The 52,430-nt window shown below is 58.5% G+C and carries 50 protein-coding genes and 6 pseudogenes; 32 read left to right on the plus strand and 24 right to left on the minus strand.

Features of this window, described 5'->3' with window-relative positions:
- Positions 1-119 precede the first annotated feature (119 nt).
- Positions 120-1,019 (plus strand): multicopper oxidase family protein, encoded by a 900-nt coding sequence (locus ACEWFR_RS20500; protein ID WP_374062795.1) that lies wholly within the window; start codon positions 120-122, stop codon positions 1,017-1,019.
- Between the two features lie 82 nt (positions 1,020-1,101).
- Here the strand turns inward: ACEWFR_RS20500 and ACEWFR_RS20505 are convergent, their stop codons facing one another.
- Positions 1,102-1,827, minus strand: coding sequence for a DsbA family protein (locus tag ACEWFR_RS20505; protein ID WP_374062796.1), 726 nt, complete (start codon positions 1,825-1,827; stop codon positions 1,102-1,104).
- A 200-nt stretch (positions 1,828-2,027) separates the two neighbouring features.
- Positions 2,028-3,908, minus strand: coding sequence for a polysaccharide deacetylase (locus ACEWFR_RS20510; RefSeq protein WP_374062797.1), 1,881 nt, complete (start codon positions 3,906-3,908; stop codon positions 2,028-2,030).
- A 118-nt stretch (positions 3,909-4,026) separates the two neighbouring features.
- Here ACEWFR_RS20510 and ACEWFR_RS20515 point away from each other — a divergent pair, with 118 nt between their 5' ends.
- Positions 4,027-4,575 (plus strand): hypothetical protein, encoded by a 549-nt coding sequence (locus ACEWFR_RS20515; RefSeq protein WP_374062798.1) that lies wholly within the window; start codon positions 4,027-4,029, stop codon positions 4,573-4,575.
- Positions 4,576-4,634: 59 nt separating this feature from the next.
- On the opposite strand, the gene ACEWFR_RS20520 is transcribed toward ACEWFR_RS20515, so the two are convergent.
- Positions 4,635-5,870 (minus strand): RNA-guided endonuclease TnpB family protein, encoded by a 1,236-nt coding sequence (locus ACEWFR_RS20520; protein ID WP_374062799.1) that lies wholly within the window; start codon positions 5,868-5,870, stop codon positions 4,635-4,637.
- A gap of 58 nt (positions 5,871-5,928) precedes the next feature.
- Here ACEWFR_RS20520 and ACEWFR_RS20525 point away from each other — a divergent pair, with 58 nt between their 5' ends.
- The 10 genes and pseudogenes from ACEWFR_RS20525 to ACEWFR_RS20570 all read left to right on the plus strand — a co-directional run bounded on the left by ACEWFR_RS20525 (position 5,929) and on the right by ACEWFR_RS20570 (position 11,509).
- Positions 5,929-6,063, plus strand: a complete 135-nt coding sequence (locus tag ACEWFR_RS20525) for a hypothetical protein (protein ID WP_374062800.1) — start codon at positions 5,929-5,931, stop codon at positions 6,061-6,063.
- 70 nt (positions 6,064-6,133) lie between these two features.
- The gene (locus ACEWFR_RS20530; RefSeq protein WP_374062801.1) at positions 6,134-6,628 is read left to right on the plus strand and encodes a hypothetical protein; all 495 of its coding nucleotides are present in this window, start codon (positions 6,134-6,136) and stop codon (positions 6,626-6,628) included.
- A gap of 192 nt (positions 6,629-6,820) precedes the next feature.
- Positions 6,821-7,180: a helix-turn-helix domain-containing protein gene (locus ACEWFR_RS20535; protein WP_098728274.1), complete on the plus strand. Its 360-nt coding sequence runs from the start codon at positions 6,821-6,823 to the stop codon at positions 7,178-7,180.
- Positions 7,180-7,443 carry a hypothetical protein gene (locus ACEWFR_RS20540; RefSeq protein ID WP_006111121.1) on the plus strand — a complete coding sequence of 88 codons (264 nt, stop codon included), beginning with the start codon at positions 7,180-7,182 and terminating at the stop codon, positions 7,441-7,443. The genes ACEWFR_RS20535 and ACEWFR_RS20540 overlap by 1 nt, the downstream gene beginning before the upstream one ends.
- 114 nt (positions 7,444-7,557) lie before the next feature.
- A complete protein-coding gene (locus ACEWFR_RS20545; protein ID WP_374062802.1) occupies positions 7,558-8,280 on the plus strand; it encodes an SCO family protein in 723 nt (240 codons plus the stop codon).
- A gap of 1 nt (position 8,281) precedes the next feature.
- Positions 8,282-8,869, plus strand: coding sequence for a TlpA family protein disulfide reductase (locus ACEWFR_RS20550; RefSeq protein WP_374062803.1), 588 nt, complete (start codon positions 8,282-8,284; stop codon positions 8,867-8,869).
- A complete protein-coding gene (locus tag ACEWFR_RS20555) occupies positions 8,866-9,531 on the plus strand; it encodes a cytochrome c biogenesis protein CcdA (protein WP_374062804.1) in 666 nt (221 codons plus the stop codon). Before ACEWFR_RS20550 ends, ACEWFR_RS20555 begins: the two co-directional genes overlap by 4 nt.
- 158 nt (positions 9,532-9,689) lie before the next feature.
- Positions 9,690-9,908 (plus strand): HalOD1 output domain-containing protein, encoded by a 219-nt coding sequence (locus ACEWFR_RS20560; RefSeq protein ID WP_374062805.1) that lies wholly within the window; start codon positions 9,690-9,692, stop codon positions 9,906-9,908.
- 205 nt (positions 9,909-10,113) lie between these two features.
- Positions 10,114-10,974, plus strand: a pseudogene (locus tag ACEWFR_RS20565) (IS5 family transposase).
- A 115-nt stretch (positions 10,975-11,089) separates the two neighbouring features.
- The gene (locus ACEWFR_RS20570) at positions 11,090-11,509 is read left to right on the plus strand and encodes a universal stress protein (RefSeq protein WP_374062806.1); all 420 of its coding nucleotides are present in this window, start codon (positions 11,090-11,092) and stop codon (positions 11,507-11,509) included.
- A gap of 40 nt (positions 11,510-11,549) precedes the next feature.
- Here ACEWFR_RS20570 and ACEWFR_RS20575 read toward each other — a convergent pair whose 3' ends face one another.
- From ACEWFR_RS20575 to ACEWFR_RS20595, 5 genes are all read right to left on the minus strand, one after another.
- Complete coding sequence (locus tag ACEWFR_RS20575) at positions 11,550-12,809, minus strand: anion permease (RefSeq protein WP_374062807.1); 1,260 nt, start codon at positions 12,807-12,809, stop codon at positions 11,550-11,552.
- 559 nt (positions 12,810-13,368) lie between these two features.
- The gene (locus tag ACEWFR_RS20580) at positions 13,369-14,022 is read right to left on the minus strand and encodes a TrkA family potassium uptake protein (RefSeq protein WP_374062808.1); all 654 of its coding nucleotides are present in this window, start codon (positions 14,020-14,022) and stop codon (positions 13,369-13,371) included.
- A 4-nt stretch (positions 14,023-14,026) separates the two neighbouring features.
- Positions 14,027-15,475: an APC family permease gene (locus tag ACEWFR_RS20585; RefSeq protein WP_374062809.1), complete on the minus strand. Its 1,449-nt coding sequence runs from the start codon at positions 15,473-15,475 to the stop codon at positions 14,027-14,029.
- A 406-nt stretch (positions 15,476-15,881) separates the two neighbouring features.
- The gene (locus ACEWFR_RS20590; protein WP_374062810.1) at positions 15,882-16,712 is read right to left on the minus strand and encodes an IS5 family transposase; all 831 of its coding nucleotides are present in this window, start codon (positions 16,710-16,712) and stop codon (positions 15,882-15,884) included.
- 216 nt (positions 16,713-16,928) lie between these two features.
- A complete protein-coding gene (locus ACEWFR_RS20595; RefSeq protein ID WP_098728088.1) occupies positions 16,929-17,852 on the minus strand; it encodes a sulfite exporter TauE/SafE family protein in 924 nt (307 codons plus the stop codon).
- A gap of 333 nt (positions 17,853-18,185) precedes the next feature.
- Between ACEWFR_RS20595 and ACEWFR_RS20600 the strand changes: the two genes are divergently transcribed.
- Entirely contained in the window at positions 18,186-18,557 is a 372-nt protein-coding gene (locus ACEWFR_RS20600; RefSeq protein ID WP_374062811.1) for a thioredoxin family protein, read from the plus strand.
- Positions 18,558-18,592: 35 nt separating this feature from the next.
- Here the strand turns inward: ACEWFR_RS20600 and ACEWFR_RS20605 are convergent, their stop codons facing one another.
- The 5 genes from ACEWFR_RS20605 to ACEWFR_RS20625 form a co-directional block, all read right to left on the minus strand.
- Positions 18,593-20,377, minus strand: a complete 1,785-nt coding sequence (locus ACEWFR_RS20605; protein WP_374062812.1) for a carbamoyltransferase — start codon at positions 20,375-20,377, stop codon at positions 18,593-18,595.
- 447 nt (positions 20,378-20,824) lie between these two features.
- Positions 20,825-21,949, minus strand: coding sequence for an MBL fold metallo-hydrolase (locus ACEWFR_RS20610; protein WP_374062813.1), 1,125 nt, complete (start codon positions 21,947-21,949; stop codon positions 20,825-20,827).
- Between the two features lie 114 nt (positions 21,950-22,063).
- Entirely contained in the window at positions 22,064-22,471 is a 408-nt protein-coding gene (locus ACEWFR_RS20615; RefSeq protein WP_374062814.1) for a helix-turn-helix domain-containing protein, read from the minus strand.
- A 102-nt stretch (positions 22,472-22,573) separates the two neighbouring features.
- Entirely contained in the window at positions 22,574-23,614 is a 1,041-nt protein-coding gene (locus ACEWFR_RS20620; protein ID WP_374062815.1) for a sulfite exporter TauE/SafE family protein, read from the minus strand.
- On the minus strand, positions 23,615-23,761 hold the full coding sequence (locus tag ACEWFR_RS20625) for a hypothetical protein (protein WP_374062816.1): 147 nt from the start codon (positions 23,759-23,761) through the stop codon (positions 23,615-23,617). It lies immediately after the preceding gene.
- Positions 23,762-24,124: 363 nt separating this feature from the next.
- On the opposite strand from ACEWFR_RS20625, the gene ACEWFR_RS20630 reads away from it, so the two are divergent.
- Both ACEWFR_RS20630 and ACEWFR_RS20635 read left to right on the plus strand, forming a co-directional pair.
- A complete protein-coding gene (locus tag ACEWFR_RS20630; protein WP_374062817.1) occupies positions 24,125-24,970 on the plus strand; it encodes a universal stress protein in 846 nt (281 codons plus the stop codon).
- 316 nt (positions 24,971-25,286) lie between these two features.
- Entirely contained in the window at positions 25,287-25,931 is a 645-nt protein-coding gene (locus ACEWFR_RS20635) for a heme-binding protein (protein WP_374062818.1), read from the plus strand.
- Between the two features lie 13 nt (positions 25,932-25,944).
- Here the strand turns inward: ACEWFR_RS20635 and ACEWFR_RS20640 are convergent, their stop codons facing one another.
- The gene (locus tag ACEWFR_RS20640; protein WP_374062819.1) at positions 25,945-26,385 is read right to left on the minus strand and encodes a universal stress protein; all 441 of its coding nucleotides are present in this window, start codon (positions 26,383-26,385) and stop codon (positions 25,945-25,947) included.
- Between the two features lie 132 nt (positions 26,386-26,517).
- Here ACEWFR_RS20640 and ACEWFR_RS20645 point away from each other — a divergent pair, with 132 nt between their 5' ends.
- Positions 26,518-26,919 carry a universal stress protein gene (locus ACEWFR_RS20645; protein WP_374062820.1) on the plus strand — a complete coding sequence of 134 codons (402 nt, stop codon included), beginning with the start codon at positions 26,518-26,520 and terminating at the stop codon, positions 26,917-26,919.
- Positions 26,920-26,973: 54 nt separating this feature from the next.
- On the opposite strand, the gene ACEWFR_RS20650 is transcribed toward ACEWFR_RS20645, so the two are convergent.
- The gene (locus tag ACEWFR_RS20650; RefSeq protein ID WP_374062821.1) at positions 26,974-27,348 is read right to left on the minus strand and encodes a hypothetical protein; all 375 of its coding nucleotides are present in this window, start codon (positions 27,346-27,348) and stop codon (positions 26,974-26,976) included.
- Between the two features lie 299 nt (positions 27,349-27,647).
- On the opposite strand from ACEWFR_RS20650, the gene ACEWFR_RS20655 reads away from it, so the two are divergent.
- Positions 27,648-27,998: an ArsR family transcriptional regulator gene (locus ACEWFR_RS20655; RefSeq protein WP_374062822.1), complete on the plus strand. Its 351-nt coding sequence runs from the start codon at positions 27,648-27,650 to the stop codon at positions 27,996-27,998.
- A gap of 217 nt (positions 27,999-28,215) precedes the next feature.
- Here ACEWFR_RS20655 and ACEWFR_RS20660 read toward each other — a convergent pair whose 3' ends face one another.
- Positions 28,216-28,611 carry a hypothetical protein gene (locus ACEWFR_RS20660; protein ID WP_374062823.1) on the minus strand — a complete coding sequence of 132 codons (396 nt, stop codon included), beginning with the start codon at positions 28,609-28,611 and terminating at the stop codon, positions 28,216-28,218.
- 249 nt (positions 28,612-28,860) lie between these two features.
- Positions 28,861-29,475: pseudogene (locus tag ACEWFR_RS20665) on the minus strand (IS6 family transposase).
- A gap of 180 nt (positions 29,476-29,655) precedes the next feature.
- Here ACEWFR_RS20665 and ACEWFR_RS20670 point away from each other — a divergent pair.
- The 6 genes from ACEWFR_RS20670 (at position 29,656) to ACEWFR_RS20695 (ending at position 35,777) form a co-directional block, all read left to right on the plus strand.
- Positions 29,656-29,829, plus strand: a complete 174-nt coding sequence (locus ACEWFR_RS20670) for a hypothetical protein (RefSeq protein WP_374062824.1) — start codon at positions 29,656-29,658, stop codon at positions 29,827-29,829.
- 167 nt (positions 29,830-29,996) lie between these two features.
- Positions 29,997-31,115: a sodium:phosphate symporter gene (locus ACEWFR_RS20675; RefSeq protein ID WP_374062825.1), complete on the plus strand. Its 1,119-nt coding sequence runs from the start codon at positions 29,997-29,999 to the stop codon at positions 31,113-31,115.
- Between the two features lie 83 nt (positions 31,116-31,198).
- Positions 31,199-31,582, plus strand: coding sequence for a universal stress protein (locus tag ACEWFR_RS20680; protein WP_374062826.1), 384 nt, complete (start codon positions 31,199-31,201; stop codon positions 31,580-31,582).
- 1,098 nt (positions 31,583-32,680) lie between these two features.
- Positions 32,681-34,051 (plus strand): nicotinate phosphoribosyltransferase, encoded by a 1,371-nt coding sequence (locus ACEWFR_RS20685; protein WP_374062827.1) that lies wholly within the window; start codon positions 32,681-32,683, stop codon positions 34,049-34,051.
- Positions 34,052-34,271: 220 nt separating this feature from the next.
- Positions 34,272-35,186, plus strand: a complete 915-nt coding sequence (locus tag ACEWFR_RS20690; protein ID WP_374062828.1) for a universal stress protein — start codon at positions 34,272-34,274, stop codon at positions 35,184-35,186.
- Between the two features lie 114 nt (positions 35,187-35,300).
- Entirely contained in the window at positions 35,301-35,777 is a 477-nt protein-coding gene (locus tag ACEWFR_RS20695; protein WP_374062829.1) for a pyridoxamine 5'-phosphate oxidase family protein, read from the plus strand.
- Between the two features lie 135 nt (positions 35,778-35,912).
- Here the strand turns inward: ACEWFR_RS20695 and ACEWFR_RS20700 are convergent, their stop codons facing one another.
- Positions 35,913-36,365: a universal stress protein gene (locus tag ACEWFR_RS20700; protein ID WP_374062830.1), complete on the minus strand. Its 453-nt coding sequence runs from the start codon at positions 36,363-36,365 to the stop codon at positions 35,913-35,915.
- A gap of 102 nt (positions 36,366-36,467) precedes the next feature.
- Between ACEWFR_RS20700 and ACEWFR_RS20705 the strand changes: the two are divergent.
- Positions 36,468-37,103, plus strand: a pseudogene (locus tag ACEWFR_RS20705) (IS6 family transposase).
- A 227-nt stretch (positions 37,104-37,330) separates the two neighbouring features.
- Here the strand turns inward: ACEWFR_RS20705 and ACEWFR_RS20710 are convergent.
- Both ACEWFR_RS20710 and ACEWFR_RS20715 read right to left on the minus strand, forming a co-directional pair.
- Positions 37,331-38,158: an IS5 family transposase gene (locus ACEWFR_RS20710; protein ID WP_374062831.1), complete on the minus strand. Its 828-nt coding sequence runs from the start codon at positions 38,156-38,158 to the stop codon at positions 37,331-37,333.
- 432 nt (positions 38,159-38,590) lie between these two features.
- Positions 38,591-38,920, minus strand: coding sequence for a hypothetical protein (locus ACEWFR_RS20715; RefSeq protein ID WP_374062832.1), 330 nt, complete (start codon positions 38,918-38,920; stop codon positions 38,591-38,593).
- Positions 38,921-39,488: 568 nt separating this feature from the next.
- Here ACEWFR_RS20715 and ACEWFR_RS20720 point away from each other — a divergent pair.
- The 3 genes and pseudogenes from ACEWFR_RS20720 (at position 39,489) to ACEWFR_RS20730 (ending at position 42,445) form a co-directional block, all read left to right on the plus strand.
- Complete coding sequence (locus ACEWFR_RS20720; RefSeq protein WP_374062833.1) at positions 39,489-39,764, plus strand: PadR family transcriptional regulator; 276 nt, start codon at positions 39,489-39,491, stop codon at positions 39,762-39,764.
- 415 nt (positions 39,765-40,179) lie between these two features.
- Positions 40,180-41,802, plus strand: a complete 1,623-nt coding sequence (locus ACEWFR_RS20725; protein ID WP_374062834.1) for an acyl-CoA synthetase — start codon at positions 40,180-40,182, stop codon at positions 41,800-41,802.
- A gap of 59 nt (positions 41,803-41,861) precedes the next feature.
- Positions 41,862-42,445: pseudogene (locus tag ACEWFR_RS20730) on the plus strand (flavin reductase family protein).
- A 21-nt stretch (positions 42,446-42,466) separates the two neighbouring features.
- On the opposite strand, the gene ACEWFR_RS20735 reads toward ACEWFR_RS20730, so the two are convergent.
- The 3 genes from ACEWFR_RS20735 to ACEWFR_RS20745 are packed head-to-tail and all read right to left on the minus strand — an operon-like array spanning position 42,467 to position 44,783.
- Positions 42,467-43,645 carry a thiolase family protein gene (locus tag ACEWFR_RS20735; RefSeq protein ID WP_374062835.1) on the minus strand — a complete coding sequence of 393 codons (1,179 nt, stop codon included), beginning with the start codon at positions 43,643-43,645 and terminating at the stop codon, positions 42,467-42,469.
- Positions 43,642-44,061, minus strand: a complete 420-nt coding sequence (locus tag ACEWFR_RS20740) for a Zn-ribbon domain-containing OB-fold protein (protein WP_374062836.1) — start codon at positions 44,059-44,061, stop codon at positions 43,642-43,644. The genes ACEWFR_RS20735 and ACEWFR_RS20740 overlap by 4 nt, the downstream gene beginning before the upstream one ends.
- Positions 44,062-44,075: 14 nt before the next feature.
- The gene (locus ACEWFR_RS20745) at positions 44,076-44,783 is read right to left on the minus strand and encodes a hypothetical protein (RefSeq protein WP_374062837.1); all 708 of its coding nucleotides are present in this window, start codon (positions 44,781-44,783) and stop codon (positions 44,076-44,078) included.
- Positions 44,784-45,535: 752 nt separating this feature from the next.
- Between ACEWFR_RS20745 and ACEWFR_RS20750 the strand changes: the two are divergent.
- A pseudogene (locus ACEWFR_RS20750) lies at positions 45,536-45,800 on the plus strand (IS6 family transposase); the annotation flags it as partial.
- 399 nt (positions 45,801-46,199) lie between these two features.
- Here the strand turns inward: ACEWFR_RS20750 and ACEWFR_RS20755 are convergent.
- On the minus strand, positions 46,200-47,573 hold the full coding sequence (locus ACEWFR_RS20755; RefSeq protein ID WP_374062838.1) for an ABC transporter substrate-binding protein: 1,374 nt from the start codon (positions 47,571-47,573) through the stop codon (positions 46,200-46,202).
- A gap of 329 nt (positions 47,574-47,902) precedes the next feature.
- On the opposite strand from ACEWFR_RS20755, the pseudogene ACEWFR_RS20760 reads away from it, so the two are divergent.
- From ACEWFR_RS20760 to ACEWFR_RS20775, 4 genes and pseudogenes are all read left to right on the plus strand, one after another.
- Positions 47,903-48,954: pseudogene (locus tag ACEWFR_RS20760) on the plus strand (ISH3 family transposase).
- Positions 48,955-49,251: 297 nt separating this feature from the next.
- On the plus strand, positions 49,252-50,199 hold the full coding sequence (locus tag ACEWFR_RS20765; RefSeq protein ID WP_374062839.1) for a carbohydrate ABC transporter permease: 948 nt from the start codon (positions 49,252-49,254) through the stop codon (positions 50,197-50,199).
- The gene (locus ACEWFR_RS20770) at positions 50,199-51,074 is read left to right on the plus strand and encodes a carbohydrate ABC transporter permease (RefSeq protein WP_374062840.1); all 876 of its coding nucleotides are present in this window, start codon (positions 50,199-50,201) and stop codon (positions 51,072-51,074) included. The genes ACEWFR_RS20765 and ACEWFR_RS20770 overlap by 1 nt, the downstream gene beginning before the upstream one ends.
- A 38-nt stretch (positions 51,075-51,112) precedes the next feature.
- Positions 51,113-52,207 carry an ABC transporter ATP-binding protein gene (locus ACEWFR_RS20775; RefSeq protein WP_374062841.1) on the plus strand — a complete coding sequence of 365 codons (1,095 nt, stop codon included), beginning with the start codon at positions 51,113-51,115 and terminating at the stop codon, positions 52,205-52,207.
- Positions 52,208-52,430: the final 223 nt, after the last annotated feature.

Here is a 52,430-nt window from a genome sequence, read left to right on the forward strand (position 1 = left end):
GGCCAGGCGGAGATGGCGACGGGATGGGGCCCGATGGCGACGGACGCGGTGACGGTCGCGGACCGAACGATGGAATGGGACCGGGTAGAGACGGCAACGGAATGGGGCCGGGTAACGGAATGGGTCCTGACGACGGCATGAGTCCCGGCAGTGATGGCGGACCTGGCGACGGTCCCGGACCTGGCGACGGTCCCGGGCCCGGCGACGGCATGGGACCGGGCAGTCAGATGATGGGTCAGCGACCCCCGTACGAGGGACTGCTTGTCAACGGCCGCCTCCCCTCGGATCCGGCCGTATTCGAAGTCGAAGAGGGCGAGCGCGTTCGGCTGCGGTTCATCAACCCCAGCAGCGCCACGACCTATCGTGTCGGGGTCGGCGGCCACTCGCTGACCGTCACGCACGCCGACGGGCGACCGGTCGAACCCGTCGAGGTGGACTCGTTCGTGATGAGCATGGGCGAGCGCTATGACGCGATCCTCGAGGCCGACGCCCCTGGCGAGTGGGCCATCGTCGCCGAACCCATCGTCGGCGAAGAGGACCCCGCGGAGGCGAGACTGCGGTACGCAGACGCCGCCGCCGACGGCTCTGCCGACCGGCCGCAGTTCGACGGCGACGAACTCGAGTACGCCGATCTCGAGGCGCTCGAGCCGCTGGATATCGACGGGGAGCCGGATCGAACGTTCGACCTCACGCTGTCGGGCGGGATGATGGGCAGCGCCGACGCCGACGCGTGGACCATCGACGGCGAGACGTATCCCGACGCCGACCCGTTCGAGATCAGCGAGGGCGACCACGTCCGCGTGCGGATGGTGAACCGCAGCCCGGCGATCCACCCGATGCACCTCCACGGCCACTTCTTTCAGGTCGGCGACGCGGTCAAGGACACCGTCCTCGTCGCGCCCCGCGGCGATCAGGTGACGTTCGACTTCCTGGCGGACAACCCCGGCGACTGGCTGTTCCACTGTCACAACGTCTATCACCTCGAGCGAGGGATGGCACGCGTGTTCGAATACGAGTGACGGCGGCCGCACGATCGCGCGAGGCGGTCGCCGATCACGTCGACCGATCGGTCGTCGGACGCTCGTCTCGACCGCGACTGATCTACGCTTCCTTGATTCGTTCGATCGCCTCGTCGAAGCGCTCGATGGGCTGTGCACCGACGAGCGTCCCGACAGATTCGGAGTCCGGATCGAAGACGGCGAACGTCGGCGTCCCCCGAACGCCAAACGAGCGTGCTTGCTCGCTATCCGCGTCGATCTCGTCTTCGAGCGCCGACCGTCGATCGTCGAGACACGACTCGAGCGAGTCGGCGTCGACGCCGTCGACCGAGCGCGTGTACTCGAGGAGGTTCTCGGCTGTAGCCCAGCCGGAGTTCTTCTCGCCCTGTTCCTCGAAGATCGCCGCGTGCCAGTCCCAGTACGCCGATGGGTCGGCGTCGCGAACCTGGTCCCACACGCACTTGCCGGCGATCGCGGCCGTCATCGAGTCCGCACCGAAGTACGGCAGCGAGATGAATACGATTCGAAGCTCGCCCGGTTCGACGTACTTTCGAACGAGGTCGGGGAGCGTCTCCCGTTCGAACTGTTCGCAGAACGGACACTGGAAGTCCGTCCAGTAGTAGAGCTCGAGCGATGCATCGGACGCACCCATAATCGGCTTTCCCCGCAATTCGACGCCGAGTTGGGACGTCTCGTCGCTCGAGTGAAACGACGGGGAGAGGTCGTGAGCGGTGTCGTCGGATCGCGTGAGATAGTACGCGCCGCCGACGCCGAGAGTTCCAACGAGACCTGTAACGAGAGCGCGACGAGACGGCTGATCGAGCGACATCGATTGTTCGCGCTCACATTTACGCTACCGGCCCTAAACGGACCCGCCGATTTGCTGGGTCAGCAAAATCGGATCGAGGTCTCGTCCGTTCCGCTCCGATTCGCCCATTCGGTCACTCCCGACGGTCCGACGATGAGCAGTGATCGAACAGCGGAGGCGGTGTCAAGCGCAACGGCTGTTTCGAGCGATCGAATTTGACACTACGAGTCCACGACCTCGAGCGTCCAGTCGCCGTCGGCCTCGACGTTGAGCCAGACGGGGCCGCCCGCCTTGTACGACCGCGAGTTATCGAACTCGCCGGTTCGATGGACGAGTATCTCCCGACTGCCGTCCGCATCGTAGCCGTCGACGATGAACGTGCCGTCACCGTCGTGTGTCGCGACGACCCTGATGCCGCCCTCGGTCCACAGCGGCCCGACGAACGCCGATCCCGTCCCGGTCGCCTCGAACGGGAGGTCCTCGAGTTCATCGCTGTCGACCGTCGGCTGTGAGAGGTCGATTGACCACGCGCCGTCGGCGTCGACCTCGAGTTTGTAGGTGTCGTCGTCCACGGCCATGATCGATTCACCGGTGGCATTCCCGGACGTGGCCAACAGATTCTCGTTGCGTCCGGTACCGTCGGGTTTCGTCACGTCGACGGCGATCTCTCCGCCGTCGTGGGAGACGTTCGCGACGAGGATCCCCTCGTCGAGGTCGAACGTGGGGGAGTTGCCAGATCCGGATCCCTCAAACGTGTGGGACTGGCCGGCCTCGAGAATCGTTCCGCTCGGTCGCTCTCTGTTCTCGGTTTCGTCGGTGCCGTCGGCGCGCTCGAACGTCTCGTCGACGAGATCCGAGGGAGTGATGACGTCGAGGCCGCGGTGCTCGATGTGATCGAGGAGCAGTCCGAAGTCGTCGAGTGACATCCGATTTTCGTTGACACCCACGTCGGCTTCGTCGACGATCCGCGGAACGCGTACCACGGTGAGGTGATTGTACTGATCGGAGAGGTTGGTGTGGCGACGAACACCGGTGTGAAGTGCGGGACCCCAGATGAACGGAATCATGTGCATCTCGGTCGGCGGCACGCTCGTCGTTCCGGCGTTGTACAGGAACGTCGACTCGTGGATCTCTCTCGCGAGGTCGTAGGTCGTTGCATCCATTCGGTCCTCGGGAACGAACAGGTGACGCGATCCGTCCTCGAAGCCCTCGTCTGCGAGCGTGTCTCGAGCAGTTTCGAGGACCTGTCGCTGCTGGTCCTCGGACTGTTCCGGCAGGGGCGTCGACACCTGTGGGAGCGAACAGACGTCCCAGCCGCGGTCTCGGAGGTCGCGTAATTCGGTGCGCCCCATCCGACCGGCAGCTCCGATTTGCTCGGGGCTGACCGGAACCGCCGCGGTCCAGTCGCGCTCCTCGAGCATCTCGGCCGCGATGTCGTAATGCGAACCGTGGCCGCCGTAGAATGCGAGGATTGCGGCACCGTTGGCGGCCGATTTGGTTCGGCGAAGGTCGTCGACCAGCAATTTGGTCGGTCCGCCGTCCGGCCCGTCCGCGATAATATTGAGACCAGTGACGTTCGATAGGTCCGGGTCTTCCCCCGGCTTCTGCTGGTAGCCACAGTCCATTCGGAACCAGCCGTCGTACCCATCGGGGACGATTCGAATACTGGTGAGGCGTTCGCTCCGCGTCGGTGCGAGGAACTCGACGATGATTCGATCGGCGGATTCCGGTTTGACAGCCAGCGAGGTGTCCCAGTCCTCGAAGTCGATTCCGTCGTCGAACCGAATCTCCATGCCGGCCGTCGCCTCGTCGCTTTCGACGACCGCCGCTTGGGATCCGAGTCGCGCCTCGTCGGAAGCGGCCGAGAGTTTGCCAGTTCGGGCGGACCACTCGTCGAAATCCTCGAAGTCAGAGACTACCTGCCCCGTCTCGATAGCGGGCCAGTGCGTGGGGCCGGACGCCATTTCTCCCCTGCCGACTCCGTTGCCATCGTCGTCCGATAGGATGTCCATACAGCCAGCGAGCGTCGTCGATGCGGCACCGAGTGCGGCGAGCATTCGCCGTCGAGACGACCCCTCGTTTGCGTCGCGTTCATGACTCATTGTAGATAGATTACTCGTCGTTACGTTCTCTCTCCGATGGCGTAAACGGAACCGTTGATTTGCTGACCTAGCAAATCGGAGTCGGTAATTTCAGTCATCCCTGCATCGGTGCAGCTAGATGTTCACGCGCGATTCGATGAGCGGGTACCTGACGAACCTCGCTGCAGCGGTCTCGTACCCGTTCGAGACGTGGCGAGGGACGATCGGACTGGTACTCGTGACGGTCGCCACCTACGTTCTTCTGATCCTGAGTACGATGCCGGAGTTCTCGCTCCAGATGCTCGGTGACGGCTTCCACTGGTTCGAGTACGTCCTCGTCTCGCTCACGGAGACGGTCTACCGGACCGACGGCTGGTCGGGGCTCGCGGTCATCCTCCTCTACGCCCTGCTTTCAGGTGTCGCGGTCGTCAACGCCGTTGCGCAACTGCGGATCGTTGGTCTCTCGAGTCTCACCGACCTCTCCGGCGTCGTCCCGGGGCTTCTCGCATCGGGCTGTGCGAGCTGCGGTGCCGGCCTCCTCGGCTTTCTCGGGTTCGCCGGGGGACTGGCAGTACTCCCGTATGACGGCGCGTTGCTTCGCGTCGGCGGGCTCGCCCTCTTGGTGTTCTTCCTCGGACGAGCGGGCCATCCGGAACACTGTGCGATCACGACGGAGGCAACGAAGTGACATCCTCGCCCGCCCTAAAGGGCGGGGCTTCCTACAAGGGAAGCCCTACGTCGGAGGTTTCAGGACTCGAAGGCCGCAAGCGTCGTCTGTCGGGATTGCCGACTCAGCGTGCGGTATCCTGTGGCCGTGTCACAACGGCTCCCATTCCGTGGCGAGTCATCGCGTTCCGGTTTCCAAGGAACGCTCTCTCCCCATGGATCGAAGCGATCGGCGATATTCGCAGCCGCGTTGATATCCGCCTGAAACGTCGAAACGTGACACTCCGCGTTCGTACACTTGAACTCAGCTTGCGATCCCCGGCGGCCGATGTGACCGCACGCGTGGCAGGTCTGGGACGTGTAGCTCGGGTTCACGAACTCGACCGGAATGCCGGCTTCGAGGGCCTTGTCCTCAATCCGGTCTGTGAGTCGGGCAAACGCCCACGAGTGCAAGCGTCGGTTCATGTACTTCCCGTAATCCAGATTCTCGCGGATGTACGTCAGGTCCTCGAGTACGATTACCGGGTCGTCGAAGGAGTCAGCGTACTCGACGGCTTCGTGAGATGCCTTCTCGACGATATCTGTGAGGGCGTTCTGGAAGTAGTCGAAGCGTCCATCCACACGCCACTCGGCGGTGTCACGCTCTTGCAGTCGCTTCAGCGTCGTGTACATCTCCTTACGGAGTGCTCGTGCACGACCGCCATCGTAGATGTACGGTTGGATCGGAGTGTCGTTCTGACAGGCACAGCCCGTCAGCAGTTTGGACTCGCCAATATCGAAGCCAATTCGAGTCGGGTCGTCCGGGGTCTCTGGTTCGGCTACGTCGTACTCGACTGTGACGTGCAGCATCCAACTGGTTCGGTACTGTTGCAGTCGGAACTCGCCAACTGTCGCACTCTCGTCGAGAAGATCGTGCCACAGCGATTCCTGTTCGGGGTTGATCCGAAGCGGAATCCAGAATGCGTTCCCACGTCCTGCCTGCGGAACGCGCCAGCAGAACTCGTACGCACGTTCGTCGGAATGGTCAATTCGAAACCCCCGGTTCGTGAACCGAACCGGATGGTCGTCAGCCAACTCCGACGCGTTGTACGTATCCCGAAGCTTCGGGACGTAGTTCTTGAGCGCGTCCTTAGCGTAGGACGTGAGTGTGTAGGGCGTAACGACGTCGTTGACCGCCGTCTGCGTATCTGCACCACTCTCGAAGGCGTCCGAGAGAGCGCGTCGATAGGTCGCCACGGTACGCTCGAGCCGTTGCTCTTTACCCGTTGTAGGCGGAGCGAGCGTGGCTTCGAGTGTTTTCGTGGCGGTCGCCGTCACGACTACGAGTGCGGGAGCGTAATAGTTAAAATTAACGAAAAACTAACCATGTGTGTAGATGCCCAACCTGAACATCGAAGTAGACCAAGACGAGTACGACCGCCTGAGCGAAATCAAAGACGCGCACGGCCTCACCTGGAAAGGGATGCTTCTCCAAGGTGCGAAATCGTTGGACACCGAGGGGCCGTTGTAGGGCGAGTCGAGACACGAACGAACGCGATTCCTCCCCGTCCCAAGGGACGGGGTTTCCTCGCTACCGCCAGATGACGGCACACGACTTCGCCCGATCGATCCGGTCGGATCGGCGAGCGATGCTGTGGGGAACGGCCGCCGGAATCGGCGTGGTCCTGCTGTTCGGCCTCGTCACCGGTCTCATTCCGAACCCGCTGTACGTTCGGATGGTGCCGCGGACGCCCGTCGACTACCTGTTTCTGCTGTTGACCGCGCTGCTGGCGGGCGTCTACGCGGCACAGCGACTGGCGACCGAAGTGGTCGATCCCGACCTTGAGGGCGACGACGAGAGCGAGGTTGACGGCGCAAGTAGCGAGGATCGCTGGGCGCTCGGCGGTCTCGTCGGCGGATTCCTGGCGGTCGGTTGTCCGATCTGTAACGTCGCCCTGCTCGCCCTGTTCAGTTCGTCCGCGCTCATGACGTACTTCGATCCGTTACGACCGGCCCTCGGTGCGCTCTCCGTGGCGATTCTGGCGGGACTGATCTACGCTCGCCACAGGCGGTCGTGTCCGGCCTGCGAACCGTGATGCGTTCGTCGACGTGGTCCGTGCGCTCGAGGCGTTCTGGTTCGACGCCGTCTGGTTACCGTTGGGAGACGAAACGGACGACGAACGTCCGTCATCACGAGTGCTACCCGAGTGTGGGTACAAGACAGTGACGACGATTTGCTGAGTCGGGGAATCGTGGCCTATTTGGCACTGAACGACGGGGTCTATCGTGTGCAACACGGAGGCTCCTCGGATTCGGCGGAAATCTTCCAGATCCTCGCGGACGAGTACGCACGGAAGATACTCCTCGCCGCGGATCACGGGCCGAAGACCGCGAAAACGCTCAGCGAGGAGTGCAACGCCTCGCTCACGACGATCTATCGGCGAGTGTCGACGCTGCAGGACCACGACCTCATCGAGGAACGGAACACCGTCGATACGGACGGCTCGCATCGAAGCGAGTTCCAAACGTCGCTCGAGGAACTCCACGTCGATATCACCGATGGGCAACTCTCGCTGACGCTGGAAACGCGCGACGAGCTCGCTGACAACTTCACGTCCCTCTGGAGCGATCTCCGGGGTGACGACTGATGGAAGCATCGTTCGTGATCGCCAAACTGTTCACGTTCGTGCTGAGTCTCGGCGTCGCGTATCTGGCGTATCACGGCTATCGTCGCAGCGGTCAGACGCCGATGCTGTACGTCTCCGGTGGATTCGTCTTCATTGGCGCCGGCGCGATCTGCGAGGGGCTCATCTACCACGTGTTCGGGACGACAATCGCGTCCGCCGCCCTCGTGCAGGCGGCCATCGTCTCGAGCGGGATGGTGCTCGTTCTCATTTCGTTGACGAAGTGATCTCGCACCTTCCCGAGCGACATTCGCGCTCTTCGTTCACCCTTGCCGCTGTCCCTTTTTCCGACTCGGGGAATCGTCGTACTGGATTTACGATTCCCACCGAAACGTCGACGTATGAATCGGCGTCTCTGGCTCCGATCGATCGCCGCCTCGAGTGTCGCTACCACAGCGGGCTGTCTGGATTCCCTCTCGAGCAACGAGGGACAGGCAGACGACAGCGACGGTAGTGAACGGGAGCATGCCGACGGAGCGGTTCTCGGCCCACCGGCGCAAGATCTGAGCGAGTCGTCGCATCCGAGCTATGGCGACGACGTTCCGTCGGTCGAACTCCCCAACCCATTGACCGGTGAGACCGTCTCGACGGACCAGTTCGAGAACGACCGGGCCGTTTTGATGACTTTCTTTTATACGTCGTGTCCCGATGGGATGTGTCCCGCGTTGATACTACGGCTCCGCCGTGCACAGGAAGCCGCTGCTGCCAACGGGTACGGTGAGGATGTTCAACTGCTCGCGATGACGTTCGATCCGGAACGTGACACGGAAGACGCGCTTCGAACGTTCGCCGACCAGCAGGGGGTCGATCTCGAGGCCGGGAACTGGGACTTCCTCAGACCGGAGCGGTACGAAACGGCGAAGGAGATCTTGACCGACCGGATCGGGTTGCCGCTCAAGAAGGTGGATGCCGAGAAGTACGATTCGCTCGAGTATCAGTTCCCCCACTATAATTTGGTCTTGCTCGCGAACGAAGACGGGATCGTCGAGCGAGCGTATCCCCGGGGGGCAACGGTCGAGATCTCACGGGTAGTCGCCGATCTCGAAACGGTGGTGAAAGCGTAAGATGCGCAGGCGAGATATCCTCGCCGGAGTCGGCAGTCTGGGTACGATCGGTGGCGCAGGGGCGCTGGCGATACGCGGTCCACCGTCGTTCGGAGATGGAACAGACGAAACCCAAAACGGGAATTCGGATAGGACGGGATCTCCGGACACCGAACCGCTCACGATCGAGACGATCGATGCGCCGGGAAGCGAAGCCGGCGAGGTCCGTGTTCCGGCGTCCGACCGACCGACGTTCATCGATTTCTTCGGTACGTGGTGTCCGCCGTGTATCGAACAGATGCCCGCACTTGCGGTGGCGAACGATCGCATCGGTGACGACGTGCTGTTCATCTCGATTACGAGCGAAGCGATCGGCAGATCAGTGACGAAAGCGGAACTGGTCGACTGGTGGGAGAAACACGACGGGAACTGGTCACTCGGTCTCGATCCGACTGCGGAACTGACTGCACGGTATCTTGCGGGCGGCTATCCCTCCGCCGTCGCGATCGATACGTCCGGACGCGTTCAGTGGTCGGACACCGGCGTCAAAACGGCGGACGAACTCGTGGCGGGGATCGAACAGGCGCTCGAGGCAGGGACGGACGCGTGATCGACGTATCGCACCTGTCGACGGTCGTCTTTGCGCTCACTGCCGGCGTCGCGACCTTCTTTAGCCCCTGTGCGTATCCGTTGTTGCCGGGATACGTCGGGTTCTACGTCAGCCGAACGGACGGCGACGACGCGTCACTCGGTGGGGCAACGATCCGGGGAATCGCTGCAGGCAGTGGCGTTCTTGGAACGCTCGCGGCCCTCATCGGGGTGACGTTCGTGATCGGCCAGCAGACGCTATCGAATCTGACGATCTTCGAGTCGCTCGTCGGCGGACTGCTGGTGGTCTTCGGCGCGCTCGTTCTCGCCGGTCGCGCCCCCTCGCTGTCGATTCCGCTTCCGGAGCGGCGCTCGAGCGTCTTCGGATTCGGGCTCTTCGGCGCGGGCTACGCGCTCGCCGGGGCCGGTTGCGTCGCGCCCGTCTTCCTCGCGGTCGTCGCCCGCTCGCTGTCGCTGCCGACCGAGGCGGCGGCGCTCGTCCTGCTGACCTACGTCGGTAGCATAGTCGCCCTGATGATTGCGGTGACGGTCGCGACCGGAATGGGGCTGGTCGCGAGCGCGGGTCGGTTCGCGGCCTATTCGGAGCACCTGAAGCGACTCGCCGGAGGCCTGATGATCGTGGCAGGGGTTGGACAGCTCTATCTGGCACTCGTTGTCTATTAGCAGTAATAATAGTACGATTTCTTCATTCAGAATAGCTCGTGTAACTCACGGTAAGTACAGGGTGAGCAGTTACCGAGAGCCACCAACCATCATAGATTATAATTGCCTACTTTAATCCACGATTCAATTATAAACGGGGCCGGCAAATTGAGCCCATAATGAGGAATCTAACGACGAGTACACGAGCCAGTCCAGCCACTGAAATTGTAGATAGAGTGGCTGAAATGGAGGAACAGGACCCGCTGGACTTGCCACCTCTATATGATAGTATTGACCCTGATGCATTAGACCGTCTTGCTGAATCAAGTAAAATTCAGTTTGAATATATTGGATATAATATAACTGTAGATAACAGCACTATCACGGTCGATCAGTAAGCAGGCGCGTTCTATCGGCTGATTCGGGATCGAGGAGAAAATAACACGGTCCCCCTATGCTGACTGTAACCTCTGTATTGGTCGAAGCTTCGTGCAAGATACGCGCTGTGGGCCTTGTTTAGACGGTCGAATCGGATCAGTTTGAGGGTTGTGTCACTCGTGTTGCTGTACTCGTATCTCCGCAGGAGTGCTCATTTTCTAGGAACTGAAGCGGGACGGATGTGGTGTGCAAACCAAGACCGCCCGCTTCGCAGAGACGGTTGTATCGCTCTCTCAAAAAGCCGTTGCTGGTGAGCCAGCTCCGGCATACCGGCCCGGGAAAGAGGGGTATGCCGACTGGGTAATTCTCGCCGTTCAGGGGTTCAAAGAGTACCTCGGCCACGATTACAGGAAGTTGACGGATGTGTTACGAGAGATGCCGAGAGTAGCAAAATCGCTCAATTTGACGAGTGAAACGCTACCACACTTTTCGACCGTCTGTGCGCGAAAGCAAGCGATCTCGATGAAGCGATGGCGAGCGATCCTTGACGCGTCGGTCGAACTGTACAAACTGGGAGATGTCCAAGCAATCGACGCAACCGGCGTGGATCGTGTCCAAGCCAGCCAGCACTATGCGAAACGAACAGATTACACGTTTGAGGCGGTGAAGACCACGCTCCTCATCGATTGTGAAACGAGCGCGATCATCGATATACACTGCTCGATGAAACAACCGCACGATACCCAAGTCGGATGGCAGGTGTTGGTGCGGAATCTCGACGATCTGACAGCTGTGGCGGCAGATAAAGGATACGACTGGGAAGTTCTTCGGACGAGGTTGCGTGCTGAAAGTGTCACACCACTGATTCCGCAACGCGGCCCAGGCTTCCGAGGATGGGCGAGAAACTTACTCATCCACGATCGGGAGTATAACCAGCGTTCGAATGCTGAATCCGTGTTTTTCGGATTGTGACAGCGATACGGTGAGACGCTGTGGGCGAGAACATGGTTCGGTCAATTCCGCGAACTTGTCATGAAATCAGCGGTGCGAAACATCGAACGCGCAATCGAGGGGGCAAACCGATAAATTCAGGCGAATAAACAAGGCCCAGAGAGTGCATTCGGCAGCTGGTGGGAATACGTTGCGCATCCTGAGACGAACGAACCATCATTTTATCCACATTCTAACCGTAGTTGGTACTATGATCTCACGAATTCTCGTTCCGATAGACGGCTCGGAAATGGCCCAACATGCGCTTGAGTACGCCCTTGAGAACCATCCCGACGCGGAGATTACCGTCCTACATGTCGTGGGTGAACCGTCACTGTGGGGAGGAGCAGCCACGTCGCTTGCTCTTGAAGAGGATGTTGAAGAGGCCGCAGAGGAGCGCGCAGAGGACATATTCGATGGCGCCAAGAAACTTGCCGCCGAGTACGATGTCGAGATCACCACCGAGGTTCAACTGGGCCATCCGGCTCGGGCGATTGTGAACAGCGCCGACGATTTCGATGCGGTCGTCATCGGGAGCCACGGCGGCTCGTTAGTGGATCGACTGGTCGTCGGGAACGTCGCCCAGAAAGTGTTCCGCAACTCGCCCGTCCCCGTGATCGTCGCTCGGTGAGTCGCTGCGACTGAGACCGATGGACGGACGTGGTGTTCTCTTAGGCGAGGAGTGAAAACAAGCCATAGGATCCCACGACCGCCATCGTCGGCGTGATGACCCAGAGCGCCACGATACGCGCCGTGGCTGCGGGGTCAAACAGACTTTCGGCGGACAGTTCCTCCGGGTCTTTCTCGCCAATGCTAGACACACGATCCCCGGATGCGTGCTGCCTGTCCGGGTGAGGAGACTCGCCTTCAGCGAGTTCGCCCACAGTCGGGCCCGCAGTGACCCCCTTGTCGTCCTCAACTGGCGGGAGTTTGAGTGCACCAGTCGTAAACGTTGGAGCGGATTCATCGGCAGGGGACTGTGTGACTATTTCTGCGAGCGTCCGCGCTCGGCTTGCACGGCCCCACCCGAGCCCAATGATGCAACTGGTCGTACTCACGGCGAGGCTGGCTGGAATTCCGAGCCACGAGAGGACGGTGATAATCGTCGCACCCACGGTCGAAACGATGAGCGCTGCCAGAATCGGCATGTCAGTAACATCGTTGCCAACGGTCGCCAGCGTCCGCCGGGCAATCGTGAAGCCGCCCACACTGATGGCCCCGACCGCGAGGAGAATCGCCGGGCTGGGGTTGAGGGAACCGTTGCCGACGAGCGGGGCGACCGCGTTCGCCGCGTTCGAGGCTCCGGCGCTGAACCCCATGTAGCAGGCAATTGCCACCACAAGCGCTGACCCGATCAGATCCCGAGGTGCCACGTTATCGTTGACCGATAGCTGTGGGAGCCTCCCCTGGGTATCGATTGCGATCAACGGGTTCGTGAGGCGACCAAATTCGAATTTGGCGTCGAGATGCGGGTACAGATATCTGCCAATAAACGCACCTGTGAAGACGGCGATCAGGGGGGCGACAATCCATGCTGACAGGATGGTAAACATCAGGGCAGTGTTGAGCGTCCCCGTTGCCAATCCGAGTCCGACGATTGCTGCGACGGCTGTCATTGAGGTTGACGCCGGGACACCGTAGAGGTTCGAGATCAGGAGCGCGAGCCCGGTGAAAAAGAGGACGCCAACGCTCGCTGCGGGTGTAAAGGCTGCTGCATCGACGATTTCGGTACTCATCGTCGTGATGACCTTCCGCCCGATCGTCCACGCTCCGAGGAACGCGAACACGGTAAACAGTGCTCCGGCGGTAACTTTTCTAACGGCCCGGCTGCCGACCGCCGGACCAAAGGCAACTCCGGTTGATGACCCGCCGATATTGTACCCGACGAACACTGCTACCAGAAACCCCAAGAGAATCAGTAATTCTGCCACGTGTCTGGGTTTGGTTCGCACGCGAAAAAATAGTGACGTTTCACTGCTGAACCGCCGGCTACAACCGAGAGACGAAGTAAAACGACGATTTAGCACTTCACAACTGAAGCCCCACTAGTCTCTACTGATTCGTCTCCACACGGGTTGTCCAAAGATCAGTGACTGATATGCACTGTGTATGTAGCAGTGTCATTTCGATCTACTCAGTGTCTGTCAGTCCCGGTGTGACCGATACAGAGCATGGATGCAGCACGACCAACAAGCGCCAGAGGCAATCTCGTTTGAATACCCTGTCGTGAACCCGGGCAACCCACTCTGTAACATTGTCGAACTCGACGAAGCGACCCAGCAGGCGATCGAGAAACGACGAGAGGAAAACAACTAACTCAAAAATGATCGACGAACAGACCGTACAGCACCGGAGTCAATGAGGACCGCTTGATCCGGATTGTGAGAAGTAACGTGAAACAATATCCCGATATGAGACGATCATCACTTGGCGCAGGCTGTTAGTACTATCCGAGATTGTCCCGCCGCGATTTCGCAGAGGCGGCGACCACTACCCCTGCAACAAGTTCATCACTTCATCAGCGACATCGGGTTCGACGGCAACAACATACCGGAAGCCGGCCTTCAGTGTGGTGTCCGGACGGGCGATCCGGTTGCCGTCCTCGTCGGAGACGATCATCGTTCCAGTGGGGAACTGTACGTCGGTGAGTTGCTTCCCGGCGGCCGGGGCGCCTTCGGCGACCCGGACGAGCATAATATCGAGGGACCCCGTCACGTCCGCCAGCGTCTGGACACTACTGCCGACGATCTCGTTGGCGGCCATCCGGGCGCCAGCCCGTTCGGGGAAGATGACCGCATCGACAAACCGAGTGTAGTCCTCGCTGGCCGCACGGTCGATGCGGGCTACCGTCCGAACCTCCGGCGCCAACTCCGAGGCGGCCAAACAGACCGCGAGGTTCAGTCCGGTCTCTCCCGTGAGTGCCGCGATCACGTCGGCCTGCTCGATACCTGCCTGTTCGATGATTCCGGGATTGGTCGCATCGCCACTGATGACCGTCGCCATCCACTCGTCAGCGATCTCCGAGACGGTCCCCTCGTCGCGTTCGATGATGGTCACGTCGTGACCGCGGTCAACGAGCAACTTGGCTGTCTGGGACCCAACCCGCCCGCACCCCGCGATGATCACGTCAAGGTCACTGGTCATGTGTTCAGTCTTCAGCCTCCGATGTCATTTTGCTGTCGGTACCCGGGTTGCGTTCCGGCTGCGACCTCACTCGGTTGAGCGAGACGTAGGCGACCCCGCCGAGCAGGACCCAGCCCACGCTGAGTCCCAACGCCAGCAGATCCGTTCGGATCAGAAACTCCACGAGCACCCCGGTAAGCAGCAGGTTGAGCGCGATCCCGATCAGCGGCGGGGCGGGATAGAATGGCATCTCAAAGGGCCGGTTCATGTCGGGTCGCTCCCGGCGGAGTCTGATCACGGCGACGTTGACGACGATAAACGACAGCAGGAAAAACAGGCTCGCCATGCTCCCGGCGCTCTTTGTCGGCAGCGCGACCGACCCGAGCATCACCACCGCACTGGCGAGGATGGCGACAAACGGCGTCCCGTAGCGGTGGTGGAGCTGGCCGAACGATGGCAGTAGCTGTCCTTCCCGTCCCATCGAGAAGGCCACCCGTGAGGAGGCGATGACGACTGCGTTGAGTGCGGTCAGCGTCGAGAACACCGCAGCGAAGACGATGAGTGCGCCGCCGTTTTGAATGATCGGGAGCCCGGTCGGCATGAACGATGTTGCCGCCGCAGCGATACCGGCCTCGCCGGCCGCAGCCAGCCCCTGCGCCCCAAGGGTTCCGACTGCGACGCCCACGACCGCGAGGTAGACGATTACCGTTGCGATGAGACTGACGAATATCGCCTTGGGGACGTTCTCGCGGGGGTTCTTGACCTCTTCGGTGACGGTCGTGATGAGGTCGTAGCCCTCGAAGGCGATGAACGTTAGCCCCATCGCTGGCAGGATCGTTGCTGGTCCTCCACCTTGAGGAAACAGGGGTTGGAACTCGGCACTCGAGAACATTGGCGACGCGAGCCCAAAGCCGACGAACACGACCAGGATACTCACCTTGATGATGGTAAACACCGTCTCGACACTCCCGCTGGCGGCCGTGGAGACAGCGTTGAGGGCCACCAGCCCGAGCACCGCAACGAACGCCAGCAGAAACGCCGCCGGCACCGTCGCGTCGATGCCTGGCAGCGCGAGTGCGCCCACTTGGTCGGGTGGGGCCACGACCCCGTACACATGGAGCAACTCCAAGAAGTTCGGCGCAAACCCCAGTGCGTACAGCCCCCCGGCGATCATGTAGGCAAACCAGAGCATCCACCCCATAATGAAGGAGGAGAAGTCGTCGAATATTTCTCGTACGAAGGCGTACCCACCGCCGCTTTTGGGAATCGATGCAGCAAGCTCGGCGTAGGTGAGCGCCGTGAACGCGGTCACGACGCCGTTGAGGGCGAAGACGACGATTGCGGCCGGCCCGGCGATTTCAGCCGCAAGCCCCGTCAGCACGAAGATACCGGCCCCGATCATCGCCCCCATCCCGATCATCGTCGCGGCTAGGAGTCCGAGTTCGGCGTTCGGGGAGCGGTTCTTGCTACTCATAGCGTCCGGTTCAGTGGGTGTCTTAGTGGGTGGGGGACAGTCGGGAACGCCGTTCTTTGATCGGGAAGCCAGTCATATCATTTTACTGCCCGGGGGAAGGCTCTCGCTGCATGGGAGCGTAACTCCATTTAATCCCGTGTTATCATTAGCATGTCTACAAGGCCGAAGGAGGGGCTGTGTCCCTTTTAAACCCGTGTCAATGGATGTCAGGTAGTGCCATATGAACTCACCAGTAAACCCGAGTCCACCGTACCGGTGCTCGCTGTCTACATCTACCGCATACCACGCCCGCCCTCATTTACCATAATTCCAACATAAGTGTCCGCATTATAATGGCGTTCTCAGAGGCCTTCGATTTGATGAATTCACGCTTTCGGGCTTGTTTAGATGCGTGAGATTAGTGGTGTTAGAGCCTCACGGCTTGCTCGATGTTTCTGACGGCGGCCTTTAGCACGAGTTCTCTGAACTGTCCAAACCACGTTCTCGCCCGCAACGTCTCGCCGAACCGATGTTTCAATGCGAAGAAGATCGCTTCGACGATCGAGCGACGGTGATAGACGTTCTCGTCGTGGCGAGCGTTGTGCGCTTTGTCAAGTCCATAGAACTCACGATGTTTGATTACCGGGCGGATGCCAGCATCTCTGAGTTCGTGCCGGAGCGCGTCCCAGTCGTAGCTTTTGTCGGCTGTGATCGTGGTTAACTGTGCCAGATTTCTCGTGAGTACCTGCCGTCCAACGTGGGTGTCATGGGGCTGTTTCATCGAGCAATGAATGACGAGGATTACGCTCGTATCGCAATCGACGAGTGCTGTCGTCTTGATATCGTCAAAATTGTATCCGACACGGAGAACGTAGTGACGGCTTGCTTGGTGGCGTTTGAACCCAGTTGCGTCGATTGCCTGAACGTCGCCGAGTTCGTGGAGTGAGACAGACAACCGAAGCAACACCCGCCAAATCCGCATTTTGAGATCTTGTTTCCGCGTACAGACGGTCGTGAAATCCGGCAGCTGATCCACTGTAAGACCGAGTTTGGCGACGATTCCGGGCATTTCGTACAAAATATCGAGCAACCGGCGGTAGGGTTGGTTCAGATACTCTCTGAGACAGTGAATCGAGACGATCACCCAGTCAGCGTAGCCGCCGTCACCCTTCTCGATCGCCGATGCTGGCTCGCCTATGACAGCGTTCTGGGATAAATCGACGCATCGGTCGGTAAACCGGGCGAGTTGAGACGGCATACTCGTCGCTTCCTCACTCAACTCCACATAATCCCGGTCGAGATACCAATTGACCGGCGTCTAAACACGGCCCGCGCCCTGTATTCAGCACGACGCTACGAACCTTACTCGAACCTGATAGAACGCTCGCTGATCAATAAGCACCTGTACTTACCGGATCAAGTGATCCAGTTTCGGGGACCGTTTTGCATAACAAATCCGTATTACCAACTACTGTTAGAAGAACAGCGCTGGCACGGAGTTGCGGAAGATGTTGAGCGAGATAACGAACAGGAGTCCGACGACGAACCAGTTGAACGCACGCTCGTCGAACTCGAGGCGTCGGAGATACGTCCCCAGTAGCAGGCCGACGATCGTGACGACGGCAATCATCGACCCGAGCCAGAGCCGGTAGGTCGTCAGGAGATCGGTGAACAGCGCCATCTGTACGATACGAACCGTGAATATCGTTCCGAGAACCATCGCCAACCCGCCGATGTATCGCTCGGCGTCCCGCTCGAAGGTGTGAAAGTACGCCGGGAGCAACGGCCCGAGATTCGCGAAAGCGAGCAGAAAGCCCTGGGAAAACCCGGCCGTGCCGAGTGCGATGGGATGGTGTGCTTCCTCGACCGTCACAAAGTTCTGCACGACCTGAAAGACGACGTATCCGAGGAGAACGAGACCGATAGCGAAGGGGACGAGCGGTCCGGCGCTGTACGTCGCCAGCGCTGCGACGCCGATGACGGTCCCGATAACGGCGAGCAACAGGAGCGACCACTCTTCGCGAACGAACGACCGCCCCGTTCCGGTTTCCGCGATCTGGAACATATTGAGCATCCACGGGGGAATCGCCAGGACGACGACGGCGACGGTCGGATCGACTACCGTCGCGAAGATCGGTGTCATGATGAGCGAGTAGCCAAAGCCGGTCATCCCCTTGACAATGCCAGCGACGATCGCGACCAGGCTCAGTACGGCGAGCAATCCAACTGAAAGTTCGGACTGAACACCCTGTCCGACGTTCTCGAAACCCGGGAAGAAGACGATCGAGGCGACGAGGACGGTTAGCGTCGCGCCGACCATCGTCACCTCGCGGTACTGGAACTCGAAGAGATTCGTGACGAACTGTTCGACGTCGACTGTAGATTCGGGAGCACTCATACTAGTTCGAAGGCGCATCTCGACCGCTCGAAATCGCCGTTTCGAGGACATCGGTCGGCCACCCGTATTCCACTGTGCGATTCGGCGAGATTTATCGAAGCCCGAGTTAGCGGTACTCTGGAAAATCGTCGAATTAGACCTTCTCGAGCTTGTTACAGGCATAACTCTAGAAATAGCTCTGTCGTCAATAGAGGCAACATTAGCCATGACTGTTCCGATCGTCGGCACGCAGTCGTCACATAGTCCTCGTCCGCAGAGCGATCGACCGAGAGTGCCATAGTATTGTGCACTTTCTACAAAACACTGAAATGCGTTCGGACCCTAGCAGTGCCGATGACCGAACCCACACCCTCGGAGCCGACCGACGACGGTCGCGCGACCCAGAAACCCGTCCAGCTACACGACATGGCCGACTACGACGACCTGCTCGCGGCACACGACCTCGTCTTGCTCGAGTTCGTTACGTCCGGCTGTGGAATCTGTGCGTCGATGGAGCCGGTGCTCAGCGGGGTCGCGCGCAGCGCACCCGGCGTCGTGGCGACGGTGAACGCCGGTCTCGTCCCGGATCTCGCCGCCGAGTTCGGCGTCCAGAGCGTCCCGACGCTCGTCGTCCTGCGCGACGGCGAGGAAGCCGCCCGTCTCGACGACGGGTTCCAGAGCAGTGAAACGCTCGTGGACGTACTCGAGACGCACGCGGCGAACTGACGTCGCCGACGACTGTACCGAAGATCAGATTGCTGCTACTGCTGTACCGGGTTCGGCGCGCCTCCCGAACGAAGTGGTAGTTCCGAACGCCGATCTGTTTTCGTCACGTCTTTTTCGACTACGAGGTTCTCGAGGACGAGCACGTCGAGTCCCATCCCGTAGAAGTCCTTGATCGCCTGCGTCGGCGTCCGGACGATCGGTTCGGCGTGATCGTTGAACGAGGTGTTGAGGACGATCGGTACGCCCGTGATGTCGGCGAACTCGGAGATGAGCCGGTGATAGCGCGGGTGCTGGTCCGCGCGAACGGTCTGGGGGCGTGTCGAGTCGTCGGCCGGATGCAAGACGGCCTCGAGTTCGTCGGTTTTCTCGGGCCTGATATCGTAGGCATCGATCATGAACGGTGCCGAACCGCCGCCGATGAGGTATTCCTCGGCGGCCGACTCGAGCATCGACGGCGCGAACGGCCGCCACTCCTCACGGTGTTTGACGAACCGGTTGACCCGGTCGCGAGACGCGGCGGTGCGGGGGTCGGCGAGGATGCTCCTGGCACCGAGCGCTCGCGGCCCCATCTCCAGCCGTCCCTGGAACCAGCCGACGAGGTCGCCGTCGGCGAGCCGTTCGGCGACGTATCGCTCGAGGTCGTCCGGTTCTCCGTACTCGAGTTTGTTCGTTTCGAGGGTCGAGCGGATCTCCTCGGTGTCGTACTCGGGACCAAAGTAGACGTCCGTCTGGCGGTCGACGGCCGACGGCGGCTGCTGGGACCAGCCCGCACCGAGCGCGAGCCCCGCGTCGTTGGCGACCGGCTGGACGAAGACGTCGTCGACGTGTGGTGACTCGCGGACGCACTTGTTCAACTTGCAGTTCAGCGCGACGCCGCCGGCGATCGCGACGTTCGCCGTGTCCAACTGTTCGACGGCCGTTTCCGCGATACCCACCACGGTTTCCTCGAGCAGTTTCTGGGCGGTGTGTGCGAGGTCTCTCTCCCACTGGTCGAACTCGCCGGGCGTCTCCGTTCGCGACCGGTCGAACGCGTCCTCGAGGATTTCGACGCCGTGGCCGGTTCCCCAGCGCTTCGTCAGTTCGGTGACGTCGTAGTCGGCGCCCGTGTCGATCAACTCACGCAGGACGCCCTCTATCTCCGGATTGTCCTCGCCGTAGGGTGCCAGTCCCATCACTTTCCCCTCGCCGTTGAACATCCGGTAGCCGAGGAACTCGGTCACGACCGCGAAGAAGAGACCGAGACTGTTCGGGTGTTCGTAGGTGTACGCGCGCGTCAGGCCGTCCTCGTCGCCGCGCCAGACGGCCGTCGAGTCGTACTCGCCCTTCGCGTCGACCGTGAGGACGACGCCCTCGTCGAACCCCGACGGGTGGAACGCGCTCGCGGCGTGACAGCGGTGATGTGAAATCGTTTCGATCGGCGGCACCGATGAGCCGATCGACTCGAGGCGGTTCTCGATCTGTCGGGTCGGGACGAACCGACTCCGAACCTGCGTGATGAGCGTCTCCTCGAGTGCAGTGAGTTTTCGTCCGACTCCGGGCGCTCGGATCGCATCAGAAACGTAGTGTGAAGCGATCTTGCCACGGAGTTGCGGCTCGTATGGAAGAAAGATACGATCCAAGTCCGGAAGGGACAGGTTTCGATGGTCGAGACACGCCCGAATCGCGTGTTCGGGAAACGTCTCTGTCGCGTGTTTGTCCCGCGTGTATCGCTCTTCCTCGACGCCGAAGATGGGCGTCCCGTCATCGAAGAGAACGGCGCTCGGGTCGTGCTGGCCGTAGAGCCCGATCGCCGGTTTGAACGCGAGTTGATAGTCAGTCATGGCTCGTGAAAGTAGCGTACTATAATCCAACCCGGGAGACGGCAAAACAACGCTGACGATTTGCTGACCCAGCAAATCGTCGGCACCGTAGTCGTGTTCGTTGTCGACCTGGTGCTGGTGGGCCACTCTCTCACGGCTCTCGACGCGATCGAGCACTCTGCCCGGGACCCGCCCAGCGCGACGCCCGCGAGCAGTTCACCGACCGTTAGTGTCAGATACCGCTCGAGGCGTATTCACGTTTCTCGTCGAAGCTTCTCCGACAGCAGAGAGCTGTAGACCCGATCGAACTGGATACCGGTTCATGAACAAGAAAACTGTTCAATCGGGGCCGGAACCCGCTGGGCCGCACGTTCGTCTTCCAGTTCCCGTTAGCGAACCCGAACTGTGCTGTCACGACGGCCGTCCAGAGCCTTGACGACGGCGTGACCGTTCCACCGACTGCCGACGTTAATTTGCGGCGCAGTTGTTCGGGCCGAGTTCGAGCGCCTCGACGTCGCCGCCGGGTTGCTCCCTGCCCCAGTTGATCTGCTTGATCTCGTTGTAGTTTGCCGGTTCGTCCGCGAGGCTCTCGACGATCGTCTCGACGAACGCTTCCTCGTCGTCGTCCTCGACGTAACTCAGGAGTTCGTTGGTCGTCTCCGCTCGGAGGTCGCCGAGTTCGGTCGCCAGCGGACGAATCGACTCGTCGCTGAAGTGACCCGGAAGGACGACGGTTTCGTCCTCGAGAGCCGTCAGTCGCTCGAGGCTATCGAATAGCCGGCTGGCGGCCTCGCGGACGGCGTCTTCCGAGCTATCCTCGAGGTCGGGGCGGCCGACGCTGCGGAGGAACAGCGTGTCACCGGACAGCAGCGCGTCGCCGAACCGGAACGAGACGCTGCCGGGCGTGTGTCCGGGTGTGTGGAGCACTTCGAGGTCGCGGTCGCCGACGGAAATCGTCTCGCCGTCCGCGAGTTCCGTGACGTCCTCGAGGTCGCCGGCGTCGTCCCCGTGGAGGTAGTAGGGGACGTCGAGTTCGCCGGCGAGTCGACGAGCGCCCGAGACGTGGTCGGCGTGGGCGTGGCTGTCCGCAACGCCGACGATCTCGAGGTCGCGCTCGTCGGCCGCGTTCAGATACTGATCGACGTACTGGCTCGGATCCACGACGACGGCCTCCTCGCCGTCGTGGGCGAGGTACGAGACGCAGCCCGTGCCGGGACGGACGATCTGAACGATGCCGTCGGCGGCGTCGACGTCGTACTGGCGGTGGACGCGACCCCAGCCGTTCATTCCCTTGTCGACCGATTTCGCGTCGAATCCGTGCTCGCGGAGGAACTCCGCGGCCCGCGCCGACGTGATGCCGGCGACGCAGACGACCGCGATCTCCGTGTCTTTCGGGAGCTCGTCTAGGTGCCCCTCCAACGTCGAGTAGTCGTATTCCAGCAGTTCGTCGTAGATCGGGACGTTCGTGCTTCCGTCGATCCGCCACTCCTCGTAGTCGTCTTCGTTCCTGACGTCGAGGACGAAAAGATCAGCTGCATCGTTCTCGGCAATGCGTCGAGCGACCGCTGCCGGATCGAACTCAGTATTGCTCATTACACCCAATTCTATGCGATAGTGCTCCTTAAAGTCGTTGGTCGGGTGTACGCTACGAGACCTAAAAATCACCGGTCCCATTCAGCTGATCTGCCGCTTCGACGGACGATCCGGTTAGCCCTGGGCGGGAACTTCGGTGTCTGCCTCTGCGTGTTCGTACTTGTCCTCGAACTCCTGGATGAGCTGCCCCATCTTCGCGTACCAGTCGTTCAGCATCCGCTGCATGTCGTTCGCGATCTGGGTCGGGTCCGTCGGGTAGTAGACGTGGTAGTAGCCGCCCTGTTCGTAGTTGATCTGCTCTTTCTGAATGAAGCCGCTCTGGAGTAGTCGCTGAATCGAGCGGTACGCAGTGGAGCGCTCGCGGTCGACCCGGTCGGCGACCTCGTCGATCGTCAGCGCTTCCTCGCTCTCGACCAGCACGCGGAAGCAGTCCTTGTCGAGTTGCTTGAGCCCGTGGATGCACTCGAGTAGCCCTTCACACTCCATGTCCTGCTGTAGTTGTTCTGCCATCGAATTTGCCATTGTACTATCTCAAGGTAGGGAACGCGTCGGTATAAGGGTTTTGTGAATATTGTACAATCTCAATGAGGTGGGACCAGAACTGGGTGAGCGGCGTTTATGGCGTCAGTCCGCGGACGTCACAGACGCCTTCGTCTGGGCTCGCATCGTCGAGATCGTGCTGTAGATCACGGCCCCGCTGACCATGAACGCCGAGAGCAGGATCAGGGCGAAGCCGATCGTGTTGAAGATCTCGATCCCGAGGTAGTCGCCGGCCTGCTGGAACGCCACGGCGATCGATCCACCCAGGAGCATCAGCCCGAAGTAGATTTTGATGTCGTCTTCGTTGACGATGCCGGTCGCGGCCGACCCGATTCTGGCGCCCAGCGCGCTCCCCGCGAGCAGCGGCGCGACGATCGAGAGGTCGACACCGCCTTCCATCCCGTAGAGGAACGAACCGATTCCGCCCGAGAAGACGATCTCGAACAGGTCGGTTCCGACCGCGACGGGAACGGGCACCCCGATGAGGTAGAACATCGCGGGCATGCGGATGAACCCGCCGCCGACGCCGAGGAAGCCCGATAGCAGCCCCGTCGCCAACGCGACGCCGAGGACCATCCACAGCGAGACCTTGATTCCGCCCGCGATCGTCATCATCGGCGGGACGTGGTACGACTGGATCTTCTTCGCGATGTCGGGGATCGCGTCCGGATCGATCTCATCGTTCGCGGCCTCGTGGTGGCCGCCGCCGCTATCGTCCTCGCCGTCGTTTTTGAGCGCGTTACGCGTAACGAACACGCCGATCGTGCCCAGCAGGGCGACGTACGTGACGCCGATAACGCCGCTGGCGAGGCCCAGGTCCTCGAGGTAGAACACCCCGATTCGGCCGATCTCGATGCCGACCGACGTTCCGACGATCATCAACCCGCCGAGTTTGTAATCGACCTGTCCCAAGTCGTGGTGTTTCAGCGTCGCTATCACGGCCGTCCCGAAGACGAACGCCATCCCGCTCCCGACGGCGACTCTGGCGGGGTATCCCATCACGAGTAACGCGGGCGTGACGAGGAACGACCCGCCCATGCCGAAGAAGCCGAACAGGACTCCGACCATGAAGCCAAAGCCCACGAACAGTACGAGTGTCATCAGTGCGATTCCGAATAGCTCCATCTATGCGTGTTTGATTTTTTCGACGACTGGCATTGCGACTCGCTCGAGTCCCCCGTACGCCACGTAGAGGACGAACGCTTCGAGGAGGACGGCGCCGACGAGCGCGCCTGCTTGTACTGCTGGCGAATACGCGGCAAGGTCGATCATCGCGATCGACCACCACCGTTCGGTTGTGTGCGTATCATGGTTTTCTACTCAGTATCGACTACCCGGAGGAGGGGTATAACGCTTTTGGGATTCACGCACAATATTACTGTGGTCAATCTCACGGCTAACCTACGGAGATATTCAAATAACTTATGGAGATATATAGTTCGTTCGACGACCGGCCTCTACAGTTCGGGCGCGGTCGAATCGACTACGTCGCGCGGTTCCACCGTTCAGAGCAGCGGAGTGTTAGGGCTGATAGTTGCCGGTGACCGGATCGCCGTCTCCATCGGTCGCAACCGATAGCTCGGATTTGGTATTGGTAACCACAAACAATATTATGGCGTCGGTCCTACGAGTAGTATGAAAGCGATCTGTGCGACCGACCTCTCCGCCGCCAGTGAGGCGACGATCGAGAACGAGACCTGCCTCGAGTGTCTCGGCCGAATCGGCGTCGAGGAGATCCACCTCGTGACCGTGATCTCGTCGAACGTCCACGCGGGCATGCCCGGGATGGACTTCGAGAAACGACGCGAGCAGGCGCTTGGGCGCTACCGCCGCGTCATCGAAGACGCGGGCTTCGACGTCGAATCACACGTCGTCCGCGGCACGCCCCACCGACGCATCAACGGGATCGCAGGGGCGGTCGGTGCCAGCCTCACGGTCGTCGGCTCGCGGGGAAAGAGCCCGCTCGAGAACCGCGTCATCGGCTCGACCGCGCGCAACCTCGCACGGACGACGGTCGTCCCGCTGCTGGTCAACCGGATCGAACGCGAGGCGGACGAGCCGGACGTCGTCCGCGAACACCTGTTTCAGCGGATGCTGTACGCGACGGATTTCTCGGAGAACGCCGAGCGGGCGTTCGAGGCCTTCTCGTATCTCCGTCACGCGACGCGGGAGGCCACGCTGGTTCACGTCGAAACGCCGAAGGATCCGGAACTTCCGGAGGACGCCGACCCCAACGCGCGACTGGCGGAGCTGGCGACCCAACTCGAGGAGTGGGGGATCGAGACGCGAACAGCGGTCCGTCAGGGTGATCCAGCAGACGAGATCCTCGCCGCGGAAGACGAGTACGAGCCGACGTCGATCCTCATCGGCTCGCGCGGGCACAGCAGGCTCCGACGACTGTTGCTCGGGAGCGTCTCCGAAGACATCGTCGCACGGGCGAACGGAAACGTCATGCTCATTCCACCGGACCGAATGGCCTGACGCAGGCTGTGAACCGGACCTGATCGATCAGTGAACCGGTTTGTGCACGCCAGTCATGGTTCTGAATGACCCCGTTCGACGTGTTCATCGTTTCCATTCGGCCGCCCACGCTCGAGACCCTCGAACCCCACTCCGAGTTCGACGACCGGGTGGATTCGGCGTAGCGATCGGCTCGAGCCGTACACGTATCAGGCGAATCGACGTTCTACGCCGGTTGCACAGCGTCACTTCGAGACAGTCGGCGCGATCGACGAGCGATGTGACACCCCTCGAAGATACCCTGTGGGACTATTGATCGATACAGCGTACGGGTCGTATGCGATCGGCACGAAAGATACTACTCAGTATCGGCGGCCTGCTCGTATTGTGGATCGGTTGGGGCGTGTACGTCACCCGAACGACCGACCGCGTTCCGTCGGAGACGCTGGATCGATTCGACGGTGTCGAGATCCGTCGCTATCCCAGAATGGTTCTTGTCGAAACGATGGCCCAGAACGCGCGGACGGCGTTCGGACGCCTCTTTCGCTACATCTCGGGTGCGAACGCACGCGACGAAGACGTGGGGATGACCGCACCGGTGGCGGTTCGCGGTACCTCGATCCCAATGACTGCGCCCGTGCGAACGGGACCCGACGGCGGCGACGTGACGATGGCCTTCTTTCTCCCGCAGACGTACACGCCCGAGACCGCCCCGACGCCGACCGACGCCGACGTTCGGCTCGCCGTCGAATCGCCGCGGACGGTCGCGGTGCGCCGGTTCTCGTGGTACGCAACGGACGAGCGCGTCGCCCGGAACCGGGAGCGGCTCCTCGAGCAACTCTCTCGACTGGATCTCGAGGCGCGCGGCGAGCCGACGCTGCTCCAGTACAACGATCCGTGGACGCCACCGTTCATGCGAACGAACGAGGTCGAAGTTGAACTCGAGGCCGTTCCGGAACGACTTCGTCGCGAGGCTCCCTGATCGGTGCGCTCGGTCATCGAACGATCGTCACTGGCACCGGCGATCGCCGCGTTACGGTTTCGGCGACGCTTCCAAGCAACACCCGCGCGACGCCAGAGCGACCGTGACTGCCCATGATGACATGGTCGACATCGTTCTCATCGACATACTTGAGTATCGTTCGTGCGGGCGGCCCCGTTTCGACTGCGGTTTCGAGTGTAGTCGCCTCGAGAATACCCGCGTCGTCCGCTCGAGTTCGCGCCTGTTCGCCGAGTGCTTCGCCGCGTTCGACGGCCCGATCATGGGCCTGCGCATCGTAGTACCCACCGCCTCCGTAATCGCTGTATACTCCTTCCATTGGATCGACGACGTGTAACGTCGTGATCGTCTCGCCGTCGTAATTCGAAACCGCGTGGTCGAACGCGGCCCACGATTGCTGCGATCCGTCGAGCGCCACCAGTACGTGCGTCGCCATACTGTGAACACGTCGCGAGCGGAGAAAAAACTCCCCCGGAGCGAGCGAGACGATCAGCCGTGCATCGCGTTTCTCGGCCGACCCCGTCACCGAAGGGCGGGAATTATTGCCCGTATCGATGAACAGCACTGTATGTACGACCGCATTCTCGTCCCGACCGACGGACGCGAGAGCACCGAACGGGCGATCGACGAAGCGATCGGTCTCGCCAGCGAACACGACGCCACGCTTCATACGCTATACGTTGTTAACTCGGCTTCGATCGCCCCCGGAATCGACTTCGAGGATCTCGAGGAAGTCGGTCGCCAGGCGGTCGACTACGTCCGCAACCGTGCGACGGCCGCCGGCATCGAGCACGTCGAGGGTGACGTCACCCACGGCCTCCGTCATCGATCGATTATAGCGTACGCCGACGAACGCGATATTGATCTCATCGTCATCGGTCGCCATCGAGAGCTGGACCATTTCGTTCGCGGGAGCGTGTCGAAGCGTGTTTTCGAGGAGGCATCGGTCCCCGTATTACTCGTCGAGTGAACGGGCGCTGCCGGAGGGGTAGCCGCGACCGAACGCGGGCGATCGATCCGAAACTCACGTGACTCGTCGCCGATGCGCTTTCAGAAAGTGATAGAACAACGTCGCAATGAGACACAGTTGTACGACTCCGTCGACGAAGCCCAGCAGGAACAACCGCATGCCGTTGAGCAGCCAGACGATCAGTAACACCGTGATGTAGATCACGCCGACGAGATGCAAGATCGGCCTCCAAAACACGGTGAAAAAGACGACAACCCCCGCGAATAGCCCCGCTCCCAGCAACAGGAAGTGGACCTCCGACAATCGGAGACCGATGTACACGTGTAACGCGCTAGTGAGGGTCCCGAGAACGACGAGGAGAACGCACGCCGGTGTCCACTCGATCTGGCGCCGGATCGCCCGTCCGGAAGCGGGCTTCAGATCACTCATTCCACTCGGTGTTTCGAGATGACGTTCAAAGAAAGTAGTCTTTCGAGAGATTTCGTCAGCGCGTCCGAAAACCCGGGCGGATTCTCGAGCCAATCGGAACGCTGCGGGTTCTGATACCGTCGCGGAACAGGCCGTCCGGCGTCGGTGCCGGTGACGGTCGTTCGGCGAGAGTTCGTTCCGAACCCGCCGCGTCACCGTTCTCGCTTCCGACATCGTTCGGAAGACGAAAGTGTACCAGTCCGTGGGAATACAGCATGGTTTTTAGCGCGATCCAGTCGATTACCCCGCTACGAGAGGCTATGACTAGATGTCCAATCACCGATCGAGACGTCGTCGAACGATGCGCGTGTGATCCGGGCGATATTCTCGGTCTTCTCGCGGATGCTCGTCGCCGCGCCGTGGTTTCCGCTCTCGAAGCGGCAGAAGACGACTGGACGGATTTCGACCGATTGGTCGCCGTGTTGTCCAAGGGGACTCCCGACGTGAGCGCCGAGACGTGGCGTATCGAACTCCACCACGTTCACTTCCCCGCGCTCGAGGCCCGTGGTGTGATCGAATACGATAGCCGCACCGAGATAGTCCGATACTACCGCTGTGATTCGGTAACGGACGTTCTCACCGCCGTCGAAACGTGTTGTGATCGTCGTTGAGTCCCACGCCGGTCTCAGTTGATAGTCGCACGGTGTCGTTGTCCGGAGTTGGCCGCGAAAATCGCGTTCAGTATCGGAGGGCGATGTACTGCTGGGAAAGAAATTCCAATGAGACATAGCAAGAACGGCGTGCTGAGAGGATACGTACAGTACGACCAGTCACTGGTCGTCCCGTGGCATCTGAGCTACCACACCCCCTCCCAGATATGGGGCGTCATCACTTGCTGGCACGACGCTTGGTGAACGCCCTGACTGCAAAAAGGACGTACAGTGCCCCGACTATCCGTACGCCGTTGGTGAATCGAGGATTCCACTCGACCTTGTCTGGGTCCTCGTAGAGCACGGTGATGGCAAACCGACGGTACAGCTGTGGGAACAGGAGGACAACAGCACCGAACGCCCCTGTGAGATCCATCATCCGGGCATACGCCCGTCCGCCGGCCAAACTGGCGATAGTCACGACAATCCCCTCTGCCCGTATTCCTGACCTGACCCCCGGTTTCGTCGGACATTCATCGGGGTTTTCGACGGCAACGGCTTCGAAGACGTCGAGTATTCTATCCGGAACCAGTACTGTGAGAATCCCGAGGACACCGATGACAGCTCGGAACATAGTGGCTTGATACGTTTGGGACGGATATAATCGTCCGGTGCAGTTCCGACGAACCGATAGTAACACGGCTGCATTTCTTCGGTCGACGCCGTTTCCGAACGGGGCGATTCCGCCCCCATCAGTATTATAAGCCACTGCAAGTCATTGCACGCCTGTTCGACCGACAGCTGTCCGATCAGTGTGTGACTCGTTTCAGTGGCTACTATATTCTGCACACCGTACGCGGGGCCGTATTCAGATTGGTTAATTTCACACGTACGCGTAGATCTGGAGCCACGTTTCGGCGGTATTCGGTTCGGCGTTTCTGAAGCAATTTCCGAACTGGTAGGTTCGTCGTTCTACTTCTTGAAAGAGATGTTCGACGGCGTTCCGATGTCCGTGTGTCTCGTGTCGAAATCGGAGGCCGTGTCGGTTGCGTGCAGCTTTCAGTCAGGGTCCGAAATCGACGAGAAACACGGCGTTGTCGACATCCTGTTTCTCGGTGAGTTCAGAGCGAACGATCGAGGTAACACCCTCTTTTCGCGTCGAAAACAGCCTGAAGTGGAGAAAATCGTTCGTTTCGGGATCGACAACAGCGTACAGCCAGTCGCGCTGATCGTCGAGCTGGATCACGGTCTCGTCGAGCGCGATGTGATCCGACTGGGAACCGTCTGTCGGCTGTCCGTCGGCCTTTTGGACCCACTTGTGAACAGTCGAACGCCCTCGTTCGACACCGAAGCACTCTTAGATAGAGACAGTATCTAAAAGTGATAATCCGCACAACTGGAGCTGGATACTGAGTTCCATGAGCTCGCGCGGTGTCTGCTCGCGCTCCACAAAATCTAGCTCGATCCCGATGCTATAGTAGCCACTGAAACGATTCACACACTGATCGGACAGCCATCGTTCGATCAGGCGTGCAATGACTTTCAGTGGCTACTATAGATCCGTCGAGGCGGTCGAATTCTGCCATAGCACAACGAATTCCACCGCCTCACTCCTTCACACTCTACTCTGAACAACGCCACTGGGGTTACTTACCGTTTCGGGACGGACGTTTGGGTGATGGACGACACCATCCTGACCGACGGGAACGCCGACTCGGACGGAGCCGCGACCGACATGATCGTCATGGCGACCCCCCGGGCTGAGCCGGCATCAACGAGCACTTTTTCGGAGTGCAATCCTACGGGTTGTCCGGCGGCCGATTGTTCCCGCCCTGACGAACAGCTAGCATGAGCGTTCAAGGGCTTTGCCAGATCTGCGAGGCCGCCCCCGCTGAACACCGCTGTCGACGGTGTGGGGCATTGGTCTGTCCGACCCATTACGACGAGGCAACGGGGCTCTGTACCGAGTGTGCGGCAGACGCTTCCGAACCCGGTGGGACCTCCCGTAATCGCCGATACATGACCGAATCAGACGAGACGTCCGAGGGAGCTCCAGCGGTCACGAGGTTGCAGGACCGATTGCTCGAGGTGGCCCCCCTCTGGGCCGGCGCGCTCGCGTCGATTCTGGTGTTTCTCTTCGCCGTGCAGTTACTCGGGGCAGCCACGGAAGCAGCGGAGCCGCTCATCGCACGGACTCTCAGACGGATCGTCGTCGACGACGGCTCAGCGATCGGGCTGAGTTGGCTAACCACATATGGACTGACGAACGGATCGGTCGTGGCAGCACTCGCACTGTCGCTGCTCCGCTCTGGTATCGTCTCCGTGATAGAGGCGTTCCTGATGATAGCCGGCTCCCGTCTCGGCGGGGCCGCTATCGTCGTCCTCATCGGGGCGCTCGACTACCTCCACAAGCGTCACGGACGGACCCTGAGCGAGGGGATGAGTCTTGGGCTGCTGACGTTCCTGATCACGTTCACGATCTACGTCCCGGTGACCGTCCTCGGGCTCATCGCCCTGACGGCGTTCCAGCCGAAACTGCTCGCGGTGACCCGTGGCCTTGATCTCCCCATCCGGTCGCTGCAGTACTTCAATCCCCTCACTGACGCTGTCACGCGGGCGTTGGAGCCGGCGAACGCCCTGATTCTCGCGCTCGCGTTGCTGCTCGGGAGTCTCTTGCTGTTCGACCAGGTGCTAGAGCGGGTAGAGACCGAGACGGTTCGGACATACGTGTTCCAACACTTCAAACAGCGATGGATCGCTTTCGCCATCGGGCTCTTAATCACGGGTGTCACTACGAGCGTCGCCTTCTCGCTCGGCGTAGTCGTGCCGCTGTATAACCGGCAGTTCGTCCGGCGCAAGGAGATCACGCCCTACATCCTCGGAGCGAACATCGGTACGCTGTTCGACACCCTCGTCGTGGCGTTCGTCCTGGAGACGACGGCCGGCGTCGCAATCGTCCTGCTAGTGGTCGGTCTCGCAACGCTGTTCACGCTCGTGGCGCTCGTCGGCTACGAGCCGTACGCTGCGGTCATCGATGCCGGGCAGGACAGGTTTCTCGAGGACCGCCGATTCTTCGTCGGATTCGGCATCCTGCTGGTCGCCGCCCCACTCGCACTCCTACTCGTGCCACACCTCTGAACGAACCTGCCCACATAATGCCGTCGGGCCCGTACATGGGACCCATGACAGTCCATATCCTCGTTCCGATAGATGGTTCGCCGATGGCGAAACAGGCACTCGAGCACGCCCTCTCGATGCATCCCGATGCCCAATTTACGATTCTGTACGTCATCGACTACATCGAAGAGAGCTATAGCTCCCGGGCATTAGTCGGGGCTGACAAGCTCCGGGAGCGAGCGGAGGAGCGCGCCGAGGAACTGTTCGAAGAGGCGGAAGATATCGCCGAGGAGCACAGCGTGGAGATTGAGACCCGGACTGCCGTCGGCGATCCGTCACGCGAAATCGTCGCCTACGCCGAGGACCACGACATCAATCAGATCGTCATGGGGAGCCACGGTCGGTCACCGATGTCGCGTATTTTGCTCGGCAGCGTTGCCGAGGACGTCACTCGACGAGCTCCGGTTCCGGTCACTGTCGTCAGATAGAGTAGCCACTGAACGTCACTGCACACCTGATCGCACGACTGCGTTGCGATCAGTGTATAAATCGTTTCAGTGGCTACTATAGACCGCGGGCCGGAAGGCAGACCGGACCCCGCTGCGTCCGAGCACTGCACGCGTCCAGATTCGTTCCCGTACTACGAAATCGCCGCACCGCTGGCTGGCTACTCGCTCCAAACGCAACTCCCGCCAGCATGTTGTGGCGCGATTAAACACGCTCCGTTGAGCCCCCTGTTATCGCCGTGCAGTGAACAGACGACCTTTTCTGTATATCCTCTCGTCTGTTCGGGGACGCCATCTCACGGGATTCGTATATTTCCTCGAACGTATACCATCTGTCAGTACTTGGATCCGGAATTCACTGATAATAACACTCGTAGATTGAGACGCTCTGTCGCTTGGCTGACCTCCGCCTGAAGTCGGAGAGATATGCTATCCGACTGTATGATTATGGTATACGCAATAGTCTGTGTGGGGGAGGGATAGCAGGTATAGTAGCCACTGAAACGATTCACACACTGATCGGACAGCTGTCGGTCGACCAGGCGTGCAATGACTTGCAGTGGCTACTATAACTATCCCCAGATGGAGGACTTCCCTACACAGTAGAATAATGATATCCATCCGAGAAAGAGCCCTGCAATTACTACCAGAAAATCAGCCAGACACGTTCCGATAACAATACAATAGCCGATACCGATCGTCAGTAGAATCAATGAACTGCCGATTAAAATGTGGCATCGACGTTCAGCTTTGGGTTCCATGCGCCCTCGTATCACGAGCAGCCGTAAATGACTATGTCATGCGAATTTCGTTTTCACCGATCCAAGAATCTTGCTCGGTCAGTCCGCGTACCGTGCCGCCAAATCGGCTCTGTATTCCCAGACAGTTATAGTAGCCACTGAAACGACTCACACACTGATCGGACAGCTGTCGTTCGATCAGGCGTGCAATGATTTGCAGTGGCTACTATATATAACAACTCGTATTAGTAACTCGTCTGGATTTCATCGATCGACGCCGTTCCGAACGAGGCGACTGCGCAGCCATCATTATTACGACTTGGACACCGTACTCGGGAGCATGCCCGGCCCAACGTTCGGCTTCGTGTCCTCCGAGAACGTCCCGTTGTTCACCGACCTGTACGAACTGCGAATGATGCAGGGATACGCCAATCGAGACCACAACCCGCGGGCGACGTTCAGTCTCTTCGTCCGCGACCTGCCGACGAATCGCGGCTACATGGTGGCTGCAGGTCTCGAGCAGGCGATCCATTACCTCGAGTCGCTCTCGTTCGACGACCGCGCCCTCGAGTATTTGAGCGAACAGGAATTCGACGACGCGTTTCTCGAGCGGCTGGCGGACTTCGAGTTCACGGGCGAGGTCCGCGGCCTGCCCGAGGGAACGCTCGTGTTCGCGAACGAGCCGCTGCTCGAAGTGACGGCACCGATCCTACAGGCCCAACTGCTCGAGACGGTCCTGATCAACCAGATGGGGTATCAGTCGCTGATCGCGACGAAGGCGAGCAGGATGCGAGACGTGATCGATCGGACGGGGAACGACCAGCGCCTCGTGGACTTCGGTTCCCGTCGTGCCCACGGGACGGACGCCGGGATGAAAGCGGCACGCGCTGCGTATATCGGCGGCTTCAACGCGACCTCGAACGTCGCCGCCGGCGAAGCGTTCGGTATCCCGGTCTCCGGGACGATGGCTCACTCGTGGGTGCAGAGCTTCGATCGGGAACGGGACGCGTTCGAGGCGTTCGTCGGCGAGTACGGCGACGACAGCGTGCTCCTGATCGACACCTACGACACCGTCCGCGGTGCGGAAATCGCGAAGGAGGTCGCTGAAGGGGTGGACGTTTCGCTTCGCGGAGTCCGACTGGACTCCGGCGACCTCCCGGCGCTCTCGAAAGCGGTCGACGAGGTCATCCCCGAGGTCGACCAGTTCATCTCCTCGGGAATCGACGAGTACGCGATCCGCGAGTTCTTCGATCGCGACGGTATCGCGGCGGGGTTCGGTCCGGGAACCGCGCTGGTGACGAGTACGGACGCGCCGAAAGTCGAGGGAGTGTACAAGCTCGTGGCCGTCGAACGCGACGGGGAAATGCGACCGACCATGAAGCTCTCGCCGGGAAAAGTGACTTATCCGGGAGCGAAGAGCGTCAGACGGACCGAAGCGGACGGGCAATACGCCGGCGATACGCTCGGTCTCCGTGACGAGGAACTGGCCGGAGCGGAGCAACTCGTCACCGTCTTCGAGGGCGGTGATCGTGTCTACGAACTCCCGGACATCGACGACATTCGGGACACTGCGCGGGAGAACCGCCGGAAACTGCCCGACGAACACCGACGAATCGAGGCTCCAGATCCGTACGACGTTCGAATCAGCGACGGACTTCGGCAGGAGACGGAGGAACTGCGAGAGCGCCTCGAGTCGCGCATCAGTGAATAGGTTGTGAAGGCACGACGAGCGGGACCGAGGTGATTCGGCCGGTTGAGCGCGGACACCACGCTATCGATGCGGTCGGACTCGAGCAGAGACAAGCCGGGCCCCGTTCGTGCAACCGATTCGATCCGTTCGTCGATCCGGCCGAGAATCCGCTGATGGTCGGCTTGGGGCGGACCGTGCCGGTCCCTTTATTCGTTGTGAGGTAGTGGTTTCGAACTGACCTATGACCCAGCGACACACGATCGAGCGGGTCCTCGTTCCGACCGATGGAAGCGAGGGCGCTCTGTCGGGAGCGAGACGAGGTATCGACCTGGCTCGAGCGGCGACTGCAGAGCTCCATGTCCTCTCGGTCGTCGATACGAGGGAGACCGGCGTCTTACGGACCCGGTTCGACGAGGAGGGGGAGGAGCCGCAGGCGCTGCTCGAGGCCGACGCCGAAGCGGCCGTCGAAGCGGTCGTCGACGTTGCCGACCGCACGGACGCGACCCTCGACGTCACTACGGCGGTCGAGCGCGGGGCCCCGCACGAAACGATTGCCGAGTACGCATCGGCCCACGATATCGACGTTGTCGCGATGGGGACGAAGGGCCGAGCGGGTCTCGAGCGGGTGCTGCTCGGAAGCGTCACCGAACGTGTCCTCCGAACCGTCGACATGCCGGTACTGGCAGTGCCGCCGGGAAGCGACTCCCTCGCTCCGGACGGACAGCCGTACGAAAACATTCTCCTCCCGACCGACGGGAGCGAGGGGGCAGCGGTCGCGGTCGACTGGGGAATCTCGCTGGCGGACTCGTTCGATGCGATGGTCCACACCCTCTTTTCGGTCGATACGAGCCGTATTCCAGCGACGCCGACGCCGAGCGACGTCTTGACCGACCTCGAGCAAACCGGGGAACAAGCCCTCGATGAGGTCCGAACTCGCGCGAAGGACGCCGGTGTAAGCGTCACCGGACTCGTCGCGAGCGGCCCGCCGACGCGGGTGATCATGCAGTACGTCGACGACAACGACATCGACCTCGTCGTGATGGGGACCCACGGTCGGTCGGGACTGCCCCGACACGTCCTCGGAAGCGTCGCGGAGAACGTCGTTCGAAACGCCGACGTCCCCGTGTTTTGCGTCCCGATGGTCGACGACGCGTAGCCAAACTGTGATATCGAGTCGCGACGCAGCGTCGCCGGACTATCGAAACGGATGACACCCCGCCGCTGGGAACGGGAGGTGACTTTTTCTATACCGCTCTCGATACAGTAGTGTATGTCTGTTGCTGAATTGCAGGAGTACGGGCTAGTCGAGATGGACGACGGAGAGATTCGGGACTTCCTGTCGAGCCAGCAGATGGGCGTACTCGGCCTTCCCGGTGACGAAGTCCCCTATCTCATCCCGATATCGTACGGGTACAACGGCGACGAGCGACTCTACTTCACGTACCTCATCGGATCCAGCAGTCGAAAGAAAACGCTGAGTGACGAAACGGACACCGCGAGCTTCCTCGTGTTCACGGTCGACACGATGTACAACTGGCAGAGCGCTCTCCTGACGGGGACGCTCAGCGAGGTCCCCGAGTCGGACTGGGACGCGCTCGAGGAGACGCTGAGCGACGCGTGGCGGCCGAGTCTCATCGAGACGGCGACCCTGTCCGGAGACGTCGCGGTCTTCGAGCTTTCGATCGAGGAGCAAACGGGCATCAAACATCAGGGCCTGCCGCCCGCTCTCCGGCCCGACACCGAGTAGCGGCCGTCGAAATGACGAGCCAAGCGTCTCGCATACCCCGCCGTCGACGTCCGCGCTCGGGGTCTCGAGACCACTCGCGGTCACACAGGGTGTCCGGGACTGACGTTCAGGGGGTGGTGTGGTTTCGAATCTCGCTCAGTCCTCGTCAACGGGCGTCTTCACCACAGTCACCGGTTTTTCTGCCATCCGAGCGATGCGCTCTGCGACGCTGCCGAGCAGTCGTCGGTACTCGCCGGGACGATTCTTCGAGCCGACGACCGTGAGTCCGATATCGGCGTCGTCGGCGTACGCGAGGATTTCTTCGTGCGGGACGCCGTGGCGAATCTCGGTCTCCGTCGAAACGCCGGCCTCGGTCGCCTGATCGACGATGTCCCCGACCGCGTCGCGGCCGGCTTCTTCGAGCGCGTGCTCAAGGCCCTCGAACTCGTGGACGTACTCGTCACCGGGGTAGGAACTGTACGCGTCGGCGTCGACGACGTACAGCACGTGCAGTTCGGCGTCGTATCGCTGTGCAGCGTCGATCGCGTGCTCGATAGCGCGGTCGACGCCGGGACTCATATCGGTCGGGAGCAGCAATCGATCGTACATCGAGTAGCTAGTATCGTGACAACATGATAAAAAGCGGGGACAGTTCCATGGCGGTGTTCAGATAAGGATGAAGAGTGAGGCGGTGTGTTTTCTGAGTGGTTCATGCCCGAAAACACACGCCTCAGCGGTAGTATCGACCAGACCGAATTAGATTTTGTGGAACGAGAAGCGACACCGAGATTGCTGATGAAGCTTGGTATTCAGCTCCATCTCGCTGGCCTATCACTTTCGAATTCAGTTTATATTCTTTAGATATTCGGTGTCGAACGTGCTCGATCAACCATACATAATTGGGTTCACAAGGCCGATCTACAGCCCGAAGCTGGGCGGTGTCCTGATCACGTTGCGGTTGACGAGACCGTGATCCGACTCAACGATGAGCAATATTGGCTGTATGCCGCTGTCGATCCCGAGACAAACGAATTGCTCCATACAAAACTCGAACCGACGACTACGAAGGTTCTCGCTCATTCGTTTCTGACGGAACTCTCCGAGAAACACGACGTCTCCGACGCCGTGTTTCTCGTCGATGGATCGCACTCGTTACAAGATGCGTGTCAGCGCCACGACTTCGATTTCAGATGCGAGAAACATGGAAATCGAAACGCTGTTGAACGTGTCTTTAGAGAAATAAAACGTCGAACTATCTGTTTCTCAAACTGTTTCAGCAACGCCGAAGCCGAAACCGCCGACGACTGGATCAGATCGTTCAGCTTCGCATGGAATCAGCTTATCTAAACACTACCAGATCACAGTACCAAATGGAGTAGCTTGTGCAAAGAGACTGCTATTACTACGGAATGTATATATGGTAGTTGGCTCACCAAGATATGAGCCCTCTTTAATTTCTTTAACAGACGACAGTTTTAGTCTTTGACGAATACTACTGTAAGTGCAGTTTGTAACCGAACCATCCACTTATCATACTCTACCGGCCGTGGTGAATCGCCAGACGTAGCTTAATTTCACGGTGTCACGGCTCGCTTGATGTTGTGAACGACACATTTCAGGACGATTTCGCGGAACTCCCGAAACCATGCTCGCGCACGCACGGCGTCGCCGAGCGTGCGCTTGATTGTCGAGAAGACGGTTTCACACGTCGATCGTTGGCGGTAGCGAGGCCCATCGATCCGCGCGTTGTGCGCGTGGTCGATGGGCCGGAACTCGCGGTGTTTGATCAGTGGTCTCACGCCCTCTTCGCGGAGCTTATCGCGTAATTCAATCCAGTCGTAGCCTTTGTCTGCAGCGAGGCTGGCGAGGTCGCCCGCGTTGCGGCGGGCGACCTGCCAGCCGAGCTGTGTGTCATGCGTTTTCTCGGTCGTACAGTGAACGTCCAGAATCGCGTGGCTGCCTGTGTCGACGAGCGCGGTCGTTTTGAGCGTCTGGACGCGGTAATTCGTCCGGCGGCAGTAGTGTTTGCTGGCGTTTTCACGATCGAAAAACGTCGCGTCGATCGCGGCGTGACCGCTCGGCTCGTGCAGCTGCGCCGAGAGGCGCAGCAGCACTCGCCAGAGTGCGGTCTTGATTCTATCAAACCACTTTACTAACGTCGAGTGGTCGGGGAGATTGGCCGCGTTGAGGCCAATCTCCCCGAGTATTTGTGGCATCTCGCTCAGCAGATCGAGTGTCTCTCGGTACGACTTCTCCAGATAAACCCGCAGACAGTGCAGCGACAGCACCGCATACTCGGCGAAGCCGCCACCCCCTTCGGGGGCGGCGACTTCGCCTCGCCCACCAACAGCATTTTTAGCTAACTGGACCGCTTTACTCGTGAAGCGGGAAATCTTCGACATGAACCATCGGCGATTTCCCGCTTCATCTTCCTAGTTCTGACGGTCGAAGCCGACGCCGTCAAGCGATTCACCAGAGCCACTCTACCATACAATCTACTTTGATGTCCTTAGTGAAAAATAGTATCACAGGGAAGAATCTCAGACGGCCATTTAATTATACCCATTTGTTATTTCATTTCTAGCACCACGAGCATGTCCAAGGGCCAATGGTCGACAACCCGCTCAATAGTGTCACTTAGCTTTTCCTCATAACCCTGTAGCGGACGGCGCAATAATTTCCTTGTGACCAGTCCACATTCTGTTGATCTGCCCTTGACGCGTTACTGGCACACCAGGCAGATCACGCAGAGAACCGTGCGTCAACCAATTCATCGAGCTCCCTGCACTGAATCTGGGACTGTCTGCGCCCCGTTCCGTGGGCAAACGCAGACGTCACCCCCCATGCATGCCCTCCTGTTCGAACGTATAGTACCATGCGTCACCAGCTGATAGGATCGGTGACGAGTAGGCAGGTGTTTCGTCAGGTATTCGCTGATTGTAGCCGAATGCAGGGTGATAGGCGTTCACGTTGTGGTGTGGCGTCGTCATGTTGAACTTGACCGTATCACCAGTTTCGACATACAGGCCCGTTGGCTCGAAATAGAACTCCGGTATCGGGATATTCTCTCGCTCTTTAATGAGAAGTTCAACAGTGGGGTTGGCGTCGATCGATGCTGATTCATCGGCAGTTACCGTCGTTCCAAAGCGTGCGTCAATACTCATTTACTGAATCATCCCCAGTCCCGTCTTCATTTCCGTTGCCGTTGCCGTTACCATCGTCGCCATTCCCACCGAGCTAGCACACCCAGCTGTTGCTGCCATACTACCGGCGCCGAGTGCAGCAAGGAACCGACGGCGATTCGGGTCAGATGTCAATTGCAGTTCTCTTTCCCTACCTCCATCTGACAGTTGCTGTTTGTCTGCCACAGTCATAGCAATATATATTTCGGATTAAAATACTATTCTAACCAAATATATTAATACCTTGTATATTCCAATACTCTATACGGTGTGGTAGAATTATTGAGCCTACTCTCTCCCCCGCAACTCGTCCAAATCGCATACTCGCGTGCAATCGTCTTCAATGTTGCCAATCCGACGCCATTGATATCCTCCACGACGAGCTCTGTCTTTAGCAGTTAGAACTTGACTACATCTAGAGAGTAGAACTCTCGCCTCAATACTATAGAAATATTCACATAGTAATCAAAACAAGACATTCACATTATATACACTTTTAATATCAGTCGGAAAAGAAGTCAAATACAGGTTCATTGAATTCTCTCGTGAGATGTACGACCTCACCGGCTTCCAACGCGATCTCCTGTACGTGATCGCGGGTGCTGACCAGCCGTCCGGCCAGGAAGTCAAAGATGAAGTCGAGCAGTACTACAGCACCGAAATTAATCATGGCCGACTCTATCCGAACCTCGACACGCTCGTCAACAAGGAACTGGTTGAGAAAGGCCAACTCGATCGCCGGACAAATTACTACGCCATCACTGACGCCGGTGAGAACGAAATCGATGAGCGGCGGGAGTGGGAGAACCAATACGTGGATATATAGTCTAAAGTGTATTCGGCTGCAACATACGTTCATTGACTTCTATATTTTGCCAAAGAGAAGGCTTATACTGGCAGAATTCGCGTCTCACACAGACGGTACCGGTCTCGAACGAAATGGCGAAAAACCACATCGTAGAGCACCACCTCGGGCTTCCTCGATCATACTGATTCGGTGCCAGATCAAACAGGAAATATTTTGTCGCATATCGTGTTGATAGAGATCGTACGTCACATAAACGATTCCCAGATGACCAGTCAACTCATCGGCGAGAAAGAGGATTCCGAGGACGGCTACGAATGAGGTATAGACGAACTCGAACGGCGGTTCAAAGACGGTCAAAGAGTCCTCGAACTACTGAGGACCGCCAATCGTGTCGATCGAAAAACCTATGCCATATACTGTAAACAGTTAACACGTGACATATAACGACGCATACGAAGCCGTAGCCGATCTGTACGACAAGGAAGCGGGCTGGGAAGAACACGCCCATGTCGGCGACAAAGAGTCGTTCAACGTGGCCACGGAAGCGCTCGGCCGCCACAGCGATTCGGACGAGACAGGTCTGCGAATCCGCGACTTCGAGAGCGGCGAGACGGAAACGTACACGTTCGCCGAACTCGACGCCGCCGCAAATCGGGTCGCCAACTATCTGAGCGAACACACCGACCGCGGCGCCCGTATCGGTGCGAAATTACCTACGCAGTTCGAGCTGTACGCCGTCGTCTTCGGAACGATCAAAGCCGGACGAATCTACCTTCCGCTAGCTCCCGTCTTCGGACCGGACGCACTGAACTATCGACTCGAGGACTCACGAGCGTCGGTACTGTTTACGACCGCGAGCGGCTGTGAGATCGTAGACGCGGACCTGTCAGCCCTCGATCGAATCGTCACGGTCGACGGTGGGTCCGTCAACGGATCCACGACCGTCGACGACTACGACGCTGTTCGAGAACACGACGACGCCTTCGACGCCGTCGAGACGCATCCAAACGATCCGTTCACTCTCACGTACACATCGGGGACGACTGGGTCGCCGAAGGGCGTACTGAGTCCGCACCGCGGTCCGGTCGAACTGCACGCGTACACCGAGTACGTAGTCGACTTGCGGCCCGACGACGTTTACCTGGTCGCCGCATCGCCCTCGTGGTCCTATGGCCTCAACATGGGCACGATTATGTCGGGCGTCCGCGGGACAGCGATCGGCTGTTACCGCGGTCAGTTCGACCCCCTCACGTTCTTCGAAACCCTCGAAGAGTGGGACGTCGACAACGCGATGATCCCACCGACGGCCCTTCGCCAGTCCCGAGCCGCCGGCATCGACTTGAGCGAGTACGATATCGACCTCCGGGTGCTGATTTCGGCGGGTGAAGCGCTCGATCAAGATACCGTCGACTGGTGCGAGGAGGGGCTCGGCGCACCGCCACAGGACTCCTACGGCCTTACGGAAGGTGGCATGGTCGTTTGTAACTACGCGTTCGACGACTGGGAGGTCAAACCCGGAAGTATGGGGAAGACGATTCCCGGCACCGAGGTCGCGCTGCTTGACGAAGACGGAAACGAAGTCGAGCAGGGCGAGGTCGGCGAGATCGCGATCAAACGCGACGACACCTCGATCGGAACATACTGGGGGCGCCCCGAGAAGACCCTCGAGACGTTCACCGGCCTCTGGCTGCGAACCAGCGACCTCGCACGGCAGGACGAGGACGGCTACTTTTGGTACGTGAGCCGCGCCGACAACGTCATCATTTCCTCGGGCTACCGCATCGGTCCCGAAGAAGTCGAGGAAACATTGCTGAACCACCCTGCGGTCGAAGAAGCTGCAGTCGTCGGCAAGGATCACGACACGCGCGGCGAAATTGTGGCGGCGTACGTGACGCTCGTCAGTGATTACGAACCGTCAGCCGAACTCGAGGACGAGCTCAGCGACTTCGCCCGGGAGGAGCTCTCGAAACACGAATACCCACGCGAGATCGCGTTCATCGATGAGCTCCCGAAGACGGCGAGCGGAAAGATCAAACGGGCCGAACTCGGGGATTAGACTCGCACGAACCGAAGCTCGTTTGCCCCTCGTTCTCGAGGATCAAGGTAGGATCACCGATGCACATCGACCCGCACGAGGCCTCTCATTCGGTGTACCGGACGCTGACCGGACTCGTCGTTCCCCGTCCGATCGGTTGGATTAGCACCCGCAGCGAAGCGGGCGTCGACAACCTCGTACCAGTTTCTTCAACGTCGTCAGCGTCGATCCACCGATCCTCATGTTCTCTCCGCTCGACAGGCCGGACGGCCTCACGGATACCACGGTCAATGTTCAGGAGACCGAGGAGTTCGTCGCCAACCTCGTTACCCACGAGTTCGCCGAGGCGATGAACCAGACCAGCGCCGAACTGCCGCCGTCCGAAAGCGAGTTCGACCACGCGGACCTCGAGCGAGTACCGTCAGAACACGTCGAACCCCCGCGCGTCGCAGGGGTGGCCGCCGCATTCGAGTGCGAACTGCACGACGTCATCGACGTCGGATCGAACTCTGTCGTCCTCGGCGAGGCCGTCTCGATCCACGTCCGCGACGATGTCACGACTGACGGAAACGTGGATACTGGCAAGCTCGATATCGTGGGCCGACTCGCGGGCGGCATGTACGATCGCACCATCGATCGATTCGAGATGGCGCGACCGGACTGACCGGCCGTCGTCACCGCCTCGTTACGAATCCGGAGTGCGAGGTTTAACGTTCCAAGATGTTGACGCAGGAGACTGCCCCTGTCGCGTTGCGGCCGATACCGATGTTGTGCTGGAGGCCGACTTCGGCATCGGGACCTGAACGTCGCCGGCTTCGCCTCGGAGCTGTTCGAAGATTTCGGCAATCTGTGCGACGCCGGTGGCCCCGATCGGGTGGCCCTTCGAGAGGAGACCGCCCGACGGGTTAACCGGCTTCTCGCCGTCCAAGTGGGGGACGCCGTCGTCGATGAAGGCACCGCCATCGCCCTGTTCGCGGAAGCCGAGGTCCTCGTACGTGATCAGTTCGGTGATCGAGAAGCAGTCGTGGACCTCAGCGACGTCGATGTCGTCCGGACCGTAGTTCGATCGCTCGTAGGCCATGCTCGAGGCCTGTCTCGAAGCCGGGAAGTTCATCAGCGCCAGATCGTCGCCGCGCATGAACGAGTCGGTCGAGAAACCGTAGCCAGCGACTCGAACCGGCGCGTCGGTGAACTCGCGGGCGCGCTCGTCGTTGGTCACGAGCACCGCACACGCACCGTCGGTCACGGGACAGCAGTCGTAGAGGTTCAGCGGATACGAGACCGTCGCCGAGTCCTTGACGTCGTCGACCGAACACTCGAACTGCTGGTGGGCGTGGGGATACTTCGTCCCGTTCTCGTGGTTCTTGACGGAGACCTCCGCAATCTGTTCGCGGGTAGTCTCGTACTGATCCATGTGGCGCGTCGCTCGCATCCCGAAGAACGCGGGCATCGTCACGCCGCGCCCGCGCCAGACGCGCTCGAGGGCGGCGCCGCCGATGAGTCCCTCCGTCGAGTCGAGCATCTTCTCCGCGCCGATGACGAGCGCGACTTCGATGTCGCCGGCCTTGACGGCCTGAAAGGCGTTTCGGAAGGCGTCACTGCCGGTGGCGCAGGCGTTGACGATCTGGGTTGCTGGCTTCTCGAAGAGACCCGTGGCGTGTGCGACGGAGGCCCCCGAAGACCCTTCGTTCGCGATGTCCAGCGTCCCGTACCAGATCGCGTCAATATCAGCGGTCGAGTTGATGCCGTGATCGACGCTCTCGACGAGATCAAGGTACGCCCCTTCGAGGAGGTCGTCGAACGACCACTCGTACTTCTCGCCGAAGTCGATGATGCCCGAGCCAACGACGTGTGCGTCGGTCATCGTTTCACCTCCCGGGGAACCGAGAATTTGAAAGAGTTGATCGGCCGCTCACCGTCGTCGAACAGTTCGCAGAACCGGGCGACGACCTCGGTCCCGACCGACAGCTCGTCGAGGTCCGTCTCGGTCAGCAGACCGTAGACGCGAGCGGATTCGCCGGAGCCGTCTTCCTGTGGCAAGTCGACGATCGCTAGTGGCTGTGGTACCTCGATATCGTCGGGGAGATACTCTTGGACGACGAAGGTCTTGATCTCGCCCCGCTCGGCGAGTTGCACCTCTTCGAACGTCGCCGGTGCGTCGCCACAGCGTTTGCACGTCCGCTTTTCGTCCGGAAACGACACGTAGCCACACGACTGGCATTTGAATGCCAGCAGGCGTTGATCTTGTTCTCTGGTTCGGTGATATCGTGGTCCACTCATGCGTTTGGCACCCCCTAGTAATCGTATCGCTCGCGGTACTCGAGGTGCTTGGCGTACGGAACGTACTTCTTGGCCTCGAGCTGTTCCGCGACGGTCAACCTGTTGGGGTCGTTCGCTCCGTCGGCAACCGAGACGACGAAAGCGTCGGTACCACCCTGTCCATAGGCGACAGCACCGATCGTCGAGCCCGGGTCGACGGATTCGATTGCGTGCGCCAGATCGAGCAGCATCGTCGCCGTTCCAGCGTAGCCGACCTCATTGAACGTCGATACACGTTCGGCGTTGATCGGTCCGAGCGCCGTTCGGGCAAACCGGAACCCGGGAGCGCTGGCGACGCCGTACTCGGGATCGGAGTCGGCCTCGGCTCGGTCGAAGGCCGTCGACGCCGCCGGTGCGACGCCCTGACGCCGTTCGAACCGAGCGTCGCCAGCGGTAGCCGATTCGCCGTGTTCGCGGTGACGTTCGAGGAATCCCGTGGTCGCCTGACCGACCGCGTCGATAGTCGCCATCGGATCGTCTCGTTCCGGTCGGAGAACGAGAGCGCCAGCACCGGCACCCATCGTCGACTCGTCATCGCCGCCGGATTCGACGGGCATGATGTCGACTGCTGCGACGACGACAGGTTCGTCGGTTGCGCGAACGTACTCACAGGCCGTCGCTAGCGGGTCGGCCGCCGCACGGCCGCTAGCCTGGAAATCACCAGTTCGGACGTCGGTCGACAAATCGGCTCTGTACGCGATTTGAGCCGCGATGCCGTGTTCGGGAATTGATCGCTAATACTCGCCGTAAATACTGCTGCAACGTCCGCAGCAGACGTTTTCGATCGGTCGAGGGCTGTCGTCGTCGCCTCGCTCGCCATCGTCACGTGGTTTTCATCACGAGCGGGGACTGCACTCTCACCCCGTCCACGGCCGCCGTGTTGGGCAGCGATGTCGCTGCGATCGATTCGATACAACGGAACGTAGCCGCCAGCACCGTCAATTGCAACTATCGGGTTGACACCTCTGTTGTTACATCATGATGTGTTTAACATGTAGTGTAATGACAACTGGCAAAATAAGTGTACAGGTCTCTAGTGAGGCGGTCGCGGTACATCTCGAAGACGGATATCCATATTCTGTGAATTCGTATTGAAACGTCGTAGACTACCGTATTCGATGAAACGTCTATCGAACCCTGTTGATGGGGTCGAGAAATTCGATGCCGGATCACCGCGGACTGGCCGTCCACTCGAATCTATTAGCACGCTGTCAATGAGTCGAGTTTGCATATCACACGAAGGTTCCTCCAGCTATAATTAACACCCTAAGTGTATTATGCAGTTATTGGTTCGCGTACTCGGATCCGCAATGAAAAGGACAAGATTGGTTATATTTTATAAGGTATACAAAGAATCCTCCATGGGGCACTGTCTAGTTAAGCCAGTTTGAGAAACAAGCAGCAGTTCCTAATCGAGAACCAAGAAATTGACGTGACAGAGTTTCTTGTCGACGGTGGCAGCTATCTGACTGCCCCCGCTCGCCATGAGTTGACCGGTCAGTTCAACTACAGCGAGCGATACTACGCCGAAAAAATGGTTTCGGCCTGCCTCAATGCGGGTCAACCGCTTTCATTCCTATTGGTAAGGCAGTCCAGCCAGTGCATGCAGCTGGCTCAGACGGTTCAGACACCACTACAACTACGGTCGGCCGAATCAAGCGCTCGATGGCCGAACGCCGACCGAGGAGGTGCCGGACTAGATAGTATCTTCGATTCTCTTGATGTTTCTGTACGAGCCCTGAGAGAACTACGCTATCGAAGTTGCTGTATTTCGTGTCGCTTCTTCACCATATCCGAGTCGGCACTCTATCATTATGAAATCGATTTCGATGCGAAAACACGGAAATCGAAACGTGCCTCCTCGTCCATGCATTATGCATGTGATCAGTGAGAGAAAAACTCTCAATGAGTGAATAGCAGTCTAACTGCGATGCTTGTGTATTCGTGGGCGTGAATCATAGATTCGCATCTCACAACTGGTGGACTATCAGAGCATTTGACGGCGTCTTTTCGCCAATCGTTGTCGTAATCGACTATCAGAGAAAAGTCGCTGGTCTGCGTTTCTTTGGACAATTGTGTGCCTAGGCAACGACCTTTTGCTACCAGGCCGATCGATCTTTTCCTTCTTGAAGTCGGTTTTCGGCCTCCTCGAGGCCCTGTTGGTACGCTTCTTCAGGAGAGCGATCCTGAGCTAACACCGCATTCATCATATCGGAGGCATAGGGATAGGAGTCGGCATATAGTGTGGCTGGCGTCTGTGGACGTTCATTACTTGCGAGTTGAGGAACATGATCCTCTATGATTTTTTGGTTAAGATCGAGGAAGTAACCGTCCTCAACTTGGAAAAACTCCGCGTTAGTGTAAGTATCTGACTCCAGTACGCTCTCATAGGTTGGCAAGAACCGCATTGGCTCCTGTAGGAACGTTTCTCCTATCGTATCTGGATCACTGTGCATGAATTTCCACAATTCCTTACCGCCATCGGGGTTCGTTGAGTTCCTGATGACCGGAGTCCCTTCCACAGAAATACCACCGCGATCAAGTGGATCTGCCCCCTCGCGAACTGGAGGAAGTGCAACGCCGGTATTCAAGCCAATTTCCGGGTTCGCACGGTATGAAGCGCCTGCCGCCCAGGCGTTCAGCGAGAAGTCCTGAGCGAGATTCCCAGCTACCCAGTTTTCAATTGAGGACGTCCAAGTCATGCTCGAGGGATCAAGAGAATATTCCGCGAGTTCGTTAGCGAATTCTAATACTTCAGTAACGTGCTCCTCGTCAAGCCAGACTTCGGCCTCTTCTCCCTCCGTCTTCCAGCGGTACCGACCACCACCGACCGTCGCAAGCAGGATTACGAAATGGGTTGATGCCTTGAGATTTTTCCCACCACTGATCCCAAAGCCTCGAGCATCCGTTTCCTCATCCTCGTCAATGATACGGGCATTTTCCAGAAGTTCCTCCCAGGTCTCGGGGACCGACAGACCAAGACGGTCGTAAATGTCAGTTCGGTAAATGAATGAGTACGTGTACATCCCTCGGGGCATGAAGGTAGCCTGCCCATTGATGGATAGGTTATCACGGAATAACGTTTCACCGTTTTCTTCCTCTATCTCATCGAGGGTATCGTCGACTGGCAGGGTTTGTTTTTGGCTCACCATCCCTGGAATTTGTTCAAAGGTGGTAGTGGTCAGTGTCGGGGGGTCGTTGGCTTGCATCAACGTCTGAAGTCGCTGGTCCCCTGCTGTACCTGCTCCGAAATATTCGATGTCAACCGAATGTCCTGTATCCTCTTCGAACTCAGGAACGATCTCATCTTCCCATCGAGTCTTCCAAGCATCGGTATTGTAGTCGGTAAGGACATGTATTGCCTCGTCTCCTCCACCACCAGTGCCTAAGCAACCCGCAAGAAATCCAGCTGTACCGACTCCGCTTGAACCCAATATCTGACGCCGTGTTAGTTTCTTGTTATCGTGGCTCATTGATAACCATTGTACATGTATTGGTCGGTACACTTTAATGTACTGTAATTATTCAGTCACTATTACGGCATAGTCTCACTGTCTAGTATCACTACCATATATTTCATATAACTTAATTATATTAATTATTATATAGTTAATATAATATCAAGATAGTAGAATTAGTGGTAAGTTTGTAATGTTCCACTCCGAGACGTACGACGTTTTGATCAGCATTTACTGCGTTAGAGTGTCGGATCCGTTGAGTGATGATCAGTACCTCACAAAGCTGGTTAGTGAGAACATCTGCTTACTGATGGTGTGTCTACGACAAGCAAGCAGACAGTGAAATCCACGAGGACCAACTCCTTAACTTCCTCGTCAACCAGCTTGACGAGGAAGTTTCTCTCAACCTTGCGAACAACGCTGAAATCGGTACTGAGGACCATCTACGAGGTCCTCGTCGGGGCGACTGCCGACGGGACCTCGATCTCTACGCTGTGCAACTCTAGCGAAGACTCGCCATCAGCAAACGCGATCGTCTACCATCTCCGGACGAAGTTCGAGCCGGAACGGCTCGAACGAGTCGCTAACACGCTCCTTCGGCGAGAGATCGTCGAACTACTCTCCGAGCAGGTGGTCTGCGCAGACCTTCATCTGGGACTCTACCACGGTGACGAAGACGACACAGACAGCCTCTACCACTCCGAAGCCAAGCGCGGAACCACCGCGTTCCACGGCTACACCACACTTTACGCGCGTGTGTCGAACAAACGGTATACGCTGGCGGCCCGCCGTCTACCTCGATCGCGGATTCTACGATAGCAAGTGTCTCACGTTACTCTACGCGCACAACTACGCCTACGTGATCCCGATCATCCAATGAGGTGAGACGATCTAGCAGGAACTCTCAGAAGGATGGAGTCGCGTCATTCAACACGACCTGATAGGGAAACTCGACGGTCACAGCTGGACCATCGAGTTTCCCGTTTACATCGACTGTACGTACCTGAATGGACGGTACGACGAGAACGGTGTGGCGCGTCAGCGGCGTAGCCGTGACGCGCCGTTCATCGAGACACCACGCGATGCTCGATACCACTACAGCAAGCGCTTCGGTATCGAGTCGAGCTATCGCTTGTCTGAGCAAGCAATAGCGACAATGACAATACGAGATTCCACGGTGAGACTGCTGTACGTCGTGGTGAGTCTGCTGTTGCAGAACACTTGGCGGTATCTCCACCACGAATACGTGGCGACGCCCCGCCGGGGCGGGCGTCGCCTCTGGTGGTGGCCGTACAAGGAGTTCATCAATATGGTTCTACGAACTGCGTGGACGGCCCGACGCACCGCGAGGGCCGTCCCCGCGAATCGGCCATCAGACGACCGGTTCCACCGGTAGTCACTGACCGAGCAAGCGTCTTCGCAAGTGGCAACGCTGTCGCGTCGGCAGCTGAGCGCCGCCGACAGCGACAGCTCCCGCCAATTCATCCGTGATTACTTGGTGAGAATCGGGGATAGATTCGCGTCGACACAGAAACTCACGCTTCAGAATTAGTTAGCCGAGAACGCTTTGTGAGGTTCTGATGATTCATATTGTCTGCTGTGACTTGCTAAAATTGGTACCACTACTCTCTATCGCGAACATACCAATTCATCCCAAAGATTTAATAGAGAGAGTCATGGTAATTGAAAACGCATGTCAGGAGACACCTTCAAAAAAGAGCAATACAAGAAATCACGGTCGCTTTGGCGGAGCACCCGATTACAGTCTGACGCAGTTAAAAGTTTCATTTCTGTGTTGCCGGTAATAATACTCTATTTGATTATTTCTATTATTCCTGCAGTATTTGCCGTGTACGCATCGCTCCATTTTATTCCCCTGATGAGTCCAACGTGGACGTTCGTAGGGATAGAGAATTATATCAGTGTGTTTGAACTTGATCAGTTTTGGGGATCCCTGTGGCGGGGACTCATCTTCATGGTGGGGAGTACAATTATTCAGGTTTCCGTTGGCCTCTGGCTTGCATTCACATTAAATGATATCTCAATTGGTCAGAAATACTTGACTTCTATTGTCTTTACCGCCTACCTAATTCCAACAGTCGTCGTCTCCTTAGTGGCGCTCTTCCTGTTCGACCAGTCGTTCGGTCTCTTCCACATGATTGGTTCCGAGTGGTTCAATCTTTGGGACTCTACCAACTATATACTGGGTTCCAACACTTGGGCCATGCCCCTCGTGATCCTTATTGGTTCCTGGAAATTCAGTATATTCGTTACTATCTTCGCACTTGCCCAACTCCGGTCTATCCCGTCTCGCTTCTACGAAGCAGCACGTATCTGTGGCGCAAACCGTTGGCAAATGTTCAGGGATATTACTTTTCCCCGTCTCAAAGGAATTATATTAACAGTTATTCTGCTTCGAGGTGTATTTATGTTCAATAAATTCGACCTCATATGGATGCTCACGGAAGGGGGCCCCGGATATGCTACAACGACACTCCCATTGCTGGCCTATCAAGAAACATTTCAGGGGGGATCATATGGCCTAGGGAACGCTCTAGCCGTCATGATGTTCTTGATCTTGGCTCTCAGCGCCATCCTATACTTCAAGGCTGCCAGTCCCTCACAGGAGGCTGAAGTATAATGAGCAACGATAGTAGCAGTACAAGTGGTGTCCTCGGTCTTGATCACGAAACAGAAGAGCGTCTCCACCGCATTGTGCTGGGTATTAGCGGCCTTATCGCTGCTTTCGTTGGTATATTTCCTATCTATTGGATGGCCCAAAACTCGTTGGTGACGAGACAGGCGGTTCTTGACGGGCCGGTACTGATACCGTCACCTGAGGAGGTCACTCTCTCAAACTTCGCTATTATATTTAACAATGATGTTGTAATGTACTTCTTTAACACGACAGTTGTAACTATCGGTACAATTGTTTCAGTGTGTATTCTTTCGCTGATTGCAGGATATGGCCTGGCTCGGTTTGAATGGTCTCAGAAAGAAAATTTCGCTCGGTTTTTACTATTCGGTTACATGTTTAGCCCAATCGTTCTAGGACTTCCATTATATCTGATTTGGCAAAGTCTTGGACTTTTGAACACGCGTGTTGGACTCATTATTTCTCTAACAGCGATCTCAATGCCATTCTCAGTATGGCTGATGTGGAAGTACATTCAGACTATACCACGGTCAATGGAAGAATCAGCATGGGTTGCTGGAGCTTCACGCTGGCGGGCCTTCAGAGACGTTGTTGTTCCACAAACCAAGCCGTCTATCATTGCGGCTGCATTATTCGCCTTCGCAATCGCATGGAATGACTTCACCTTCGCCCAAATCCTCCTTCCAAAGAATGAGGCCACCACGTTCGCTCCTGGTATGATGCGACTTGTCAATCAGGGCTACAATATTGGGTGGAACGAAATCATGGTAGTATCTCTTCTTATGACGGTTCCACCGCTTCTGTTCGCCTATTTTCTTCAGGACTATCTCCTGAAAGGTTTCGAAATTAGGTCGCTGTAATGCTTCAGAAATATTTCAGTAACACAAAGTGATTCAACATGGTTAACGTTAAAATCCAGAACATGACTCGTAAATTCGGTGATAGTGATAGCGATAGTGAAATAATTGCAGCTGACGATATTGACTTGACGATACAGGATGGAGAATTTATAACACTCGTCGGACCCTCGGGTTGCGGAAAGACAACTACGCTACGGTGTGTAGCCGGACTTGATACCCCCACAAGTGGCTCCGTTCATTTCGGTGATCGAGACGTTACGGACCTCCCGCCACAGGAACGCGACATTGCGCTTCTATTTCAGGATATTGCACTGTATCCACATATGACTGTTCGAGACAATATGGCATATGGTCTCAAGATCGCAGGGGTATCGAAGAAGGAACGGTACGAGAAGGTTGCAGAAGCGGCTGAACTCCTCCAAATCACCGAGCAGCTCGATAAGAAACCTGCCGATCTCTCCGGTGGTCAACAGCAGCGCGTCGCGCTGGGGCGATCTATCGTCCGCGACCCGACGGTGTTCTTGTTTGATGAGCCGATGTCAGATCTAGACGCTAAACTCAAACGTGAACTGCGTCCTATCATCCAACAAGTCACGGATCAGATCGACTGTCCAGTTCTTTATGTTACTCACGATCAAGAAGAAGCGATGACGATGTCTGATCGGGTCGCTGTTATCAATGAAGGGCAGATTGAACAGATTTCCCCACCAGAGGAAATCTATAACCAGCCAGCAACTGAATTTGTCGCGGACTTTATCGGTCAGCCAGCTATGCAGTTCTTTGACGGACATGTTTCACGAGATAATGGATCAACGATTCTCGAGATTGGAACACATTCCTTTGACTCCATGCAGACGAATAAGCTCGAAGGCTACAGTAACCAGAATGTCAGAGTTGGTGTGCGGCCGCAGCACATTCGAGTGAACGGGAGTCAAAATGACGGAATCAGCGCTACACATATTCTTGACGAACCGTTAGGTGACCAGACGAACAGCTTCTTCGAAACGGAGTTCGGTGAGGTCGTCGTCGTCACACCACCCGGATTTGAGGGGAAAGGTAAGAAGTACAGTCTTTCGTTCACCACTGAAGATATACTGTTGTTCGATCAGGACTCTCACATCCGGATAACCTAATATCGTCGCAGTATCGATCGGGCAGCAACCCTGTACCCCTACTCGAAGGTTTGCTTTTCGGTCTCTCGTTCTTCCAATACGCCCATTGACTCTACTTCGGGAGGCTTTACGCGTACAACACGGGTGTTCGCGAAAATATCACCCAAACATCTACCGCCAGTGACGAATGGGAGCACCGTCGCGATAACGAAAGGGGACAAGCGGCGGTGTTCAGATAAGGATA

This window comes from Natrinema sp. H-ect4 (assembly GCF_041894845.1).
Lineage (GTDB): Archaea > Halobacteriota > Halobacteria > Halobacteriales > Natrialbaceae > Natrinema.

Coding starts and splice junctions, on each gene's coding strand:
- ACEWFR_RS20610 (WP_374062813.1), bottom strand. CDS start 21,949: ATGAGCAATACTGAGTTCGATCCGGCAGCGGTCGCTCGACGCATTGCC.
- ACEWFR_RS20500 (WP_374062795.1), top strand. CDS start 120: ATGGGTCCTGACGACGGCATGAGTCCCGGCAGTGATGGCGGACCTGGC.
- ACEWFR_RS20720 (WP_374062833.1), top strand. CDS start 39,489: ATGTACGACCTCACCGGCTTCCAACGCGATCTCCTGTACGTGATCGCG.
- ACEWFR_RS20695 (WP_374062829.1), top strand. CDS start 35,301: ATGTCTGTTGCTGAATTGCAGGAGTACGGGCTAGTCGAGATGGACGAC.
- ACEWFR_RS20765 (WP_374062839.1), top strand. CDS start 49,252: ATGTCAGGAGACACCTTCAAAAAAGAGCAATACAAGAAATCACGGTCG.
- ACEWFR_RS20630 (WP_374062817.1), top strand. CDS start 24,125: ATGAAAGCGATCTGTGCGACCGACCTCTCCGCCGCCAGTGAGGCGACG.
- ACEWFR_RS20700 (WP_374062830.1), bottom strand. CDS start 36,365: ATGTACGATCGATTGCTGCTCCCGACCGATATGAGTCCCGGCGTCGAC.
- ACEWFR_RS20510 (WP_374062797.1), bottom strand. CDS start 3,908: ATGAGTCATGAACGCGACGCAAACGAGGGGTCGTCTCGACGGCGAATG.
- ACEWFR_RS20505 (WP_374062796.1), bottom strand. CDS start 1,827: ATGTCGCTCGATCAGCCGTCTCGTCGCGCTCTCGTTACAGGTCTCGTT.
- ACEWFR_RS20560 (WP_374062805.1), top strand. CDS start 9,690: ATGAGGAATCTAACGACGAGTACACGAGCCAGTCCAGCCACTGAAATT.
- ACEWFR_RS20595 (WP_098728088.1), bottom strand. CDS start 17,852: ATGAGTGCTCCCGAATCTACAGTCGACGTCGAACAGTTCGTCACGAAT.
- ACEWFR_RS20755 (WP_374062838.1), bottom strand. CDS start 47,573: ATGAGCCACGATAACAAGAAACTAACACGGCGTCAGATATTGGGTTCA.
- ACEWFR_RS20625 (WP_374062816.1), bottom strand. CDS start 23,761: ATGATCGACCTTGCCGCGTATTCGCCAGCAGTACAAGCAGGCGCGCTC.
- ACEWFR_RS20675 (WP_374062825.1), top strand. CDS start 29,997: ATGACCGAATCAGACGAGACGTCCGAGGGAGCTCCAGCGGTCACGAGG.
- ACEWFR_RS20635 (WP_374062818.1), top strand. CDS start 25,287: ATGCGATCGGCACGAAAGATACTACTCAGTATCGGCGGCCTGCTCGTA.
- ACEWFR_RS20660 (WP_374062823.1), bottom strand. CDS start 28,611: ATGTTCCGAGCTGTCATCGGTGTCCTCGGGATTCTCACAGTACTGGTT.
- ACEWFR_RS20690 (WP_374062828.1), top strand. CDS start 34,272: ATGACCCAGCGACACACGATCGAGCGGGTCCTCGTTCCGACCGATGGA.
- ACEWFR_RS20710 (WP_374062831.1), bottom strand. CDS start 38,158: ATGTCGAAGATTTCCCGCTTCACGAGTAAAGCGGTCCAGTTAGCTAAA.
- ACEWFR_RS20605 (WP_374062812.1), bottom strand. CDS start 20,377: ATGACTGACTATCAACTCGCGTTCAAACCGGCGATCGGGCTCTACGGC.
- ACEWFR_RS20615 (WP_374062814.1), bottom strand. CDS start 22,471: ATGGCAAATTCGATGGCAGAACAACTACAGCAGGACATGGAGTGTGAA.
- ACEWFR_RS20655 (WP_374062822.1), top strand. CDS start 27,648: ATGACTAGATGTCCAATCACCGATCGAGACGTCGTCGAACGATGCGCG.
- ACEWFR_RS20775 (WP_374062841.1), top strand. CDS start 51,113: ATGGTTAACGTTAAAATCCAGAACATGACTCGTAAATTCGGTGATAGT.
- ACEWFR_RS20685 (WP_374062827.1), top strand. CDS start 32,681: ATGCCCGGCCCAACGTTCGGCTTCGTGTCCTCCGAGAACGTCCCGTTG.
- ACEWFR_RS20715 (WP_374062832.1), bottom strand. CDS start 38,920: ATGAGTATTGACGCACGCTTTGGAACGACGGTAACTGCCGATGAATCA.
- ACEWFR_RS20590 (WP_374062810.1), bottom strand. CDS start 16,712: ATGCCGTCTCAACTCGCCCGGTTTACCGACCGATGCGTCGATTTATCC.
- ACEWFR_RS20525 (WP_374062800.1), top strand. CDS start 5,929: ATGCCCAACCTGAACATCGAAGTAGACCAAGACGAGTACGACCGCCTG.
- ACEWFR_RS20735 (WP_374062835.1), bottom strand. CDS start 43,645: ATGACCGACGCACACGTCGTTGGCTCGGGCATCATCGACTTCGGCGAG.
- ACEWFR_RS20585 (WP_374062809.1), bottom strand. CDS start 15,475: ATGAGTAGCAAGAACCGCTCCCCGAACGCCGAACTCGGACTCCTAGCC.
- ACEWFR_RS20740 (WP_374062836.1), bottom strand. CDS start 44,061: ATGAGTGGACCACGATATCACCGAACCAGAGAACAAGATCAACGCCTG.
- ACEWFR_RS20570 (WP_374062806.1), top strand. CDS start 11,090: ATGATCTCACGAATTCTCGTTCCGATAGACGGCTCGGAAATGGCCCAA.
- ACEWFR_RS20620 (WP_374062815.1), bottom strand. CDS start 23,614: ATGGAGCTATTCGGAATCGCACTGATGACACTCGTACTGTTCGTGGGC.
- ACEWFR_RS20680 (WP_374062826.1), top strand. CDS start 31,199: ATGGCGAAACAGGCACTCGAGCACGCCCTCTCGATGCATCCCGATGCC.
- ACEWFR_RS20650 (WP_374062821.1), bottom strand. CDS start 27,348: ATGAGTGATCTGAAGCCCGCTTCCGGACGGGCGATCCGGCGCCAGATC.
- ACEWFR_RS20645 (WP_374062820.1), top strand. CDS start 26,518: ATGTACGACCGCATTCTCGTCCCGACCGACGGACGCGAGAGCACCGAA.
- ACEWFR_RS20550 (WP_374062803.1), top strand. CDS start 8,282: ATGCGCAGGCGAGATATCCTCGCCGGAGTCGGCAGTCTGGGTACGATC.
- ACEWFR_RS20540 (WP_006111121.1), top strand. CDS start 7,180: ATGGAAGCATCGTTCGTGATCGCCAAACTGTTCACGTTCGTGCTGAGT.
- ACEWFR_RS20545 (WP_374062802.1), top strand. CDS start 7,558: ATGAATCGGCGTCTCTGGCTCCGATCGATCGCCGCCTCGAGTGTCGCT.
- ACEWFR_RS20580 (WP_374062808.1), bottom strand. CDS start 14,022: ATGACCAGTGACCTTGACGTGATCATCGCGGGGTGCGGGCGGGTTGGG.
- ACEWFR_RS20670 (WP_374062824.1), top strand. CDS start 29,656: ATGGACGACACCATCCTGACCGACGGGAACGCCGACTCGGACGGAGCC.
- ACEWFR_RS20770 (WP_374062840.1), top strand. CDS start 50,199: ATGAGCAACGATAGTAGCAGTACAAGTGGTGTCCTCGGTCTTGATCAC.
- ACEWFR_RS20600 (WP_374062811.1), top strand. CDS start 18,186: ATGACCGAACCCACACCCTCGGAGCCGACCGACGACGGTCGCGCGACC.
- ACEWFR_RS20530 (WP_374062801.1), top strand. CDS start 6,134: ATGACGGCACACGACTTCGCCCGATCGATCCGGTCGGATCGGCGAGCG.
- ACEWFR_RS20640 (WP_374062819.1), bottom strand. CDS start 26,385: ATGGCGACGCACGTACTGGTGGCGCTCGACGGATCGCAGCAATCGTGG.
- ACEWFR_RS20515 (WP_374062798.1), top strand. CDS start 4,027: ATGTTCACGCGCGATTCGATGAGCGGGTACCTGACGAACCTCGCTGCA.